Here is a 56,131-nt window from a genome sequence, read left to right as displayed (position 1 = left end):
ATTCGGATGCGGACCGTCACGCGCTGCACGTCAAGCGTGCCGACGAGGCGCACAGCATCGGCGAGGATCCGCTGGCCGGCTACCTGAACCCGCGCAAGCTGGTGAACCTGGCGGTGGAGACCGGTTGCGACGCCCTGCATCCGGGTTACGGCTTCCTGTCCGAGAATGCCGAACTGGCGGAGATCTGCGCCGAACGCGGGATCAAGTTCATAGGCCCGAGCGCCGAAGTCATCCGCCGCATGGGCGACAAGACCGAAGCGCGCCGCAGCATGATCGCCGCCGGCGTACCCTGCACCCCCGGCACCGAAGGCAATGTCGCCGACCTGGCCGAAGCCCTGCGTGAGGCCGAGCGCATCGGCTACCCGGTGATGCTCAAGGCCACCTCCGGCGGTGGTGGGCGCGGCATTCGTCGCTGCAACAGCCGCGAGGACCTGGAACAGGCCTACCCACGGGTGATCTCCGAGGCGACCAAGGCCTTCGGCAGCGCAGAGGTGTTCCTGGAAAAGTGCATCGTCAATCCGAAGCACATCGAAGCGCAGATCCTCGCCGACAGTTTTGGCAACACCGTGCACCTGTACGAGCGCGACTGCTCGATCCAGCGCCGCAACCAGAAGCTCATCGAGATCGCCCCCAGCCCGCAGCTCACCCCTGAGCAGCGCGCCTACATCGGCGACCTGGCCGTGCGCGCCGCCCAGGCCGTGGGCTACGAGAACGCCGGCACCGTGGAGTTCCTGCTCGCCGAGGGCGAGGTGTACTTCATGGAAATGAACACCCGGGTGCAGGTGGAGCACACCATCACCGAGGAAATCACCGGCATCGACATCGTCCGCGAGCAGATCCGCATCGCTTCGGGCCTGGCCCTGTCGATCAAGCAGGAAGACATCATCCACCGTGGTTATGCCCTGCAGTTCCGCATCAACGCCGAGGACCCGAAGAACAACTTCCTGCCCTCGTTCGGCAAGATCACCCGCTACTACGCCCCTGGCGGTCCCGGCGTGCGTACCGACACGGCGATCTACACCGGCTACACCATTCCGCCCTATTACGACTCGATGTGCCTGAAGCTGATCGTCTGGGCGCTGACCTGGGAAGAGGCGATGGACCGTGGCCTGCGCGCGCTGGACGACATGCGCGTGCAAGGCGTGCGCACCACCGCGCCTTATTACCAGGAAATCCTGCGTAACCCGGAATTTCGCAGCGGCCAGTTCAACACCAGCTTCGTCGAAAGCCATCCGGAACTGACCCAGTACTCGATCAAGCGCAATCCGTCGCACCTGGCCATCGCCATCGCCACCGCCATCGCTGCCCACGCGGGCCTGTAGGGGACATCATGAGCAAGAAGATCACCGTTACCGATACCGTCCTGCGCGATGCCCACCAGTCGCTGCTGGCCACGCGGATGCGCACCGAAGACATGCTGCCGATCTGCGACAAGCTCGACCGCGTGGGCTACTGGTCGCTGGAAGTCTGGGGCGGCGCCACGTTCGACTCGTGCGTGCGCTTCCTCAAGGAAGACCCGTGGGAGCGACTGCGTCAGCTCAAGGCCGCGCTGCCCAATACCCGCCTGCAGATGCTCCTGCGCGGGCAGAACCTGCTCGGCTACCGGCATTACAGCGATGACGTGGTCAAGGCCTTCGTCGCCAAGGCGGCGGTCAATGGCATCGACGTGTTCCGCATCTTCGACGCGATGAACGACGTGCGTAACCTGCGCGTCGCCATCGAGGCGGTCAAGGCCGCCGGCAAGCATGCCCAGGGCACCATTGCCTACACCACCAGCCCGGTGCACACCACGGACGCCTTCGTCGCCCAGGCCAAGGCCATGCAGGCGATGGGCATCGACTCCATCGCCATCAAGGACATGGCCGGCCTGCTCACGCCGTACGCCACCTTCGAGCTGGTCAAGGCGCTGAAGAGCGAAGTCGACCTGCCGGTGTTCATCCACAGCCACGACACGGCCGGCCTCGGCGCGATGTGCCAGCTCAAGGCCATCGAAGCCGGCGCCGACCATATCGACACCGCCATCTCCAGCCTGGCCTGGGGTACCAGCCATCCGGGTACCGAGTCGATGGTCGCCGCGCTCAAGGGCAGCGAGTTCGACACCGGCCTGGACCTGGAGCTGATCCAGGAGATCGGCATGTACTTCCATGCCGTGCGCAAGAAGTACCACCAGTTCGAGAGCGAGTTCACCGGCGTGGACACCCGCGTGCAGGTCAACCAGGTGCCGGGCGGGATGATTTCCAACCTGGCCAACCAGCTCAAGGAGCAGGGCGCGCTGAACCGCATGAACGAAGTGCTGGACGAGATTCCGCGCGTGCGTGCCGACCTCGGCTTCCCGCCGCTGGTCACGCCCACTTCGCAGATCGTCGGTACCCAGGCGTTCTTCAACGTGTTGGCTGGCGAGCGCTACAAGACCATCACCAACGAGGTGAAACTGTATCTGCAGGGCCGCTACGGCAAGGCCCCGGGCAAGGTCGACGAGCAGCTGCGCAAGCAGGCCATCGGCAGCGAGGAAGTGATCGACGTGCGTCCGGCCGACCTGCTCAAGCCCGAGCTGGCGCGCCTGCGTGAAGAGATCGGCAGCCTGGCCAAGTCCGAAGAGGACGTGCTGACCTTCGCCATGTTCCCCGACATCGGGCGCAAGTTCCTCGAAGAGCGCGAGGCCGGCACCCTCAAGCCCGAAGAACTGCTGCCCATGCCCAGTGGTCAGGGCGCGGCGCCGGTCGGCGGCGAAGGCGTGCCGACCGAGTTCGTGGTCGACGTGCACGGCGAGAGCTACCGCGTGGACATCACCGGGGTCGGCGTCAAGGGCGACGGCAAGCGTCACTTCTACCTGTCCATCGACGGCATGCCGGAAGAAGTGGTGTTCGAGCCGCTCAACGAATTCGTCGCCGGCAGTGGCGGCAAGCGCAAGCAGGCCGGCGCCCCGGGCGACGTGTCCACCACCATGCCGGGCAACATCGTCGATGTGCTGGTCAAGGAAGGGGACACGGTCAAGGCCGGTCAGGCGGTGCTGATCACCGAAGCGATGAAGATGGAAACCGAAGTGCAGGCGCCGATTGCCGGCAAGGTCAAGGCCGTTCACGTGGCCAAGGGCGACCGCGTCAATCCGGGCGAAGTGCTGGTGGAAATCGAAGGTTAACCTCAGGAGCCCGGCCTGTTGGATGGGCAAGTTTGACGGGGCGTAACCCGGGCTCCTTTTTTATTCACGGGCGCTTCGCATGAGGCGCCAAGGGTTCGAGACCCGGGAGCCGCAAGGCTCCTTTTTTTACCACGGTTCTCTGGCCGTGCCCCGGGTGCGCAAGCACAGCGCGGGCGATCAGCACCGCTTGCGCGGGGCGCGGCCTTTTCCCTTCGACCGGCCGGAGCAGTTCGCTCCGGCCGGTCTTTTTCATTCCTGCGGGAAGCGCGAGCGCGGGGTGGCCATCGGCACCTTGTCGCCGTCGAGCGGCAGGAAAGTGCCCAGCTCGGCGTCATAGGCCTTGATCTGGCTGGTCTCGATGTCATACACCCAGCCGTGGATGAACAGCTGGCCGCGCGCCAGCTTGGCCGCTACCGACGGGTGGGTGCACAGGTGGTTGAGCTGCGCCACCACGTTTTCCTCGGTGAGCACCGCCAGGGTTTCCTTGTCGTCGCTGCAGTTGCAGTTCTCCGCCACCACGCTGCGTGCCACCTCGGCATGGCGCAGCCAGGCCTTGACGGTGGGCATGGTTTCCAGCGACGCCGGGTTGAGTACCGCCTTCATCGCGCCGCAGTCGGAGTGGCCGCAGACGACGATGTGCTGCACGCCCAGGGCCATCACCGCGTACTCGATGGCGGTGGAGACGCCGCCCATCATCTGCCCGTAGGCCGGCACCACGTTACCGACGTTGCGGTTGACGAACAGGTCGCCGGGCGAGCTCTGGGTGATCAGTTCCGGCACCACGCGCGAGTCGGCGCAGGTGATGAACATGGCGCGCGGGTTCTGGGCGGTGGCGAGCTTCTTGAACAGTTCTTCCTGCTGCGGGAAGACTTCGTTGCGAAAGCGCTTGAAGCCATCGACGATGCTGTGCAGCGCCTGCTCGGCGGTTTCGTTGCCCTCATGGGTCTGAAGCGGAATCACCTGGTGTTTGTAAGGCATGCCCTGAACCTCTTTGTTATCTGAAAATGCGCTGCTAGAACGACAGCCGCTGCGCTGTGCGAGTCACACCGCAAGTTTCTCCTGCGCCAGGCGGCGCGACAACCGGTAGGTTTTTGCAATTCGTGGCGAACGCCTGCGGCCGGGCGAGCCGCAGGTCGTCAGCCGCGGTGGTGGCTGCGGAAGAAGTCGATCAGGCCCTGGGTGGACGCATCCTCGGCGCCGCTGAGGTCGCTGCCGACCATGCGCGAGTAGACGCCCTTGCCCAGTTCCTTGCCCAGCTCCACGCCCCACTGGTCGAAGGCGTTGATGCCCCAGATCACGCTCTGCACGAAGACCTTGTGCTCGTAGAGGGCGATCAGCGCGCCCAGGCGGCCGGGGCTGACCCGCTCCAGCACCAGGGTGTTGCTCGGGCGGTTGCCGGGGACCACCTTGTGCGGCGCCAGGCGCTGCACCTCGGCCTCGCTCAGGCCCTGGGCGCGCAGTTCGGCCTCGGCCTCGGCGTGGCTCTTGCCGAGCATCAGCGCCTGGCTCTGCGACAGGCAGTTGGCGAACAGCCATTGATGGTGATCGGCGACCGGGTTGTAGCTGCTCACCGGGACGATGAAGTCCGCCGGGATCAGCAGCGTGCCCTGGTGCAGCAGCTGGTGATAGGCGTGCTGGCCGTTGCAGCCGACGCCGCCCCAGATCACCGGGCCGCTGGCGATCTGCAGCGCGCTGCCGTCCTGGCGCACGCGCTTGCCGTTGGACTCCATGTCCAGTTGCTGCAGGTGCTTGGTGATGTTGCGCAGGTAATGGTCGTACGGCAGGATCGCGTGGCTCTGCGCGCCCCAGAAATTGCCGTACCAGACGCCGAGCATGGCCAGCAGCAGCGGCATGTTGCGTTCGAACGGCGCCTGCTGGAAGTGCCGGTCCATGCGGTAGGCGCCGGTGAGCAGCTCCTTGAAGTTGGAGATGCCGATGGACATGGCGATGGGCAGGCCGATGGCCGACCACAGCGAATAGCGCCCACCGACCCAGTCCCACATGGGCAGGATGTTTTCCTCGCGGATGCCGAAGGCGCAGGCCGCCTCGACGTTGCTCGACACCGCCATGAAGTGCCGGTGCAGCTCCTCTTCGCTGCCACCCTGGGCCAGGTACCAGCCACGCGCGGCCTGGGCGTTCTTCAGGGTTTCCAGGGTGCCGAAGGTCTTCGACGAAACGATGAACAGCGTGGTTTCCGCACACAGCTTGGCGGCCAGCTCCTGGAACGAGCTGCCGTCGATATTGGCCAGGTAGTGGCAGCGCACGCCGCGCTGGGCGAACGGCAGCAGCGCCTCGGACACCAGCTGCGGGCCGAGGAACGAGCCGCCGATGCCGATGTTCACCACGTCGGTGATCGGCTTGTCGCTGTAGCCGCGCCACAGGCCATGGTGCACCCGGCCGACCAGTTCGCTCATGCGTTGCAGGGCGCGGTGCACCTGCGGCATCACGTCCACGCCGTCGACCAGCACGCGCTCGCCCAGCGGCCGGCGCAGCGCCGTGTGCAACGCCGGGCGCCGCTCCGAGGCGTTGACCTGCGCGCCATCGAACAGCGCCGCGATGGCCTCGGCCAGGCCGGCCTCGCGGGCCAGTTCGACCAGCAGGCTGCGGGTGCGCACGTCGATCAGGTTCTTCGAATAGTCGAGGAACAGGCCGCAGTCATCCAGTGAGAAGCGCGCGAAGCGTTGCGGGTCGTCGGTGAAGGCCTGGCGCAGGCTGAAACCCTCCAGTGCCTGGCGCTGCTCGCGCAGTGCCTGCCAGCTGGGCAGTTGGGTGACGTCCTGCGAGGACGGGGTGTAGGGCATCGGGCAATCCTCTCTCAGCGCGCGGCCAGGTGATGGCGGTCCAGCTCGTGCAGGTAGGGCAGGTCGGGGCCGACCCGCGAGCAGGTCAGCGCGGCCGCCTCGATGGCCAGGCGCAGCATGTCGTCGATCGTTGCGCGGTCTAGCGTCTTCAGCGCCTCGGGGCTGTCCAGGCCATGCCGTGCCAGGTAGCTGAGCAGCGCCGCCTGGAAGGTATCGCCCGCACCGACGGTGTCGCGCGTGTGCACCGGCACCGCCGGTGCCGACCAGTGCCCGTGACGGCTGTGCACGCTGGCGCCGGCACTGCCATGGGTGAGGAACACCAGCTGGCAGCGTTCGCTGAGCCAGCCGGCTGCGACCTGTTGTGGCTCGCGCTCGGGGTACAGCAGCTGCAGGTCCTCTTCGCTGACCTTGATCAGGTGCGCATGGCTGGCGAAGGCTTCGACCCGTTCGCGCCATAGCGCGACATCCGGCGCAGGGCCGAGGCGCACGTTGGGGTCGAGGCTGATCAGGCGCCGCTGATGTTCGCGCTGCACCAGCGCCAGCAGCGTGCTGGCCACCGGTTCCACCACCAGGGAGAAGGAGCCGACATGCAGGCCGCGCACCTGGGCATCCAGGGTCGGCAGGTGTTCGGTCAGCAGCAGGCGGTCGGCGCAGCCCTCGCCACGGAAGGAATACTGCGGCGAGCCGGCGGCATCCACGCCGACCATCGCCAGGGTGGTCGGCGCATCGCTGGCGATGAGGTAGGCATCGCTCACGCCCTCGTCGTGCAGGACCTGGCGCAGGCGCTGGCCGAGGCTGTCGGAGGATATCCCGGTGAACAGCGCCGAGTCGGCCCCCATGCGGCGCATGCCCAGCGCCACGTTGAACGGCGAGCCACCGGCGATGGCCTTGAAGGCCAGCTCGTTGCTGCGTGCGCCGTCGCTCTGGATGAACACGTCGAACAGTGCTTCGCCACAGACCAGGTACATATGTCTCTCCGTATCGGTTCTCGGGCAGCTCCGTAAACGGCCCTGGCGCTGGCTCGCGGTGTCGCTCTGCGCCAGTGCCGGGTGTTCCGCAGCCGCCCTCGGGGCGTTCTCACGCCGGGTTGTGTTCGGCGAGCCGGCTGACCTGCTCGCGATAGTGTTGGTAGACCTCTTCGTACTGCGCCGTGCGCGCCAGGTCCGGCTGCGTCTGCGTGCTGGCGTCGAGCTGCACGCAACGCTCGCACAGTGCGGCCAGCTGCGCCTGGCGGTCGGCACCCGGTGTCAGACACCAGGCCGCCTGGATCGCCGCACCCAGGGCGGCGGCCTCGGTCTGTCGCGGGCAGACCAGCGGCGTGCCCATGATGTCGGCGATCACCTGGCGCCACACCGGGCTCTTCGCCGCACCACCGATCAGGCGGATGGTCTGGCTCTGCAGGCCGCTGGCGCGCAGCAGGTCGAGACCGTAGCGCAAGCCGAAGCTGGTGCCCTCGACCACCGCCCGACAGAGGTTGGCGCGAGTCAGGTTGTCGCTGTCCATGCCCAGCAGGCTGGCGCGCGCGTTGGGCAGTGCCGGTACCCGTTCGCCGTTGAAGAACGGCAGCATCAGCAGACCCTCGGCCCCGATGGGCGCCTGCTCGACCAGCGCGCCGAAGGCCTGGATGTCCAGTTCCAGCAACTGCTGGATCAGCCCGGTGGCGCTGGTCAGGTTCATGGTACAGATCAGTGGCAGCCAGCCGCCGGACGACGAGCAGAAAGTCGCCACCTGGGCATGCGGGCTGATCATCGGCTGCTCGCTGTAGGCGTACAGCGTGCCGGAAGTGCCCAGGCTCATGGTGATCGCGCCGGGACGGATATTGCCGGTGCCGATGGCACCCATCATGTTGTCGCCGCCGCCGCTGGCCACCACGGCCTGCGGGTTCAGGCCCAGGCGCTCGGCGATCTGCGGGCGGATCGGCCCCACCGGCTGGTCCGGCTCCAGCAGTTGCGGCAGGGCGCGCTGCAGGCGCCCGCTGGGGTCGATGAAATCCAGCAACGCGCCGTCCCATTGGCGTGTGCGCACGTCGAAATAGCCGCTGCCGGAGGCGTCGCCGTATTCGCTGCAGGCACGCCCGGTGAGCCAGTGGTTGAGGTAGTCGTGCGGCAGGAGGATATGCGCGATGCGGGCGAACAGTTCGGGGTGCTGCTCGCGCGTCCAGAGCAGCTTGGACACCGTGTAGCCGGGCGCGATGGCCACGCCCAGGCGCTGCAGCGAACCGGCTGCGCCGCCAAGGTGCTCGAGCAGGCGCTGGTTCTCCGGGGTCGATTCGGTGTCGCACCAGAGCTTGGCCGGACGCAGCACCGCGCCCTGCTCGTCGAGCAGGACCAGGCCATGCTGCTGGCCGGAGACGCCGATGCCGAGAATCTGCTCGCCGCGAATGCCGGCGGAGGCCAGCGCTTGCCGCGTGGCCTGCTCGAAGGCCTCCAGCCATTGCCCCGGCTGCTGCTCGCGGCGACCGTTGGCCGCGCTCTGCAGGCTGTGGCTGGCGCTGCCGGCGCCGAGCACCTGGCCGCTGTCGGCGTCGAGCACCAGGGCCTTGGTGCCCTGGGTGCCGCAGTCGATACCGAGGTACATGCTCAGAGCTCCCGCATGCGCTCGATCAACAGCGCTTCCAGGGCGAGCTGATCGGCATGGAACTGGCGAATGCCCTCGGCGAGCTTCTCCGTGGCCATGGGGTCTTCGTTCATCTGCCAGCGAAACTGCTGCTCGTCGAGGCAGGCCGGGGCGAGCACCCGCTGGCCGTCGTCCTGCAGCGCTGGCCGCAGTTCGCCGCTGGCCTGTTCCAGTTCGGCGAGCAGGGCAGGGCTGATGGTCAGGCGGTCGCAGCCGGCCAGGGCGAGCACTTCGCCGATGTTGCGAAAGCTCGCGGCCATCACCACCGTGGCGTAGTCGTGCTGCTTGAAGAAGCGATAGACCTGGCGCACCGACAGCACGCCGGGGTCGTTCTCGGCCTCGAAGCGGACGTCCGGGGTCTGCTGCCTGTGCCAGTCGAGAATACGCCCGACGAAAGGCGACACCAGGTAGATGCCGGCCTCGGCGCAGGCACGGGCCTGGGCCAGGTTGAAGATCAGCGTGAGGTTGCAGCGAATGCCCTCGCGCTCCAGCTGGCGCGCCGCCTGGATGCCTTCCCAGGTGGCGGCGATCTTCACCAGGACACGGTCGCCGGGGATGCCCAGTTGCAGGTAGCGCTGATGCAGCGCCCGCGCCCGCGCCACGGTGGCGGCGCTATCGAAGGACAGCGCCGCCGGGACTTCGGTGGACACCTTGCCCCGGATGGTCGCGAGAATCTCCACGCCCATGCTGACCACCAGGCGGTCGCACGCCTCGGCGATGATCGCGCGGGGCGCTGCGCCGCTGCGGATGGCCTGGCGCAGTGCGTCGTCGACCTGACGTTGGTACTGCCCCGCCTGCAGCGCCTTGAGGATGATCGACGGGTTGGTGGTGGCGTCCTCGGGCTGGAAGCGGTTGATGGCGACCAGGTTGCCGGTGTCGGCGACCACCACGCTGTGCTGCTTGAGTTGGCTGAGCAGGCTGGGCATGTGCGTCTCCGGGGCCTAGGCGTGCAGCAGGTTGTGCAGGGTCTGGCTGACGCCCCGCTCGCGCAGGCTGGTCAGGCAGCGCTCGAAGGCGGCGACGAATTCCAGCGAACGCCCTGGCGCGCTGCCGAAGATCGTCTCCTCGCCGAGCACCCGTGCGGTGAGCTGGGCATCGTCGGCGACCAGCGCCTGGCAATGCTCGGCCCTCGGGTCGGGAATCCGGTAGCGGGCACCGCTTTCGTCCTCGCCCTTGAGGTACAGCGCCCAGGCGGCGACCACCAGGGCCACCCGGTCCAGTGGCTTGCCGTCGGCGATCAGGCGCTGCAGGGTCGGCACGATGAACTTGGGAAACTTCGACGAGCCGTCGGAGCAGACGCGCTCCAGCTGGTCGGCGATGGCCTGGTTGGAGAAGCGTTCGATCAGCGTGTCCTTGTAGGTGGCCAGGTCGATGCCCGGCACCGGGGCCAGCTGCGGCGTAACGTCGAGGTCCATGAAGCTGCGCACGTACTGGCGCATCAGCGGGTCGTTCATGGTCTCGTGGACGAAGCGATAGCCCTTGAGAAAGCCCAGGTAGGCCAGGGCCAGGTGGCTGCCGTTGAGCAGCTTGATCTTCATCTCTTCGTAGGGCGTGACGTCGTCGGTGAACTGCACGCCGACCTCCTCCCAGGCGGGCCGGCCGCTGACGAACTTGTCTTCCAGCACCCATTGCACGAAAGGCTCGCAGACCACCGGCCAGGCGTCCTCGACGCCGTGCTGCGCGGCCAGCTGCTGGCGGTGCGCGGCGCTGGTCATGGGGGTGATGCGGTCGACCATGGCATTGGGAAACGACACGTGCTGGTCGATCCAGCTGGCCAGCTCCTGGTCGGCCAGGTGAGCGAAGGCGAGCAGCGCCTTGCGCGTGACGGCGCCGTTGTGCGGCAGGTTATCGCAGGACATCAGGGTAAAGGCCGGAATGCCGGCGGCCCGACGCCTGGCCAGGGCCGCGCAGAGGAAGCCGAACACGCTCCTGGGCGCGTCGGGGTGGCGCAGGTCGTGCTGGATGGCCGGCAGTTCGGCGAGGAACTCCCCGCTGCTGTCGTCGATGCAGTAGCCGCCTTCGGTGATGGTCAGCGAGACGATGCGGATCGCCGGGTCGGCGAGCTTGTCGATCAGCGCCTGCGGCGATTCCTCGGCCAGCAGCATGTCGTTGATGGCGCCGATCACCCGTACCGGCAGGTTCGGTTCGTCGCCCAGTTCGACCAGGGTGTAGAGATAGTCCTGGCCGGCCAGGGCGTCACGCATGGCGCGGTCCTCACTGCGCACGCCGACTCCGCAGATGCCCCAGTCGAGCGCCAGGCCCTGGTTCATCAGGGCGTCGGTGTAGACCGCCTGGTGAGCGCGGTGAAAGCCGCCAACGCCGATATGGGCGATGCCGGTGCGGATCATGTCCGGGGTGTAGGCTGGCAGCGCGACAGCGCCGCCAAGCCGGGAGAGCTGCTGGCGATTGAGTTTCATCTGGAAAGTCCCGTGATGGCGCGCTGTCAGGCGGCCTGCTGCAAGGGTTTGGCGACGGCCTGGCCGTCGGCGTTGAAGAGGTGGCAGTGCGCCGGGTCGAAATCCAGCGCCAGGGTGTCGCCATAGCGCGGCGCGAAGTCGCCCCGTACCCGCACCGTGAGCATTTCTCCCGAGCTGCAGCGCACGTGGCAGAAGGTGTCGCTGCCCAGGCGTTCGCTGACGTCGGCGGTGACCTGCAGGCGGCCCGTGCCGGCGGCGACGTTGAAGTGCTCGGGGCGCACGCCCAGGGTCACGCTGCTGCCGACGGCGAGCCCGGCGGCGGACAGCGGCAGGCCCAGCTGGCCACCGCATTCCAGTTGCACGGTGCAGCTGTCGGCCTCGACCTGCTGCAGCGTGCCGCGCAGGAAACCCATCTTCGGCGTGCCGAGAAAACCGGCGACGAACAGGTTGGCCGGGTGGTGGTAAAGCTCCAGCGGCGAGCCGACCTGCTCGATGCGGCCGCCATTGAGCACCACCACCTTGTCGGCCAGGGTCATGGCTTCGATCTGGTCGTGGGTCACGTAGATCATGGTCGCCTGCAGGTCCTTGTGCAGTCGCGCCAGCTCCAGGCGGGTCTGCACGCGCAGGGCGGCGTCGAGGTTGGACAGCGGCTCGTCGAACAGGAAGATCTTCGGGTTGCGCACGATGGCGCGACCGATGGCCACGCGCTGGCGCTGGCCACCGGACAGCTGCCTGGGCTTGCGCTCGAGCAGGGCCTCCAGTTGCAGGATGCGTGCGGCGTTGGCGACCTTCGCCTCGACTTCCTGCTTGCCCACCCGCGCCAGGTCGAGGGCGAACGACAGGTTCTTGCGCACGGTCATGTGCGGGTACAGCGCGTAGGTCTGGAACACCATGGCCAGGTCGCGGCGCGCCGGGGCGACATCGGTGATGTCCTTGCCGTCGAGCTCGATGTGGCCGCTGCTGACTTCCTCGAGCCCGGCGATCAGGCGCAGCAGGGTGGACTTGCCGCAGCCGGAGGGGCCGACGAACACCACGAACTCGCGGTCGCGGATGTCCAGGTCGATGCCCTTGATGATCGCGGTGCCATCGAAGCCTTTCTTCAGGTTGCGGATCTTCAGATCAGCCATGTCAGTTCTCCCGTTATTTCACCGCGCCGAAGGACAGGCCGCGTACCAGTTGTTTTTGGCTGATCCAGCCGAAGATCAGGATGGGCGCGCAGGCCAGGGTCGAGACGGCGGAGAGCTTGGCCCAGAACAGGCCCTCGGGGCTGGAGTAGGAGGCCACCAGGGCGGTCAGCGGGGCGGCGGCGGAGCTGGTCAGGTTGAGCGACCAGAATGCCTCGTTCCAGCACAGGATCAGCGACAGCAGCATGGTCGAGGCCAGGCCGCCGCGAGCGATCGGCAGCAGCACGCGGACGATCTCCTGCCAGGTGGTGGCGCCGTCCAGGCGCGCGGCTTCGAGGATGTCCACGGGGATGTCCTTGAAGTAGGTGTAAACCATCCACACCAGGATCGGCAGGTTGATCAGGGTGTAGATGATGATCAGCGCCAGGCGCGAATCGAGCAGGCCGAACTGCTTGGCCAGCAGGTAGATCGGCACCAGCACGCCGACCGGCGGCAGCATCTTGGTCGACAGCATCCACAGCAGCGTGCCGCGGGTGCGCCTGGTCTCGAAGAACGCCATGGAATAGGCCGCCGGCACGGCCAGGAGCATGCACAGCAGCGTGGCGGAGACGGAGATCAGCACCGAGTTCCAGGCGAAGGCGAAGTAGTCGCTGCGCTCGTTGATGTGCAGGTAGTTCTCCAGCGTCGGCATGAAGATGAACTGTGGTGGCGTGGCGAAGGCGTCGATCTCGGTCTTCAGGCTGGTCAGCACCATCCACAAGATCGGGAAGAAGATCACCGCGGCGATCGCCCAGGACAGGGTGCCGATCAGCACGCTCTGCAGGCGACGGGATTGCTTGAGGGTCAGCATGTCCGGGGCCTCACTGCTTGTCGGTCAGGTTCTTGCCGATCATGCGGATCAGCACGATGGCGGCGATATTGGCGATGACCACCGCGATCAGCCCGCCCGCCGAGGCCATGCCGACGTCGAACTGCAGCAGGGCCTGGTTGTAGATCAGGTAGGCGAGGTTGGTCGACTCGTAGCCGGGGCCTCCGCTGGTGGTGGTGTAGATCTCGGCGAACACCGAGAGCAGGAAGATGGTCTCGATCATCACCACCACGGCAATCGGCCGCGCCAGGTGTGGCAGGGTCAGGTGCCAGAAGATGGCGAGCGGGCCGGCGCCGTCGAGGCGCGCGGCCTCCTTCTGCTCCTGGTCCAGCGACTGCATGGCGGTCATCAGGATCAGGATGGCGAACGGCAGCCACTGCCAGGACACGATCAGGATGATCGAGAACAGCGGATAGTGCGCCAGCCAGTCCACCGGCTGGGCGCCGAAGAACTGCCAGACGGCGGCGAGAATCCCCGACACCGGGTGGAAGATCAGGTTCTTCCACAGCAGCGCGCTGACCGTGGGCATGATGAAGAACGGCGAGATCAGCAGCACCCGTGCGATGCCGCGACCGAAGAATTCGCTGGCCTCCAGCAGGGCGGAGATGAGCACGCCGAGCACCACGCTGATCAGCAGCACGCTGCCCACCAGTAGCAGGGTATTGCCGGCACCGGAGAGGAAGGCGGCGTCGGTGACGAAGTACTCGAAGTTCTCCAGGCCGACGAAATCGTTCTCGCCGGGGTACAGCAGGTTGTAGCGGATCAGCGAGAAATAGACGGTCATGCCCAGCGGCACGATCATCCAGATCAGCAGCAGGAGCACCGAAGGGCTGACCAGGAACCAGCCGGGTGCCAGGCGCCGAGGCTTGCGCCCACCCGGCGTGCTGAGCTGGGCAGCAGGTGTGTCGATGGCCGGAGAATTCATCATGCCTCCGAGGGCGGGATTGGGGGTGAGGTAGGGCGGATGGCGTTGCGTCGGGTGGGGTGAGCGCCCGGTCGAGCAGCGACGCGACGCCGACTCTCGCCTGCTCGGGTGGCGCGCCGCGCTTCACCTGCGACGGCGCTGACCCACACCGGGACGCTGCGCGTGGCTTACTTCGGGTATCCCGCGCGCTTCATTTCCCGCGCCGTGCTTTGCTGCGCGGCCTGCAGGGCCTGCTCCGGCTGCATCTGGCCGGTCAGCGCGGCGGCGAACAGCTTGCCGACACTGGTGCCGATGGCCTGGAACTCGGGAATGGTCACCAGCTGGATACCCACGTAGGGCACGGGCTTGGCGCTGGGGTTGGCCGGGTTGGCCTGCTTCAGCGAGTCCAGGGTGACCTTGGCGAACGGCGCCGCCTGCATGTAGGCATCGCTGTAGGTCGAGGCACGGGTGCCAGGCGGTACGTTGGCCACACCGTCGGTGTCGGCCACCAGCTTGGCGTAGGCCTGCGAGGTGGCCCAGGCGCTGAAGGTCTTGGCGGCAGCCTTGGACTTGGAGCTGGTGGGAATCGCCAGCGCCCAGGAGTACAGCCAGGAGGCACCCTTGTCGGTGACCTGGGTCGGCGCGAAGGTGAAGCCCACCGCGTCGCTGACCTTGCTCTGCGACGGGTCGGTGACGAACGAGCCGGCCACGCTGGCGTCGACCCACTGCGCGCACTTGCCACTGTTGAACAGCGCCAGGTTTTCGTTGAAACCGTTGCTCGAGGCGCCCGGCGGGCCGTACTTCTTCATGTTGTCGACGTAGAAGTTCAGCGCGTTCTTCCACTCGCTGCCGGTGAATTCCGGCTGCCATTGCTCATCGAACCAGCGCGCACCGTAGGCATTGGCCAGGGTGGTGATCAGCGCCATGTTCTCGCCCCAGCCGGCCTTTCCGCGCAGGCACAGGCCGTAGACGCCCTGCTCCGGCTGGTGCAGCTTGCCGGCGAACTCGGCGAGCTGTGCCCAGGTCGGCTGTTCCGGCATCTGCAGGCCGGCCTGCTCGAACAGGTCCTTGCGGTAATAGGTGATCGAAGCTTCGGCGTAGAACGGCAGGGCGTACAGCGTGCCCTTGGCCGACAGGCCTTCACGCACCGAGGGGAACACGTCGTCGAGGTGATAGTCGGCCGGCAGATCGGTCATCGGCTCCAGCCAGCCTTTTTCGCCCCATAGTGCGGCTTCGTACATGCCGATGGTGAGGACGTCGAACTGGCCGCCCTGGGTGGCGATGTCGGTGGTCAGGCGCTGGCGCAGCACGTTCTCTTCGAGCACCACCCACTTGAGCTTGATGTCCGGGTTCTGTTCTTCGAAGGTCTTCGACAGGCGCTGCATGCGGATCATGTCGCTGTTGTTGACCGTGGCGATGGTCAGGGTTTCGGCGCCCTGGGCGACGACGGTGAGGGACAGGCAAGAGGCTGCAACGAGGGCTTTGATCGAGTTGTTCATGCTTGTGAACTCCTCTCCCGCGCCGGTACGGCTACGGAAGAACGTTATTGTTTTTGTTTCGCTCGGCCCGGATTACACCCCCGCTGGGCCGCGCGGACAAATCCTTGAGCGCACAATGGCCGATACTTTTTTGCACTCGATAGGCAATGCTCAACCTGCCTGGCGAGCAGCGGAACTGCCTGGGATGAGGGGCTGTGGCGATATCGGGGAACAGGAGCGCTGCCGATTCAGTACAGGTTTTGCTCGGTCAGGCGCTGCACCGCCAGCTTGCGATAGCCGGAGGGCGTCATGCCCTTGAGTTGCTGGAAGCGGCGGTTGAAGTTGGAGATGTTGCTGAAGCCGGACTCGAAGCAGACCTCGGTCACCGGCTTGTCGCTCTTGCTCAGCAGCTCGCAGGATTTGCTCACCCGCAGGCGATTGACGAACTCGACGAAACAGCGCCCGGTGGCTTGCTTGAAGAAGCGCGAGAAGTAGGTGGGCGTCATGCCCAGGTGCTCGGCGACCTCCTCCTGGCTGATGCCCTGTGCATAGTGCTGAAAGATGTAGTCCACCGCCCGGTTGATGCGTTCGACATGCTGCTCGTCGCCCAGCTCCGAGGAGGTCACGGCCGAGAGCAGCTGATAGTCCTCGCTGCCGGCGAGCAGCTCCATGAGAATGAAGAAGTGGCCCAGACGGGTGATCCCACGGCTGCTGGCGATCCTGCCCAGCAGCACGGCGGCTTCGCGAATCAGTTGCGGGTCGCGGAACTCGATGCCGAACTGCGCGCGGGCGAGCAGGGGCTGCAGGGTCTTGAGTTCGGCGAACACGGCGGTGCCGCTTTCCAGCACCTCGTCGGTGAAGTTGACCAGCATGTCGCGGGTTTCCACCCGTTCGCCTTCCTCGACCTGGCTGATCCAGTTGTGCGGCAGGCCCGGGCCGGTGAGAAACAGGGTGTTGGCGGAGAAGTTGCCGATGTAGTCGCCGATGAACACCTTGCCCGAACTGGCGACGATCAGGTGCAGCTCGTATTCCTTGTGGAAATGCCAGCGCACCAGTGGCGAGGGGAAACCGTGCTGACGGTAGATCAGCGAATGGCCTTCATGGTCGTCCATCAGTTCGTAGGACGGGTCGGCTACTCGGGATGTGCGGGTCATGGTGTGCGCCGGTCAATGCCTCGGTTGACCACGTTTTAACATATCGGCGCCCGCTGCCAAGTCAGAGCAGACTCAATTGCGCACCCGGCGGGCAGAACTGCGTGCAGTCCAGCGCCACGCTGCCCCGGCGGTCCAGGCCGAACTTGCGGCGCGCCAGGCGGAAGCGCTGTTCCAGCAGGTCGGCGAACTGCCCCTCGCCACGCATGCGGCTGCCGAAGCGGCTGTCGTAGTTCCTGCCGCCACGGCTCTGGCGGATCAGGCTCATCACATGGGCGGCGCGCTCCGGAAAGTGCACCTGCAGCCATTCCTCGAACAGGTCGGCGATTTCCAGCGGCAGGCGCAGCAGCACATAGCCGGCCGAGCGGGCACCGGCATCCCGGGCGGCCTCCAGCAGCGCTTCCAGTTCCATGTCGTTGATCATGGGAATCATTGGTGCGCAGAGCACGCTGACCGGCACACCCGCCTCGTGCAGCGTGCGCATGGCCCTCAGGCGCGCCGCTGGTGCGGCGGTGCGCGGTTCCATGATGCGCTTGAGCTCGTCGTCCAGGGTGGTCAGGCTGAAGGCCACGCTGACCAGGTTGTGGCTGGCCAGTTCGCCGAGCAGGTCGAGGTCGCGCAGGATCAGTGAGCCCTTGGTGATGATGTGCAGCGGGTGCTTGTAGCGCAGCAGGATTTCCAGCGCCTGGCGGGTCAGGCGCTGTTCGCGCTCGATGGGCTGGTAGGCGTCGGTGTTGATGCCCAGGGCGATGGGCTGCGGCACGTAACCGGGTTTCTGCAGCTGCTCTTCGAGGCGCTCGGCCAGGTTGGTCTTGGCGATCAGGCGGGTCTCGAAGTCGATGCCCGGTGACATGTCCCAGTAGGCATGGGTCGGCCTGGCGAAGCAGTAGATGCAGCCATGCTCGCAGCCACGGTAGGGGTTCACCGAGCGATCGAAGCCGACATCCGGTGAGTTGTTGCGGGTGATGGCCGTCTTCGCCTTTTCCTTGCGCACCTCGGTGGCGCGGCTCGGCGGCGTTTCCTCCTGATACCAGCCGTCGTCCTGCTGCTCCGAACGGGTCGGTGCATAACGGTTGTGTGGGTTGCTGGCGGTACCACGGCCTCGTGGCGGCAGGCTGGCGGACATGAACGGGCTCCTGAAAATACTGTATAAAAATACAGTTATCTGGCGCCCGGGCAAGTCCCTTCTGTCGCGGCGCCGCTCAGGCGGTCGCCGGTTGCGTCCCGTCCTTGCGCTGGGCGTAGCGCTGCGCCAGTACCGCGCAGACCATCAGCTGGATCTGGTGGAAGAGCATCAGTGGCAGGATCAGCACGCCGATGGCGCCGCCGGCGAACAGCACCTGGGCCATGGGCACGCCGGTGGCCAGGCTCTTCTTCGACCCGCAGAAGAGGATGGTGATGCGGTCCTCCAGGTTGAAGCCCAGCCACTTGCCGAGCAGGTGGGTCAGCAGCAGCGCCAGGGCCAGCAGCACGCAGCAGGCGACGACCACCGCCAGCAGCGTGACCAGCGGCACCTGCTGCCAGAGGCCGCCGATCACCGCGGCGCTGAAGGCGGTGTAGACCACCAGCAGGATCGAACTCTGGTCGACGTACTTCAGCCAGTTCTTGTTCTGCGTCACCCAGCCGCCGATCCAGCGTTGGGCGATCTGGCCGAGGATGAACGGCAGCAGCAGTTGCAGGCTGATCTTGCCGATGGCGTCGAGCGTCGAGCCGTTGTCGCCGTGCACGCCCATCAGCACGGCCACCAGCAGCGGCGTGATGAAGATGCCCAGCAGGCTGGAGGCCGCCGCACTGCAGATCGCCGCCGCGACGTTGCCGCGTGCCAGGGAGGTGAAGGCGATGGCTGACTGCACCGTGGCCGGCAGCGCGCAGAGGTAGAGCATGCCCATGAACAGCTCGGTGCCCAGCAGGGGCTCCAGGGCAGGGCGCAGCGCCAGCCCGAGCAGCGGGAAGAGGATGAAGGTGCAGGAAAACACCAGCAGGTGCAGGCGCCAGTGACCGGCACCGGCGACGATCGCCTGGCGTGACAGCTTGGCGCCGTGCATGAAGAACAGCAGGGCGATGGCCAGGTTGGTGATCCATTCGAACGCGGTGGCGACCTGGCCGCTGGCGGGCAGCAGCGTGGCGGCGAGAACCACGGCGAGCAGGGTCAGGGTGAAGTTGTCAGGCAGCAGGCGGCGCAGGAACATGGCGAATCTCGGACTTGCGATACAGGAGGGCGTCAGACTATCGTCGCCGAAAATTTCCGGCTAACGCTAAAGAGCCAGCAAGTGTCGCTAAGCAGACATTCCGCTACCCTGCATCGCAGCCTGCCCGAGTTGCCCAGCCTGCCTCGGCCGCTCTATGGCCGGGTCGAGTCGCTGACCAACCGTGCGCTGACCTTCCGTCATACCCACCCCTGGGTGCAGCTGTCCTATGCCATCGCCGGGGTGCTCGAGGTGCAGACCGCTGGGGCCCGCTTCGTCGCCCCGCCGCAGCGCGCGGTGTGGGTGCCGGCAGGTGTCGAACATCAGGTTTTCAGCTCGCCTCGTACCGAGATGCGCAGCCTGTACATCGACGGTAGTGCCGTGCCCTGGGGTTCGCCCGACTGCCGTGTGCTGGCGGTCAGCCCGCTGCTGCGCGAGCTGATTCGTGGTTTCAGTGCACTGCCCGCGGAGTACGACGAGCAGGGCGCGCCGGGCCGGCTGGCCGCGGTGCTGCTGGACGAACTGCGCGCTGCCCCGGACGTCGCGCTGATGCTGCCGTTGCCGCAGGACGCACGGCTGCGCGAGGTGTGTCAGGGGTTGGAGGATGCGACGCTGCGCCAACTGGGCCTGGGCGAATGGGGCGAGCGGCTGGGGGTTTCGGAGAAAACCTTGAGTCGCCTTTTCCTGCGCGAAACGGGCCTGAGCTTTCGTATGTGGCGCCAGCGCCAACGCCTGCTCGATGCGCTTACCCCGCTGGAGCAGGGCGAGCGCGTCACCGACGTGGCGCTGGCTTGCGGGTATGACTCGCTATCGGCCTTTATCGCCGCCTTTCGCCGCCAGTTTGGCGCAACTCCTGGAGAGTTCTTTCGCGAGTAGCGTGTAACTTGCGGGATGAATCTTCACTTACCTTGCGCAGTCAGTGAGCCGATCAGCGCAGTTCCACGGGCAGCGCCTTGCCGCCTTGCTGCTGCCAGGTGCCGGTTAGTGAGCCGTCCGGCTGCAAGTGCAGGTCGAAGATGGCAGGGCTGTCGCCACCTTCGTACAGGCGAACCTGATCAGCACTGATGGTCCGCTGGCTCAGTTCGATCTGCCGGGCGTAACGCTCGTAGAAGTAGCTGCTGGAGGCATAGACGTTGCCCTCCAGCACCAGGCTGATCGCGTAGCGGCCATCGATCTTGCCGCGGTAGGCGCCACCGGCACGCAGATCGGCAGGACGCTGGCAGTCGCTGCTCTGCTCCAGCAGCAGGCAGCGACCGTAGGGGCTGAAGTCATCGGCCAATTGCGCATAGGGAATGCTGTTGCTGTACTCGCCCAGGTCGTCCAGTGCCAGCACGACATGCGGTGCGCAGCCTTCGGCGATCAGCTTCAGGCTATCGCGACCCAGCTCCATCCGGTTGTATGTCAGATCGCTGTTGCTGCGTCTGGGCAAGCACTCTTGATACATCGAACGCTGGGTTTCGAGGCGCTCGTCATCCTCGTCCAGCTCTGCCGTGGCGTCGGCCGGAGGCGGCAATTCGGCGAGAAATGCCTCGATGCGCTGGCCGCGTTCATGGCCCACACGTTCGCCCAGCCGTTGCAGGCCCGCTGGCGTGAACAACTGCTCGAGGCCGATGGGGCGGCCGCTGGTCAGCTCGAACGGGTAGGTAAAAGTACCCATGCTGGTATAGGCGCCGGTGTATTCGCCAGTCACGCTCAGGGACAGGTAACCCGGCCCCTGGCCATCGATCATGTAATCGATGTTGTTGGTCCCCCAGATTTCGCCCTCCTTGGGCCAGATGCGTTCGAATGGCGAGCGCTCGAAGCGCCCAGGCAGGCCGTTCAGCACGACCGCATGCAGGTAGGTATTGATGCGCCCGATGGCAGGGCTGTCACCGTTGAACAGGGGGAAACGGTAGGTTTCCCACTCGCTACGCTGGGCTTCCAGGTTTTCGACACGCAGCTCGGCCGCCACCGGCAATGCGGCGCCGAGTAGTAACAGGGGTAGAAAACGCATACGGCCCTCCATGGCCAGAAGTGGGACTACTCGCTGGGCTTCTTCAGCTTCGGGTTGGGGAAGAACTGCACCGCCTGTACATTCGGATCGGCCGCCTTGGGCTTCAGGCCGCTGACGTTGACCCGCGTGGGCAGTTCCCTGGGCACCGAGTTGCCACGGGCGTCGAGGGTGTCGGCGTAGCCGCACTTGACGCACTCGCGGTGCGGCACGCCATCGACGTTCCACATCTTGATGCTGTCGGTCTCGCTGCACGCCGGGCACACGGCGCCGGCGATGAAGCGCTTCGGCGTGCTGTTCACAGGCGCATCGCTCATGCGGCCTCCTGGCTCAGGCCGAGGTGACGCAGCAGGGCGTCGATGCTCGGTTCGCGGCCACGGAAGTCGACGAACAGCACCATCGGCGCCTGCGAGCCGCCACGGGCGAGGATGGCCTCGCGGAAGGCGCTGCCGGTGGCTCTGTTGAACACGCCTTCTTCCTCGAACTTGGAGAAGGCATCGGCACTGAGCACTTCGGCCCACTTGTAGCTGTAGTAACCGGCTGCGTAGCCGCCGGCGAAGATGTGCGCGAAACCATTGGCGAAGCGGTTGTAGGCCGGTGGTCGCATCACCGAGACCTCACTGCGCACGCCTTCGAGCACGTCCAGCACGCTGCGGCCGTCGCCGTGGGTGGCATGCAGCTCGAAGTCGAACAGGGAGAACTCCAGCTGGCGCACCATCATCAGCCCGGACTGGAAGTTCTTCGCCGCCAGCATCTTGTCCAGCATGGCCTGTGGCAGCGCTTCGCCGGTTTCATGGTGGCCGGAGATCAGCGCCAGGCCTTCCGGCTCCCAGCACCAGTTCTCCATGAACTGGCTGGGCAGCTCGACCGCATCCCAGGCCACGCCGTTGATGCCCGAGGCGCCAGCGTGCTCGACGCGGGTCAGCAGGTGGTGCAGGCCGTGGCCGAATTCGTGGAACAGGGTGGTGACTTCGTCGTGGGTCAGCAGCGCCGGCTTGCCGCCGACCGGCGGGGTGAAGTTGCACACCAGGTTGGCGACCGGGGCGATCAGCTTGCCGGAGGCATCACGCCGCTTGTCGCGGGCGCCATCCATCCACGCGCCGCCGCGCTTGTTGGCGCGGGCGTAGAGGTCGAAGAAGAAGCGCCCGACGTGCTCGCCGTGTTCGCTGATCTCGAACAGGCGCACGTCCGGGTGCCAGGTGTCGAAGTCGTGCAGCTCGCGGATCTGGATGCCGTAGAGCTTCTGCACGATGGCGAACAGGCCGTTGAGCACCTTGTCCACCGGGAACCAGGCGCGGACTTCCTCCTGGGAGATGCTGTAGCGCTGCTGGCGCAGCTTCTCGCTGTAGTAGCCGACGTCCCAGCTTTGCAGGTCGCAGAGGCCCTGCTCGGCGGCGAAGGCCTTGAGCTCGGCCAGGTCCTGCTCGGCGAAGGGCTTGCTGCGCACCGCCAGGTCACGCAGGAAGCTCAGCACCTGATCGGTCGACTCCGCCATCTTGCTGGCCAGGCTCAGCTCGCTGTAGTGGGCGAAGCCGAGCAGGCGGGCCAGCTCCTGGCGCAGGTCGAGAATCTCGCTCATCAGCGGACCGTTGTCGTTCTGCCCGGCGTTCGGACCCTGGTCGGAGGCGCGGGTGCAGTAGGCGGCGTACACCTCTTCGCGCAGGGCGCGGTCGTCGGCGTAGGTCATCACGGCGTAGTAGCTGGGGAACTCCAGGGTGATCAGCCAGCCGTCCAGGCCCTTGGCCTGGGCTGCCTGCTGCATCTGCGCCTTGGCCGAATCGGTCAGGCCGACCAGCAGCGCTTCATCGGTCACCTGCTTGGTCCAGGCCTGGGTGGCGTCGAGCAGCTGGTTGGAGAATCTGCTGGTCAGCTCGGACAGGCGCATCTGAATTTCACCGTAGCGCTTCTGCTGTTCGGCCGGCAGGTCGATACCCGACAGGCGGAAGTCACGCAGGGCGTGCTCGAGAATGGTCGTCTGCGCCACGTCGAAAGTGGCCGCCTGCGGGCTCAGCGACAGCGCTTCGTAGGCCTGGAACAGCGGCTTGTTCTGGCCCATCTCGGTCCAGTATTCCGACAGTTTGGGCAGGCAGGCCTCGTAGGCGGCGCGCAGTTCCGGGCTGTTGCACACGGCATTGAGGTGGCTCACCGGGCTCCAGGCGCGGCCCAGGCGCGCACCCAGCTCGTCCAGTGCCAGGACCAGGCCGTCCCAGCTCGGATTGGCCTGCTGGCGCTCGAGCAGCTTGGCGATGGCGACGCGGCTGTCGGCCAGGATCTGCTCGACGGCAGGTTCGACGTGCTCGGGTTTGATCTGCGAGTAAGGCGGCAGGTCGAAGTCTTGCAGCAGGGGATTGTTCGCGGTCACGACGAGGCACCTGTAACGAAGGGAGATTGGGTTGAGAGCGTGGCAGCGCAGCGAGGCGGCACGATAACAACCGACATGGGGGCCATATTAATTACAATCAAGCCTTCCCGCAGCCTTGGAGATTTCTATCATGGCGATTCGCAGTTACCAGCAATTCACTCCGCAGCTCGGTGAGCGGGTATTCGTCGATGCCAGCGCCGTGGTGCTGGGTGACGTCGAGATCGGTGACGACAGCTCGGTCTGGCCGATGACCGTGATCCGTGGCGACATGCACCAGATCCGCATCGGCGCGCGCACCAGCGTGCAGGACGGCAGCGTGCTGCACATCACCCATGCCGGGCCGTTCAATCCGGAGGGCTTCCCGCTGATCATCGGCGACGAGGTCACCGTCGGGCACAAGGTCACCCTGCACGGCTGCACCCTGGGCAGCCGCATCCTGGTCGGCATGGGCAGCATCGTCATGGACGGCGCCGTGGTCGAGGACGAGGTGATCATCGGCGCCGGCTCCCTGGTGCCGCCGGGCAAGCGTCTGGAAAGCGGCTACCTGTACGTCGGCAGCCCGGTCAAGCAGGCGCGGCCGCTGACCGACAAGGAGCGCAACTTCTTCAGCTACACGGCAGGCAACTACGTGAAGCTCAAGGACCTGCATCTGGTCGAGGGCTACTAGCCGTGAGCGATGCCGAACTGCGCATTCGTCCTCTAGAGGCCGCCGATTTCGACCAGGTCTGGCCGATCATCCGCGATGTGGTGCAGGCGCAGGAAACCTATGCCTTCGATCCGGACATGGATCGCGAAACGGCCTGGAAAACCTGGGTCGAGCTGCCGCGTGCCACCTTCGTCGTCGAGCAGGACGGGCAGATCCTCGGCACCTACTACATCAAGGCCAACGCCGCCGGCCCCGGCGATCATGTGTGCAACTGCGGTTACATGACCGCTGCGGCAGCGCGCGGCAAGGGCGTGGCCAGCGCCATGTGCCGGCACTCGCTGCAGGTCGGCCGCGAGCTGGGCTTCAGCGCCATGCAGTTCAACAGCGTGGTGGCGAGCAACACGGTAGCCGTGGCGTTGTGGCAGAAGTTCGGCTTCGCCATCGTCGGCACCCTGCCCAAGGCCTACCGGCATGCGCGGCTGGGGCTGGTGGACTGCCATGTGATGTTTCGCAGCCTGACCTGAGCCGCACGCACCGGGCGTGTCGACAGCACAGTTCTGCATGCGGGCGCTTTTGTCCGCCATGCAGGGTGGCTAAGCTCGCCAGACCGAACAGGATGCCTGCACCGACAAGGATTGCCATGACTCAAACCAACCCCTTCGCGGCCGCCCCGCTCGTTCCATCCGCTGCGCCCCGGCCGCTGCCGGCACTGCCAGTGCATCTGGTGGCCGTGGCCCTGTCGATGAGCGTTATCGCCATTCTGCTGTCGATGATCGGCTGGTGGAGGAGCGATCTCGAGAACGATTTCAGCGTCTGGCTGAGCTACGTCGCCCCGTACTGGGTCAATCACCTGCTCATGGCGGGACTGGGTGTCTACTGGCTGACGAGTGCATACCTGGAACGTCATCGCCTGGCCGGCTACCGGCAGCCGGCGCGACTGCTGGTGAGTTATGGCGTGGTTTACCTGCTGCTGTCCTGGGGGCTCGGTTTCGTCTCCGGCCAGCTGTACATGTGGCTGTACGAACTACTGGACGATCAGTACAGCGGACGCCTGCTGACCAGCCTGGGCTGGTCGGTCATCGGCCTGCTGAGCTTTTGCCTGGAGGTGCTGGTGCCGCTCTGGCTGCTGCTGCAGCTGTTCCGACGCAGCGCCGAGGTGACGGACGGTGACCTGCAGATGGCCGGTACGTCGCTGGCCTGGTGTTTCGCGCTGGCCATCATGGTGGGGTACCTGCAGGTGATGGGCCTGGCGCTCGAGCTGATGGACGGTGCGTTCTATGGGTTCGAGCTGGAAAGCTGGGCGGGGGTGATCAATCTGCTCCATGGCGGCGTTTACATGCTGGTGGCGTTCTTCGCCGCGCGCTCGGCCTTGCCGGAGCAGGTCCGTGGTTTCAGGGGCGGGCGGCTGGCGCTGGCGGCGCTGATCACGCTGTCGCTATGGATTGCCGGCGCGCTGCTGTGCGCGATCATCATGCTGGTGTTGCTGCTGGTGGTGGGTGTCTCCGACCTGCTGTTGCTGCTGCTCTTTGGCCTTGTGCAACTGGCGCTGCTCTGGCCGTTCAGCCGCCTCGGGCTGCGCTGGGGCTATCGGGCGCAACCTGTACAGGGGTGAACTGTCGGGGGGCAGGCGAGTATCCTTCCCGGCTTTCCGCTTTCCCAGAGGTGCTCGTCATGCATCATTCCACCGTTCTTTTCGACCTCGACGGCACGCTCACCGATCCGCGCGAGGGCATTACCCGTTCGGTGCAGTTCGCGCTGGCCAAGCTGGGCATCGACGAACCGGACCTGGCGGCCCTGGAGCATTTCATCGGCCCGCCATTGCTGCAGTGCTTCATGGCCAGTTACGGACTGGACGAAGCCACCGCCTGGCAGGCGGTGAACCATTATCGCGAGCGCTTCAAGGTCACCGGACTGTATGAGAACCGGATGTTCGCAGGCGTGCCGAGCCTGCTCGACGCGCTGCAGGCGCAGGGGCGCACGCTGTACATCGCCACCAGCAAACCCACGGTTTTCGCCGAGGAGATCGCCCGGCACTTCGGTTTCGACCGCTACTTCAAGCGCATCTATGGCAGCGAGCTGGATGGTACGCGCACCAACAAGGTGGAGCTGCTGGCGCATCTGCTGGAGTCGGAAGACCTGGCGCCGGGCTCGGCGCTGATGATCGGTGACCGCAAGCACGACCTGATCGGCGCACGCAGCAACGGCGTGCAGGCGGTGGCGGTGGGGTACGGTTTCGGCAGCCGTGAGGAGTTGCTGGGTGAGGCGCCGGCGTTCCATTTCGAGACGCTGGAGGCGCTGCATGGCGCCTTCATGGGCAACGCCCCCGCGGTGGCTCAGTCGTTGCGCTGATAGATGATCTTTCTGGTGCCGCCGTCGCAGCTGCCCACCACCATGCTCTGATCCTGGACGTCGTCGTTGGCAACGATTTCCAGGGTGTAGCTGGGCACGTTGTTGGCCTGAATCTTCACTTCGATTTCCTGCTTGAGTTCCTCGCAGGGTTTGGGCGCTGCCAGCGCGCCACCTGCAAGCATCAGCAGGGCCAGGGCAGGGATCATCCGTTGCATCGCGCGTATCTCCAGGGTTGTGGGTGACCTATGAGATTGGACTGGCAGATTGCCCGGCAGTTCTAGTCGTCACCCTGCAGGGTGGTCAACTGCGCATGGCGTTGTTCGGCGGGCAACTGGCCCAGAGCGGCGACGGCGGCGTAGAAGGCCGGCCAGTCGCGGCCTTCGCGGGCAAACAGCGCGGCGAAGGCGGGCACCCATTGGTCATAGAGGCCGAAGGGCAGCAGCTTGGCGTTGTTCAACGGGGCGTCGATCCAGGCGTCATAGCGGCCCTGGCCGCCCCACTCGCGTTGGCGCAGCGTGCGGTAGTCGTGGCGCAGGCGGGCGAATTCGGCCTGCTTGGCACTGCGCATGGCCGCTGCCGGCAAGTCGCGGGCGTAGAGCAGGCGCAGGCGTTCGCGGCTGGCCAGGACCAGCTCGACGAACTGCTGGCGCTGATGGTCGTCGCTGGCGGGGGGCGTCTCCCCACGGGATGCGTGCCACTGGCGCAGGCCCTCGCGCTCGACGAAGGTGGCGAAGGACTCGTTGAAGGCGGTATCGCCCGGCAGGTAGAACTGCTGGTGCGCCAGTTCGTGGAAGATCACCGCGACCAGGCGCTCGTCGTCCCAGCGCAGCATGCTGTTGAGCAGCGGGTCATCGAACCAGCCCAGGGTGGAGTAGGCCTCGACACCGCCTATGTAGGTGTCCAGCCCCTGTTGGCGGAGCAGCGCGGCGGCGCCACGGGCGCGACCCTGCTGGTAGTAGCCGCGATAGGCGACGCAGCCGGCGATGGGGAAGCAGTGCAGCTCCGGGTCGAGGGAGAACTCGGGCGTGGCGAACACGTTCCACACCACGAAGGGGCGCTTGAGGTCGGCGTAGAGCCGGTAGCTGCGGTTGTCCGGCAGGCGCAGGCTGGCACTGGCGAAGTCCCTCGCCTGCTGTGACAGCGCCAGGCGCCTGGCCAGATCGGGTGTGGTCTGCGGGTCCTGCAGCAGTCGCTCGACGGGCTCGCGCGCCTGCAGCAACTGCCACTGGCCCTGGCCGAGATGGGCGTAGTAGTCCAGGGTCGAGCAACCGCCGAGCAGCAGGGCAAGCAGCGGAACCGCGAGGCGGCGCAGAATGTCGATGGAGAAGGTGTCGGGCATGCGCTCACGCTAGCCGATCAGGATGGTCGGTGCCTAGGCTCCGGATGAAAAGCGCCGCGACAGATGGTTCTACTATTTCCCCGGGACCGGCCCGCGCACGCTAGGCTGGTGTCCGAACCCAAGATGGAGGTCGACATGCGCGCCCTGCTGGCTGTTCCCGTTCTGCTGACACTCGGAGCCTGTGCTTCGCCGTTGCCCAAGCCCGATCCCCAGCAGGCCTGGGTCGAGCTGTACGCCACCGCCGATACGCTGTTGATGGCCGACCGCCTGGACGGCGAGCGCTGGCCTGATGGCCGTTACTTCCAGGTCACGCCCGGCAAGCACGAGCTGGAAACGCGCTTTCAGTTCGAGGTGCGCGGCGGCACGCTTGGCATGCAGAGCGAGCCGTTGCGCATGACCTGCGAGATTCGCCTGCGCTATGACGGCTTCGCGCCGGGCCAGCGCTACCGTGTCGAAGCCAGGCCGCTGCTGATGAAGGCGCAGGCCTGGCTGTACGACGATCAGCGCAACGTGCTGGCGCGAGGCGAGGTGCTGCGCTGCGGCACGGGGATCTAGTCGCAAGCGGCTGGCTCAGTCGTCCAGCACCGCCTCCAGCGTGATCTTGGCTTTGAGCACCTTGGACACCGGGCAGCCGCTCTTGGCGGTCGCCACGGCCTGCTCGAAGGCGGCGCGGTCGGCGCCGGGGATTTTCGCCCGCAGCGACAGGTGCACGGCGCTGATCTCGAAACCTCCATCGACCTTGTCCAGCGTCACTTCTGCCTGGGTATCGATGCTCTGTGCGGTCATCCCGGCGTCCCCCAGCTCCTTGGACAGCGCCATGGAGAAGCAGCCGGCGTGGGCCGCGCCGATCAGTTCCTCGGGGTTGGTGCCGGGCTGGTCGGCGAAGCGGGTGTTGAAGCCGTAGGGCGAATCCCTGAGCGCGCCGCTCTGGGTGGAAAGGGTGCCCGTGCCGTCCTTGATGCCGCCCTGCCAGTGGGCCGATGCAGTCTTTTTCATGTGCGCTCTCCCATTGCCTGCAAGAGGCCGCGGTCTGGCGGCCTTCCTGCATTCAGAGGGCGTGCATGCGCACAAGTTCGAATTCAGTCGCGTTGCAACTGCGCGAGTATGTCGAAGGCATGCAGGCGATCGGCGAAGTCGTACATGTCGCAGGTGAAGATCAGCTCGTCCGCCTCGGTCTGTTCCAGTAGCTGCTCCAGGCGCTGGCGCACCGTGTCCGGACCGCCGATGGCGGCCAGGCCGAGGAATTCACCGACGGCCTGGCGTTCGTGCGGCAGCCAGAGGCCCTCCATGCTGGCGACCGGCTGGCGCTGCACCAGGCTCTGGCCACGGACCAGGGCGAGGATGCGCTGGTAGGCGGAGGTCGCCAGGTACTGCGCCTGTTCGTCGCTGTCGGCGGCCAGCAGCGGCACGCCGAGCATCACGTAGGGCTTGTCCAGCACCGCCGACGGGCGGAAGTGGTTGCGGTAGATCCGGATCGCTTCATGCAGGTAGCGTGGCGCGAAATGCGAGGCGAAGGCGTAGGGCAGGCCCTTCATCCCGGCCAGCTGCGCGCTGAACAGGCTGGAGCCCAGCAGCCAGATCGGCACCTCGGTGCCGCTCCCGGGCATGGCGATCACCCGCTGGCCCTCCTCGCGCGGGCCCAGGTAGGCCTGCAGCTCCTCGACGTCCCTGGGGAAGTCTTCCGCGCTGCCATCGCGGCTGCGGCGCAGCGCATGGGCGGTGTACTGGTCGGCGCCGGGCGCGCGGCCCAGGCCCAGATCGATACGGCCGGGGTAGAGCGTGGCCAGGGTGCCGAACTGTTCGGCGATCACCAGTGGCGCATGGTTGGGCAGCATCACGCCGCCTGCGCCCAGGCGAATGCGCGACGTGCCGGCGGCCAGGTAGCCGATCAGTACCGCCGTGGCGGAACTGGCGATGCCGTCCATGTTGTGGTGCTCGGCGACCCAGAAGCGTTCGAAGCCGAGACGCTCGACATGCCGGGCCAGGGCCAGCGAGTTGTGCAGGGCCTGGGCAGCGTCGCCGTCGTCACGAATCGGCGCCAGGTCCAGGGTGGAGAGCTTGATCGAGGCCAAGCGGCTCATGGGGAGTCTCCTCAATGCGTGGCCGGCTACTCTAACCCCTCGGCTTGCGGGGGCGCACGCCACGCGGGCGCATAGTCATCATCGACGTGGCTGATGCGCAGCGGGGCGTCACCTCACCCGGCGCCGTAGCGGGCGCGATACTCGCCCGGCGTCAGGCCGGTCCACTGACGAAAGGCGCGGAAGAACACGCTGGGTTCGGAGTAGCCGAGCAGCCAGGCGATTTCCGTCGCGGGCAGGCGCCCGTCACGCAGGTGCTGCTCGGCCAGTTGCCGGCGCGTGTCGGCGAGCAGTTGCTGGTAGCTGCAGCCTTCGTCGGCCAGGCGGCGTTGCAGGGTGCGCTCGCTGAGAGCCAGTGCCCGTGCCAGTTCGGCGCGGTCCGGCTCGCCGTGGGCCAGCTGTTCGCCCAGCAGTCCGATCACGCGGGCGCTCAGGCTGGCGCTGGGCAGGCGGGCGAGCAAGGCTTCGGCATGCTGGCGCAGCAACTGCTGCAGTGGCGGGTTGGCCTGGATCAGCGGCAGCTGGCACAGGTCGCGCGGCAGGACGATGGCGTAGCCGTCGCAGGCGAAGTGCAGCGGACAGTCGAACACATCGTCGTAGGGCGCGAGGTCGTCCGGCTGCGGATGACGAAAACGCACGTCGAGCAGGCGAAAGCCGTCCAGCAGCGGCAGGGTGGTCTGCACCCAGCAGGCCATCATCGCCAGCACGCGGATGCGGGTCGCCGGGTGCTGGGGGTACAGCGGGCGGTAGAGCAGCGAGAGCGTGTCGTCCTGCTCCTCGACCTGCAACTCGCCACCCTCGCCGCCGAGGCGCTGGTAGCGCAGCGCGGCGGTCAGCGCATCGCCCAGCGTCGCGCTGCTTTGCAGCAGGTAGCTGAGGACGCTGAAGGGCCCGGGCGTCAGGTTGCGTCCCAGCAGCAGCCCCGGCTCCGGGTGTTGCAGGCGCCTGTCCAGTTCGAGCCACAGCGCTTGCTGGGCGGCGAAGGGAATGCGCGCATCGGGGTCGACGAGCTGCTCGTCGTGCAGCGCGCAGGCGTCCAGCAGGGGCTGGCGCTCGAGGCCGAGGCGCGTGGCGGCGTGCAGGATCGCCTGGGTCAGGCTGGCGCTGACCGAGGCCTGCGTGGGGGCGTTGGGCGGGTTCGACATCCGTCGATTCTGCCCAATGCCGGCAGTGGGCGATAGCCCGGCTTCACACACGCCGTTACCAGCGATTGTTCGACAGCGCGTGCATATTCGCCGCGAGCGGTTAGACTTCCCACCCGGACGTCGCTCACAAGGCGCGCTCGCTCAAAACAACAGAGAAAAAAGGAGATATCCCATGAAAGGCAAATCCTTGGCATGGGTCCTGTCCGCCGCGCTCGCGGGTACTGCCCTGAGTGGCATGGCACAGGCCGAAGAGAAATTCGTCACCATCGGCACCGGCGGCCAGACCGGCGTCTATTACGTGGCCGGTCAGTCCATCTGCCGCTTCCTCAATCGTGGCTCGGCTGAGCACGGCATCAAGTGCAACGCGCCGGCCAGTGGCGGCGGCGTCGCCAACGTCAACGGCATTCGCAGCGGCGAATTCAACTTCGGCATCATGCAGTCCGACCACCAGTACAAGGCGCTCAACGGCCTTGCACCGTTCGAAGCCGAAGGGGCGATGAGCGATATCCGCGCCGTCTTCTCCCTGCAGAGCGAAGTGTTCACCATCCTCGCCCGTCGCGACGCCAACATCAAAGGCTTCGATGACCTCAAGGGCAAGCGCGTCAACGTCGGCAACCCGGGTTCCGGCCAGCGCGACACCCTGGAAGAGATCCTCGCCGTCAAAGGCTGGGACCGCTCCGCCTTCGCCCTGGCTGCCGAGCTGAAGCCGGCCGAGCAGGCCAGCGCCCTGGGTGACAACAACATCGACGCCATGACTTACTTCGTCGGTCATCCCAACGGCGCGATCCAGGAAGCCACCACCACCACCGACGCCGTTCTGGTTCCGGTGACCGGCCCCGAGATCGACAAGCTGCTGGCCGAGAAGACCTACTACACCAAGGCCGAGATTCCGGGTGGCCTGTACAAGGGCAACGATCAGGCGACTCAGTCCATCGGCGGCAAGGCCGTGCTGTCCACCAGCGCCAAGGCCGACCCGGAAGTGGTCTACCAGCTGGTCAAGTCGGTGTTCGACAACATCGATCGCTTCAAGCGCCTGCACCCGGCATTTGCCGACCTGAAGGAAACCGACATGATCAAGGTCGGCCTGACTGCCCCGCTGCACGAGGGCGCCGCACGCTACTACAAGGAGCGTGGCTGGCTGTAAGCCTGCCTGGCGGCTAACGAAAACCGCGGCCTCGGCCGCGGTTTTTCGTTTTCCGGCGCCTGGTTCAGCCCTGTGCGGCAAGCAGGTCGGTCGCCAGGCTCTGCAGGCGCGTCAGCAGTGCCTGCTGCGCGGCCGAGGGCGTTTCATCGACACGCCGCAGCAGGTATAGCGTCACCGGGATGTTGGGCTCCAGCGGGCGGGCCTGGACATCGCCCAGCTTGCCGGACAGTGCGGTGAAGGGATCGACCAGCGCCAGCCCCTGTCCCGCCGCCACCAGCATGCGGGCCAGCTGGTAGGTCTGCACCGAGATATCGATGCGCGCGGGCGGCTGCAGCACCTCGATGTGTCCGCGTAACAGACCGCCCAGCGCGTCTCGCGTGTCCAGGCCGATCAGGCTCAGGCCGGCCATGTCCTGCAGGCGTATCGATGTCGAGCAGGCCGCCTCGCTCCACCAGCCCGGCGGCGCGATGGCCATCATCCGGCCTTGCGTCAGGACCTCCGTATGCAGATCCGGGTGCTCGACGCGTTGCAGCGTCAGACCGAGGTCGGCTTCGCGCAGCAACAGGGCCTGGACGATTTCACTGGTGTGCTGGGTCGCGAGGTCGCAGCGGGTCTGTGGATACTCGGCGCGCCAGCCGCACACCACATCGGGCAGCAGGGTCTGCGCCAGGGTGGGCGTGCAGACGAGGCGCAGCGCCCGTTCTTCTCCACGGCGCAGGCTGGCCGATAGCCGCCGCAGGTCCTGCAGCTCGGCAGACAGCCGCTCGGTCTGCTGCTGCAGTATCCGCGCTTCCGCGGTGGGCAGCAGCTTGCCGCGCACGCGGCTGAAGAGTGCGAACCCCAGCTGCTGCTCCGCATGCTGGAGAATCTTGCTGGCGGCCGGCTGCGAGATGTGCAGCAGCTCGGCGGCAGCCGTGAGGCTGCCGGTCTGCAAGACCGCCTGAAACAGCTCGATATGACGTAGGCGCATGATCCGTTCGTGCTCCAGCGAGACCGGCTGGAGCATAACCTGGGGTTATGGGCTGCCACTATCTTTTCATTGGTCGCCCGCGCCAGGCATCCATACCCTGAATTCCATTCAGATGCGGGAGATGGATGATGCGGGTCGCGGTTATCGGTGGTGGCGTGATAGGCCTGACCACCGCCTATGCGCTGGTGCGCCAGGGCTATCGGGTCGATTTGATCGAGCAGCGTGATGAAGTGGCGCTGGAGACCAGCTTCGCCAATGGCGGTCAGCTCAGCTATCGCTACGTTGCGCCGCTGGCCGATGCCGGGGTGCCGCTGCAGGCGTTGTCGTGGATGCTTCAGGGCAATGCGCCCTTGCGCTTCCGGCCCAGCCTGAACCCCCGTCAGTGGCACTGGTGCCTGCGTTTCCTGCTGGCGTGCCGGCGTTCGGTGAACCAGCGCAATGCCGAGCACCTCCTGCGCCTGGCGCTGTACAGCCAGTCGGTGCTGCAGGAATGGCGTGAGCACGAGCTGCTGGACGATTTTTCCTGGCGCGCCAACGGCAAGCTGGTGATCTACCGCAACGCGTCGAGTCTGCACAAGGCGCAGGCCGGGGTCGACCCGGCCCATCAGCGTCTGCTCGGCGCGGAGCAGTGCATCGAGCTGGAACCTGCCCTGGCGGCGCTGGCCGGACGCTTCAAGGGTGGCATCTTCGCCGCCGGCGACGAGGTCGGTGACTGTCATCAGTTCTGCCGCCAGCTGCTGCGCAAGCTGCGCGGCCATCCGACGTTCCGCCTGCATACCGGGCAACGCGTCAGCGGGCTGCCGCTGGAGCGCGGCAAGGTCCGGGCCGTGGCGCTGGCGGGCGAGGAACTGGAGGTCGATCAGGTGGTGGTGGCTGCGGGCATCGGCAGTGTCGAGCTGCTTCGCCCGCTGGGACTGCGCCTGCCGATCTATCCACTGAAGGGCTACAGCCTCACCCTGCCGTTGGCCGACCGCGCTGCGGGACCGGAGACCAATGTCACCGACTACGACAACAAGGTGGTCTACGCCCGTCTCGGCCAGCGCCTGCGGGTCGCGGCGATGGTCGATATCGGCAGTTGGGACGCCAGCCCGGATCCGGGGCGGCTGGCCGCGTTGCAGCGCTTGGCCCAGGCCAGCTTCCCCGCTGCGGGAGACTATGCCGCCGCCGAGACCTGGGCGGGTATGCGTCCGGCGACGCCGGAGGGCACCCCGCTGCTGGGCGCCAGTGGTATCGACAACCTCTGGCTGAACGTCGGCCATGGCAGCCTGGGCTTCACCCTGGCCTGCGGCAGCGCCGAGGCCGTGACCCAGCTGATAGGCCGGCAGCGCCCGGCGATCTCTCTCGAGGGGATGAAGCTGGCCTCCTGAGAACCCTTGAACAACCCCATGACCCCGTAGGAGTTTGCCATGTCCGTGCAACGCATCCAGACCAATGCGCGCCTTTCCGGCGCGACGATTTTCGCCGACCTGGTGTTTCTTTCCGGTCAGGTGCCGACCGATCGCAGCCAGGATGTTGCGGGCCAGACGGCCCAGGTGCTGGACAAGATCGATGCCCTGCTGGCCGAGGCCGGCTCGGATCGCAGCCTGCTGCTCAGTGCGCAGATCTGGCTGAAAGACATCGAGAAGGACTTTGCCGCCATGAACGAGGTCTGGAGTCGCTGGCTGCCGGCCGGCTGCGCGCCGGCGCGTGCTACGGTCGAGGCGCGTCTGGCCTCCGCCGACGTACTGGTCGAGATCATGCTGACAGCGGTGCGCAAGCCCGCGTAACTGCCGCATTGGTTCCATCGATGGTGCCGGCGCTGCCGGCCCGTCTGCCGTTCGAAAAACAAAAACACGAGGACGTTGATATGCAGCAACATCGAATCATGGGTCTGTTGGCGTGCGTGCTGGGCAGCAGTCTGCTGGCCAGCCCCCTGGTCGCCGAAGAGCGCTACGTGACCATCGGCACAGGCGGGCAGACCGGGGTCTACTACACCGCGGGTCAGTCGATCTGCCGTTTCCTCAACCGCAGCGGTGCCGAGCACGGCATCAAGTGCAACGCCCCATCCTCCGCGGGCAGCGTCAGCAACATCGCCTCGATCAAGAGCGGTGACTATGACTTCGGCTTCATTCAGTCGGATCACCAGAACAAGGCGCTGACAGGCCAGGCGCCGTTCGACAAGGACGGCGCGGTCGCGGACCTGCGCGTGGTGTTCTCGCTGCAGAGCGAGATCCTCACCGTGGTCGCCCGTGCCGACAGCGGCATCCAGAGCTTCGCGGACCTCAAGGGCAAGCGGGTGAACATCGGCGTGCCCGGCTCGGGCAGTCGCGACACCTTCGATGAGGTGATGCAGGCCAATGGCTGGGGCAAGTCCGACTTCGCGCTCGCGGCCGAGCTGAAACCGGCAGAGATGGCGGCTGCCCTGGGGGACAACAACCTGGATGCCATCACCTATGTGGTCGGCCATCCGAGCGGCGCCATTCAGGAGGCGATGGCCACGGTCGATGCGCGGCTGATTCCGGTCACCGGTCCGGGAGTCGACAAGCTCCTGGCTGAAGCCAGCTACTTCACCCGGGCGGACATTCCTGCCGGCCTCTACCCCGGCGTCAACGAGGCCATTGCGTCCATCGGCGGCAAGGCCGTGCTGGCGACGTCGGCAAAGACCGATCCCGAGGTCGTCTATCAGCTGGTCAAGTCGGTGTTCGACAACCTCGAGCGCTTCAAGCGCCTGCACCCGGCCTTCGCCGATCTGCGTGCCGAGGACATGATCAGCGCGGGTCTGACGGCACCGATGCATGAGGGCGCACTGCGTTTCTACAAGGAGAAAGGCTGGCTTTAGGCCGGGTGGAGAGAACCTGGCAGAGCTCTAAACTCTTCGATAACGGGCGCAGTTGAGTTTGTATAGGTAAACTGCGTGCCTAGAGACCCGTTCACAGGGTCGAAAAACCGAGCCCCTCCGTCAACGAGGGGCTCGCCGTTTTATCAGAATGACAACGTAGGTGTACCTCCCTATGGCCGAAAAACAACTCTCCACCGAGGAACTGATCGCCCAGGACGTCGGCGCGCGTTTGCCCGTCGGCCCGATGGCCCAGGTGATCACGGGCCTGGCGCTGCTCTGGTCGCTGTTCCAGTTGTGGATCGCCTCACCCCTGCCGTTCATCTTCGGTTTCGGTGTGCTCAACGACACCCAGACCCGCGCCATTCACCTGGCCTTTGCGTTGCTGCTGGCGTTTCTCGCCTACCCGGCGTTCAGAACCTCGCCACGTGATCGCGTGCCGCTGCTGGATATCGCCCTCGGTCTGGTCGCCGCCGCCAGCGCCGCCTACCTGTTCATCTTCTATCAGCAGCTGGCCCTGCGCCCCGGCAGCCTGACCACGGGCGATCTGGTCACCGCCTGCATCGGCATCCCGCTGCTGCTGGAGGCGACCCGCCGCGCGCTGGGCCCACCCCTGGCGATCATCGCCCTGGTGTTCCTCGTCTACAGCGTGGCCGGTCCCTGGATGCCGGGGCTGCTGGCGCACCGTGGAGTGAGCTTCCATGCCCTGGCCAACCACCAGTGGATCACCACCGAAGGCGTGTTCGGTATCGCGCTGGGTGTGTCGACCAGCTTCGTCTTCCTCTTCGTGCTGTTCGGCGCGCTGCTGGAACGGGCGGGGGCCGGGCACTACTTCATCCAGCTGGCGTTCAGCCTGCTCGGTCACTTCCGCGGTGGTCCGGCCAAGGCTGCGGTGCTGGCGTCCGGCCTGACCGGGATGATCTCCGGCTCGTCGATCGCCAACGTGGTCACCACCGGCACTTTCACCATCCCGATGATGAAGCGCACCGGCTTTTCCTCGGAGAAGGCCGGCGCGGTCGAGGTGGCGTCGTCGGTCAACGGCCAGATCATGCCGCCGGTGATGGGCGCGGCGGCCTTCCTGATGGTCGAGTACATCGGCATGCCCTATGTCGAGATCATCAAGCATGCCTTCCTGCCGGCAGCGATTTCCTATATCGCGCTGCTCTATATCGTGCACCTGGAGTCGCTCAAGCTCGGCCTGCAGCCCATCGGTGGGCATCAGCCCAAGCCGTGGCTGCGCCGCCTGACCGGTTTCGCCTTCGGTGCGGCGCTGATCAGCGGCCTGTCGCTGGCCGTCTACTACGGGCTCGGCTGGCTCAAGCCGGCGCTGGGCGAGTACGCCCTGCCGGTGATCGGTGTGCTGCTGGCGGTGGTCTACCTGGCCCTGCTGAAAGTCGCCGCCAGTGTGCCGGTGCTGCCGGCCGAAGACCCCAACGCGCCGCTGGAAGAGCTGCCGCAGACCCGTGCGGTGCTGCTCTCCGGCCTGCACTTCCTGCTGCCGGTGGTGGTGCTGGTCTGGTGCCTGATGATCGAGCGCCTGTCGCCCGGCCTGTCGGCCTTCTGGGGCAGCGTGATGCTGATCATCATCCTGCTCACCCAGCGTCCGCTGCTGAGCTGGATGCGCCGCGATGGCAGCCATGACCACGGCACCTTCGTCGATGGCGTGGTCGATCTGCGCGAAGGCCTGATCGCCGGTGCGCGCAACATGATCGGTATCGGCATCGCGACCGCTGCCGCCGGCATCATCGTCGGCGCGGTCTCGCAGACCGGCGTGGGTCTGGTGCTGGCCGATCTGGTCGAACTGCTGTCGATGGGCAACCTGCTGCTGATGCTGCTGCTGGTGGCGGTGTTCAGCCTGATCCTCGGCATGGGCCTGCCGACCACGGCCAACTACATCGTGGTGTCCAGCCTGCTGGCGCCGGTGGTGGTGGCGCTGGGGCAGCAGAACGGTCTGATCGTGCCGCTGATCGCGGTGCATCTGTTCGTCTTCTACTTCGGCATCATGGCCGACGTGACCCCGCCGGTGGGGCTGGCCTCGTTCGCCGCGGCGGCGGTGTCCAAGGGCGATCCGATCAAGACCGGCCTGGTGGCGTTCTTCTACAGCCTGCGGACTGCCGCCTTGCCGTTCCTGTTCATCTTCAACACCGACCTGTTGCTGATCGACGTGGACTTCTGGCACGGCGTGCTGATCTTCATCGTCGCGACCATCGCCATGCTGATCTTCGCCGCCGGCACCCAGGGCTTCTTCCTGGTACGCAGCCGCTGGTACGAGAGCGTGCTGCTGCTGGTGGTCGCCTTCAGCCTGTTCCGCCCCGGCTTCTGGATGGACATGGTCCACGACCCCTATCAGGACATCCCGCCGGCGCAGTTGGCCCAGGCGCTCGATGGCGTCGAGGATGGCAGCTCGCTGCGCCTGCGTATCCGTGGTGAGGATGCCGTTGGCGATCCCCGCGAGTTCAGCCTGCTGCTGCCGGTACCGGACGGTGCCACGGGTGAGGAACGCCTGCAGAAGCTGGGTCTGAACCTCTACGAGGAGGACGGCAAGGTGCTGGTCGACAGCGTCGCCTTCGGCAGCATGGCGGCCGATGCCGGCCTGGAATTCGATCAGCAGATCCTCAAGGTGCGTGCGCCGACCGACCGCTGGGTCAAGGAGCTGATGTGGATTCCGGCCTTCGTGCTGTTCGGCCTGATCGTGCTCCTGCAGCGTCGTCGCCAGGTGCCGCAGGCGGCGTAACCGGCTCGACCCGACCACGACAAGGCAGCTTCGGCTGCCTTGTTCGTTTATGGCCGATGGCCAGGTTGATAGACTCGCCGGCCTGACCATTCGGACAACAAGGATTCAGCCCGTCATGTCGACGCCGCGCGTGCATTACCCCTGGTACAAGAAGGAGGACACCGATGCCTTCTTCGCGCTGTTCCAGAACAACATCGCCAACTTCGTGATCATCGCCATCAGCATGCTGGGCATGGGCTTTCCCGCCGAGATCGTGTTTGGCCAGGTGTTGCCGGGCGCGGCCGTGGCGGTGATGGCGGGCAATTTCTACTACGCCTGGAGCGCGGCGCGGCTGGCGCGCAAGGAAAACCGCGCGGATGTCACCGCGCTGTCCTACGGCATCAGCACGCCGGTGATGTTCGTCTTTCTGTTCGGCGTGCTGCTGCCGGCGAAGAACCTCACCGGCGATGCCGAGCTGGCCTGGAAGGTGGCCGTGGCCGCCTGCTTCATCAGCGGCGCCATCGAGGCGGCGATCAGCCTGATCGGCAACTGGGTCCAGCGTTCCTTGCCGCGCGCCGCCATGCTCGGCGCCGTGGCCGGTGTCGCGCTGACGTTCATCGCCGGTGAAATGCTGTTCAAGACCCTGGAAATCCCCATGATCGGCCTGCTGGTGCTGGCCATCATGATCGTCGGCCTGGTGGCGCGGGTGAGCATGCCGTTTCGTCTGCCTGCCTCGCTGTTCGCCATCATCGTCGGCACGGCGCTGGCCTACCTGGTCGGCGCGGCGGACAGCGGCAAGTTCAGCGATGCCTTCACCCACCTGAGCTTCTACCCGCTGTTGCCCAACCTGGCCTGGTACGAAGGCCTGGGGCTGCTGTTCACCAGCCTGCTGGCGCTGATCACGGTGATCCTGCCGATCACCTTGTACAACGCCATCGAAACCATGAACAACGTCGAGGCCATGAGCGCTGCGGGGGATACCTACAGCGTGCGCGAATGCCAGGCGGTGGATGGCGTCGGCACGCTGCTGGGCGCGCTGTTTGGCGGTGTGTTCCCGACCACCGTGTACATCGCCACCGTCGGCTCGAAATGGATGGGCGCTGGGCGTGGCTACAGTCTGCTCAATGGCGCGGTGTACGGTCTGGCGACCATGTTCGGCCTGATCGCCTTCATCGCTGCGCTGATTCCGGTCTCGGTGGTGGCGCCGATCCTGGTGTTCGTCGGCATGTCGATGATCGCCACGGCGTTCCACAGCAACCAGGCGCGCTACTACCCGGCGGTGGCGCTGGCGATGCTGCCGTACTTCGCCAACTACCTGATGACCCGCTTCAACCGCGGCGCGCCCGAGGTGGTCGAGGGCATTTCCAGTGCCATCGGCGCGCTGGGGCAGGGCGCCATGTTCAGCGCCATCCTGCTCGGCGCCATGTGCGTCACGGTGATCGACCGGCAGTTCCGCCAGGCCACCGGCTTCGCCCTGGTGGCCGCCGGAATGGCCTTCGTCGGCCTGATGCATGCGCCGAAGCTGGCTTGGTACGCCGCACCGGACTTCGTCCACGGCTACCTGCTGATGGCGCTGTTCTTCGCCTGGTACGCCTGGCGCGGGGTAGCGCCGTCAGCGCCGGCGCAGGCGCCCGGCGCGGACTGAGTCACTCGCCGCCATCGGCCTGCAGGGCGCCGGTGTCCCGGCTTTCCAGCACCACGTAGGCGCTGGCGCAGAACAGCGAGTTGAGTCGCTTCATGTCGGCGATCAGCTCCAGGTGCAGCGAGCTGGTCTCGATGCTCTGCACCACCTGGCGTTGCAGCCGGCCGATGTGTGCGTGCGCCAGGCGCCGTTCCTGTGCGCGGAAACGGCTCTTCTCGCGCAGCAGCTGGCTGGCGCTGGCCTGGTCGGCACTGAGAAAGACGTTCAGGCCGAGGCGCAGGTTGGCCCTCAGCTGGGTGTGCAGGTGGGTCAGCTCCTCCAGGCCCTTCTCGGAGAACGCCCGGCGTTGCGCGGTCTTCTCGCTCTGGATCTTGCCCAGCATGCGCTCGATCAGGTCGCCGGCCTGCTCCAGGTTCACCGCCAGTTCGAGGATCTCGGCCCAGCGCTGACTGTCGTGGTCGCTGAGTGCTTCGCGGGGCACCTGCGCGAGGTACAGCTTGATCGCCCGGCACAGGCTGGCCACGTCGTCATTGAGGCTGCGCAGTTCCTTGGTCAGCGCCGGCTGGTTGTGTTCCAGCACCGGCCCCAGGTGGCTGAGCATGCTCTCGACCAGGTCGCCGGCGCGCAGGGTTTCACGCACCGCATTGGCCAGTGCCAGGCTCGGCGTGGCCAGCGCCGTCGGGTCGAGATGGCGCGGGCGGGCGACGCCGCTGTCGTCATGGCGGTCCGGCAGCAGCCAGTTGCAGAAGCGCGCCATGAGCCCGACGCTGGGCAGCATCAGCAGGGCGCGCAGGCTGTTGTAGAACAGGTGGAGGAAGATCACCAGCTCGGCTGGCCGCCAGTTCAGGCTGTCCAGCCAGTTGGCCAATGGCTGCAGCACCGGCAGGACCAGCAGCAGGCCGATCAGCTTGTAGATCAGGCTGCCCAGCGCCACGCGACGTCCGGCCGGGTTCTGCAGGCTGCTGGTGAGAAACGCCAGCAGACCGCTGCCGATGTTGGCGCCGATGACCAGGCCGATGGCCACTGGCAGGCTGATCATGCCGGCGCCGGCCAGGGTCGCGGTGAGCAGCACGGCGGCCAGGCTGGAATAGGTCAGCAGGGCGAACAGGGCGCCGACCAGGGCATCGAGCAGCAGGTCGCCGGTCAGCGAGGCGAACAGCACGCGGATGCCACGCGCCTCGGTAATTGGCGTGGCGGCGGCGACGATCAGCTCCAGTGCCAGCAGCATCAGACCGAGGCCGATGGCTACCCGGCCGAGCTGGCCGGCCCGCGTCTGCCGGCGCGAGAGGAAGAAGATCACCCCGATGAAGATCAGCAGAGGGCTCAGCCAGCTCAGGTCGAGCGTCAGCACGCGCGCCATCAGCGCGGTACCGACATCGGCGCCAAGCATGATCGCCAGGCCGGGTGCCAGGGCCATCAGCCCCTGGGCGACGAAGGACGTGACCAGCAAGGCGGTGGCGTTGCTGCTCTGTACCAGCGCGGTGACGCCGATACCGGCGACGAAGGCCAGCGGTCGTCGGCTGACGTTGTGGCTGAGTACCTTGCGCAACTGCGAGCCGAACACGCGCAGGATGCCGGTACGTACGATGTGTGTGCCCCAGACCAGCAAGGCAATGGCTGACAGCAAATGCAGCAGGGTCAGCATGAATCGGCCCCCCTGAAAGACGGCCGATGAGGAATTATGGTTTCGGCCTGTATTGAGCATCGGCCGAAATCGTTCAGAAAGCCAGTCAGCCGTCGCGCAGCACCTTGAGTTCGGCGTCATCGGCGGAGAAGCCACGCTCGAGTTTGAACTTGAGACTGAGGTCGGTGCGTGAGTCGGCGAACTTCAGGGCATCGGCCAGGTTGATGCGCCCGGCTTCGAGCAGGGCGAACAGGTGCTGGTCGAAGGTCTGCAGGCCCTGTTCCGCCGCACGTGCGATGGCTTCGCGCAACTCGTCCAGCTCATCGCGTTGGATCAGGTCGCGGATGTAGGGCGTGCCGAGCATCAGCTCCACCGCTACCACGCGCTTCTGGGCGATGCCGGGGACCAGGCGCTGGCCCACCACGGCGAGGAGGTTGTGCGCCACGTCGGCCAGTACCTGCTTGCGCGCCTCGTCGGGGAAGAAGCGGGCGATCCGCTCGATCGCATGGCTGCTGCTGGTGGCATGCAGGGTGGCGACGCACAGGTGGCCGGTCTCGGCGTAATGCAATGCGTGCTGCATGGTCGCGGCGTCACGGATTTCGCCGAGCATGATCACGTCCGGCGCCTCGCGCAGCACGTTGCGCAGGGCGTCGTCGAAGCTGTGAGTATCGAGGCCGACTTCGCGCTGATCGATGATCGAGCGCTGGTGGCTGTGGAGGAACTCGATGGGGTCTTCGATGCAGACGATATGGCCGCTCTTGTGGCGATTGCGGAAGTCCAGCATCGCTGCCAGAGTGGTGGACTTGCCAGAGCCTGCCGCGCCGGTGACCAGGATCAGCCCGCGATCCTGCATGGCCAGCTTTTCCAGCAGCCTGGGCAGACCGAGCTGCTCGACGCCCGGAATCCGGCTCTTGATCAGACGCACCACCATGGCCACCTCGCCACGCTGGTAATAGACATTGACCCGGTAGCGCCCGGCACCCTGCAGGCTGACCGCGAGATTCATCTCCAGGTCGCGCTCGAACTCGGCGATCTGCTTCTGGGTCATCAGCTGATAGGCCAGCTGCTGCACCTCGCCGGCCTTGAGAACGTGCTGGCCGGCCGGCTGGCTGTGCCCCTCGACTTTCATGTGCGGCGGCGCACCGACGCTGAAGAACAGGTCCGAGCCCGCATGCTGGTGCATCAGTTGCAGATAGGGAAAGACGTCGGGTTGCTCGGCGCTGGTGTCGTTCATCGGCGGGTCGCAGTTCGTGGTGTTGCAGCAAGGATAGTCGGCGTCCGCACACGCCCATTGCTTTGTATCAAGAGAGCGGGATGATTGGTCGCCTTATAGCTGGATCGCCGTCCGGCCGCACTGCGGCACGGCCTGGTGCTTGAACGTCGGATACGGGAGGAAGGTGGTGGGATTCTGGAGGGCTGCCCTGCTGGGGCTGCTGCTGTGCACATCGCTACGTGCCGAGGTTCTCCACCTGGTCACGGGGGATGAGTACGCGCCATTCACGGGCAAGGCGTTGCCGGGGCAGGGCATGCTCACCCAGGTGGTGCAGGCCGCGCTGGCCGAGCAGGGGCTGGCCATGACGCTCGATTGGCAGCCCTGGAACCGCGGCTATCTCAATGCCTCGCGCGGCGAATACGACGCCACCTTTCCCTACGTGCACTCCACCCAGCGCGAGCAGGACTTCCTCTACTCGGCCCCTCTGTACAAGGCCGAACAGCACCTGTTCAGTCGCGTCGGCGACTCGCTCGAGCTCGACGACCTGTCGCGCCACAAGGGGCTTCGTCTCTGCTATCCGTTGGGCTGGCAGCCGCCCGTCGCGATCCAGCGCCTGATCGACCAGGGCGCGCTCAGGCGCCATTCACCGCTCGGCCTCAAGGAATGTGCACGGCTGTTGCTGCTGCAGCGCGACGACCTCTTCATCGCCGACCGCAATCTGGGGGAAAGCGCCCTCAGCTCGATCGGTGTCGGTGCGGAGCGGTTTCACCGCTCGCACGCCCTGGGCAGCAACACCCTGCATTTCATCGTGCCTCGACGCCATCCGCGGGCGGCGGAGCTGATCGAGCGCTTCGACCACGGCCTCGACGCGCTCAAGGCGAGTGGGGAGTACCAGCGCATCGTCGATCGTTACGTGGAATAGGTGGTCGCGGCGGATTTCACAGCAGCATCATGACCAGCAGCAGGCTACCCGCTGCCAGCAGGGTCTGCAGGGTGATGATCCCGGCCATCAGCTGGCTGTCGCCGCCCAGCTGGCGGGTCAGTACGTAGGCCGTGGGGGCGGTGGGCAAGGCGAAGAACAGCACCAGCACGGCGCTCTCCATGGCCGGCAGCGCCAGTGCCCAGGCCACGCACCAGGCTAGGACGGGCATGACCAGCAGGCGCAGCGCGCTGTTCCAGCCCAGCGCGGGCACCTCGGCGCCCAGTTGCTCGGGCTTCAGTGCCGCGCCGACGCAGAGCAGGCCCAGCGGCAGGCTGGCAGCGGCCAGCAGGCTGAGCAGGCGATCCGTGCCGCCAGGCAGTCCGATGCCCGTGAGGTTGAACAGGGCACCCCCGACACAGGCGAGAATCAGCGGATTCTTGGCGATGGGCAGCAGCAGACTGCGGGCGCTGACACCGCGTTCGGCGGTCAGCGACCAGACCGACAGCACGTTCACCGTCGGCACCATCAGGGCCAGCATCAGCGCGGCCAGGGTCAGGCCTTGCTGGCCGAACAGGCTGCCCACCGCTGCCAGTCCCAGGTAGGTATTGAAGCGCAGGATGCCCTGGCTGAAGGCGCCGAAGCGCCCGGCCGGCCAGCCACGCAGGCGGCGTACCAGCAGCAGGGCGATCCAGGCGATGCCCAGGGCCAGCAGCACGGCGAGGGCCAGGCGCGGCAGGGCGGGGTTGTTCAGAGGCGCCCGGGCCAGGCTGGAGAACAGCAGCGCGGGGAACAGGATGAAGTAGTTGAGGCGTTCGGCACCTGGCCAGAAGGCCTCGCTGGGGAACTCACGCAGGCGCAGCCAGTAGCCGGCGACTATCATGGCGAACAGCGGCCACAAGGCCAGCAGCAGGTCTATCACGGTAACCCCCGACGGTGGTGAGGGCCTATCTTGGTCAGCGGCGCATGGCAATGCAAGACGGAGCGAAGAGATGAGCGAGCAGCATGAGGGTGGCTGCCAGTGCGGTGCCCTGCGTTATCGGATCGAGGCGCCGCTGTCGGACAGTGCGCATTGTCACTGCGCCATCTGCCGGCGCAGCAGCGGTGGCATTCTCACCACCTGGGTCACGGTGCCCAGGACGAGCTTCCAGTGGTTGCAGGGGCAGCCACGCACCTTCGCTTCATCGGCCAGTTGCTCGCGCTACTTCTGCGCCGACTGTGGCGCGCACCTGGCGTTGTTCACCACGCTCAGCCCGCAGACGCTGGACGTGACAGTCGCCACCCTCGATGCGCCGGAGCGGGCGCCGGCCAATCGACACATCTGGGTGGGCAGCCGTCTGCCATGGCTCAGCGTCGATCCGCAGCTGCCGGAGGAAGATGAGGAGCTGCTGTAGCGGGGGCGTCAGGGCAGCTCCAGGCCTCCGCTGGCCTTGTGCAGCGCGCGCAGGTGCTCACCGAGGGCGAGGAGGTTGGTCTCGTTGGCCTCCAGTTCGAGCAGACGCCCGGGTTCCAGCAGCTTGCGCACCTCGCCGTCGAGTTCGTCGCTTAGCTGGCGCAGCTGCTGCTGCCGCTCACGGCTGCGGTTCTCCAGCCCCTGCCACTCGCTGTGCTGCGGCAGGCCATAACCTCCGTCGAGCAATTCTGCGGGGCGACTGAGGAAGCCGCTGTTGGCGAGAATCTGTTCCAGCGCGCTGCCGGCCTTGTTCAGGTTGGGGTCGCCAGCGGCACGCCCGCTCAGGTAGCGCTGCTTGAGTTCGTCCTGGGCGAGCAGCAACTGGCGGCGCAGGGCGGCTTGTTCGAGCAGCAGCAGGGCGGCGCTGGCACGCAGATCGGCCTGGCTGAACCACTGGCGACGATCCTCTGCGGGTTGTTCCAGCCAGGCTTCGACGCTGCCCTGCGGGATCGGCAGGCGCTGGCGCAACACGCCGAACATCGCCTGGTAGCGCTCGCGGAAGGAGTCGAAGCGATAGCCCAGGCGCAGCGCTTCGCGCGGGTCGTCCAGCACCGAGGTGTCGGCCAGGCCGCGGGCGTCCATCAGCTGCAGCAGGCCGTTGGGCAGGATGCTGTCGAGCGCCTGCAGCTGCGGGTTGCCGGTGCCGCTGCGCAGCAGCTTGAGGGTTTCCACCGCGCAGTTGTTGGAGATGAAGTAGTAGTCGCCGTCATAGGTCCAGTGCTGCTCCACGGCACGGGTCACCAGTTGCTCGAGCTGGTCGCGTGACAGGCGCAGTGGCACCGAGGCCAGGCTGCGCAGCTCGACCTTGGTGTATTCGTCGATCACCTGCTCCAGTGGCAGGACGAACAGGCGCGATGGGTAGACGCCGGTCAGGCCATCCCAGCTGGAGAGCTGCAGGTCGCCGACGAAGGCGCGATAGGACAGCACCAGGTGCTGGTCCAGATCCAGCCGGCAATCCGGGCCACGCGGCCTGCCCGGTGCGCAGACCACCAGGCGCAACATGCTGTGGCCCCAACGGCTCATCCAGGCATCGTTGGCTTCGGCGAGCAGGTAGTCGACCTCGTACACGCGCTCCGGGTCCAGGCGCCCCAGCGGCTGGCGGGCGAAGTCGCGCCCGGCGTTGAGGTAGGGGTAATCGCTGGCGCAGGTCGCGGTCGGAGGTGTCCAGTCGAAGTGCTCGCGCCAGTAGCGAGCCAGTGACGGGCGGCGACAGGCGTAGCTCGGATCGAGCAGGAAGTATTCGAGGTTGACCGCGACGAACTCCAGTGCGTTGCGCAGTTCGTAGTCGTCCGGGCTGCGCGCCACCTGGCCGTTGTCCGTGTCGCGTGCGCCGCGCCTGCCGACCCGCTGCGCCCAGCCGGCCAGGTCGAGCAGACGTGGGTCGTCGCTGAGGGTGAAGCGGCGCTCGGTCTGGCCACGGCACTCGTCCGCCAGCCCGACCAGGCCGGTCGACCTGGCGCGCTGCCGACACTGGTTGATGCGCTGGCGCTCGGCGGTGGGCCAGAGCCGGGCGCGATCGTAGAGGTGGGTCAGCTCGTGCAGCAGGGTGGCCAGCAGCTCCTGGCGCTGGGTGCCGTGGGCGCGACCGGTGCGATTGCGGGCCGCCGAACCGTTCACCAGCCTTGGCAGCAGCGCGGCATTGAGCTCGATACCGCTGAAACGCCCGACCTGACCGTAGACGTCGGCCGGCATGTCGGCACGCCAGCTGACGCCGACCACGCGATCCAGCCGCGCGATGAAACTTGGCGGTAACGCCGCCATGGCCTCGTCCAGCAGTGTCTGGCTGGCCTGGCGCTCGGCCGCAGCGAGTGCGTCGTCGTCCAGCACCAGGCGCAGCTGTGCCTGGGCGAGGCCCGTGGCGAGCGTCAGCAGAACGCCGCAGCACCAGGCGGCGAGGCGAGTCACAGGGCGAGGATGGCTTCGGCGAGTTGCAGGTCGCTGGCTTGTCGGGCCTCTGGCAACTGCTGGCGAATGGTCTGCAGGGCGGCTTCCAGTTGCGCGCCGCGGATTTCGCCGGCACTGGCAACGAAACTGGCCGCGTCGTCGCGGGCCTGCACCACGGCCTTCATGTCGCGCAGCGAGGTGGTGGTATCGGAGGTGAAGTTGATGCTGCGATCCAGCGCGCGCACGACGATGTTGCTGGTGGCGACCAGGGTCTGTGCCTGGGCGAGGCCGCTGCACAGGGCACAAGCGGTGAGGGCGATGAGGAGTGAACGACGCATGATGAGTAGCTCCGAGAACTGCAGAACGGACGATTTGACGTGGGCAAGCCTGCGCGGTTCCCCGTGCGCGGTCGCTCGGGGAAGTGTACGGGGCGCAGCGAAGCCGGTCAGCAGTGAGTCGACCGGCAGGGGCGTGGAGCCTTCTACAGGCTGAGAATGGCTTGTGCCAGGGTCAGGTCATCGGCCTGCGCCAGCTCGCTGGCATGGCTGCGAATCTGCAGCAGGGCAGCTTCCAGCCTGGCGCTGCGGATGGCGCCGTCGCTGGCGACGAAGCTGGCGGCGTCCTCGCGAGCGGCGCGTATCTGCTTCATGTCGCGCAGGGAGCTGGTCGCATCCGAGAGGCCTTCGGCCGTGCCGGCCAGGGCGCCCACCAGGGTATCCGTGGTGGCGACCAGGCTACTGGCGCTGGCACTGCCGACGAGCAGCATCGTCAGCAGGGCAGCGCTGAAGGATTTGTTGAGAGGCATCTGGGGTCACTCCGAGGTTACGGGACAAGGTGCTGCCCGCGTCCGCAGCTTAGCCCAGAAGGCCTGTGCACTCCATTGCTGGCCTAGCGCCAGAAGGGCTTGGCCAGTTCCTGCTCGCGCTGGGCCGGGCTGATGCCCGCGTCGGCCAGCTGTTGTGCATTCAACTGGGCCAGCTGGCGGCGCGTGCGCAGGTTGCGCTGCCAATGGCGCAGCAGCGCGTAGAGGCGCAGGGAGTCCAGGGCGTGGGGATGTGCGTGCTGCGAGAGCGGGGAGTGCGTGCGGTCCATGGCGTGCTCCTGTCCAGAGACAAGGTGTGGCAGTCCATGATCTCGCCAATGGTTGTCGAGGAGCAGATACAAACGGGGGGAATTGTGCAGGGGCAGTGTCTGTTACCTGGCAACTGTACTGCTCGTCAGGGCGACGACTGTTCCAGATAAAACGAAAGCCCCACCGCAGCAGAGACGGTGGAGCTCTCAGAAGATCCCAATTCTGGGATGGAGCAAAGCGGTCAATCAGCGCCAGAACGGCTTTTGCAGTTCGACGAAACGCTGATTTTCGGTGATGCCGGCGTCAGCGAGCAGGCGGGCATCCAGTCGAGCCAGTTGACGACGGCTGACGATGCGGCGCTGCCACAGGCTGAGGGTGGCGATCAGGCGCAGGGGCCAGGCAGACTTGTCACTGGCAACGCTGTGAGTTTGGAGCAGGGCGGAACTGAGGGTACGTTCCATGGTGGTCATCCTTCCGCTTGTGGCGGGTCTGGTGTTTGCTTTCGATGGGGAAATTATCCCGAGCGCGAGCGTGGCCCAGTAGTCACAGCTGGATGAAATTGTTGTGCTATTAGATAGGTTGCTTTGTAACTGTTTGGTCAGGAAATGAATGAACTGTACTGGCCATAAGTTAAAAAACTGGGTGCAACCCATTTATGCGAGATTTTTAGCTGGGTGCAACCCGTTCTTCATGGTCTTTCGAGCAGTACAGTTGCAAATTGATTGGCCGTGCCGTTTGACCTGAAATTCAGCTTTTTTACCGGTTCCAGAAACGGAAAACCCGGCGCGAGGCCGGGTTTCCTGTCTGACTGGTCAGGGCTTATTCCACGGCCTTGACCATGTCCTCGATGACCTTCTTGGCATCGCCGAAGACCATCATGGTCTTGTCCATGTAGAACAGTTCGTTGTCCAGGCCGGCGTAGCCGCTGGCCATCGAGCGCTTGTTGACGATCACGGTCTTGGCCTTGTAGGCCTCGAGGATCGGCATGCCGGCGATCGGCGACTTCGGATCGTTCTTCGCGGCCGGGTTGACCACGTCGTTGGCGCCGAGCACCAGTACCACGTCGGTCTGGCCGAACTCGGAGTTGATGTCCTCCATTTCGAACACCTGCTCGTACGGCACCTCGGCCTCGGCCAGCAGGACGTTCATGTGGCCCGGCATGCGGCCGGCAACCGGGTGGATCGCGTACTTCACGGTCACGCCACGGTGGGTCAGCTTCTCCGCCAGTTCCATCAGCGCGTGCTGGGCACGGGCAACCGCCAGGCCATAGCCGGGGACGATCACCACGGTGTCGGCGTTGGTCAGCAGGAAGGCGGCGTCGTCGCTCGAACCCGACTTCACGCTGCGCTGCTCCTGGCTGCCGCCTGCCGCACCGGCATCTGCGTCGGCACCGAAGCCGCCGAGGATGACGTTGAAGAACGAACGGTTCATCGCCTTGCACATGATGTACGAGAGGATGGCGCCCGAGGAGCCGACCAGCGAGCCGGCGACGATCAGCATCGAGTTGTTCAGCGAGAAGCCGATACCGGCGGCCGCCCAGCCCGAGTAGGAGTTGAGCATCGACACCACCACCGGCATGTCGGCGCCACCGATCGGGATGATGATCAGCACGCCGATGACGAAGGCCAGCGCCACCAGCACTGCGAATGCGGTGATGTTGCCGGTGAAGGTGAAGTACAGGCCCAGGGCGAGGATCGCCAGGCCGACCGCGAGGTTGACCAGGTGCTGGCCCTTGAACACCACCGGGGCGCCCTGGAACAGACGGAACTTGTACTTGCCCGACAGCTTGCCGAAGGCGATCACCGAACCGGAGAAGGTGATGGCACCGATGGCCGCGCCGAGGAACAGCTCCAGGCGGTTGCCGGACGGGATCGCATCGCCCAGGGCGGCGACGATACCCAGCGACTGCGGTTCGACCACGGCGGCGATGGCGATGAACACGGCAGCCAGGCCGATCATGCTGTGCATGAAGGCGACCAGCTCCGGCATCTTGGTCATTTCCACGCGCTTGGCCATGACGGTGCCGACGCTACCGCCGACCAGCAGGCCGACGACCACGAAGCCGATACCCTGCACGGCCAGATCGGCGCCGAGCTTGTAGATCAGGCCGACGGTGGTGACCACCGCGATGCCCATGCCGATCATGCCGAACAGGTTGCCGCGCCGCGACGTGGTCGGGTGCGACAGGCCCTTGAGCGCCTGGATGAAGCACACCGAGGCGACGAGGTAGAGAACAGTGATCAGGTTCATGCTCATGGTCAGTGTTTCTCCACAGGTGCTTTCGGCGCTTTCTTCTTGAACATTTCCAGCATGCGTCGGGTGACCAGGAAGCCGCCGAAGACGTTGACGGCGGCCAGGGCCACGGCCAGGGTGCCCATGGCCTTGCCCAGCGGCGTGACGGTCAGTGCGGCCGCCAGCATGGCGCCGACGATGACGATCGCCGAGATGGCATTGGTGACCGCCATCAGCGGGGTGTGCAGGGCCGGGGTGACGTTCCAGACCACGTGGTAGCCGACATAGATAGCCAGCACGAAGATGATCAGGTTGTAGATGCCGTCGGAAATCAGATCCATGTCCCTACTCCTTAGCCGTTCTTGCGCACGACTTCACCGTCCTTGCACATCAGGCAGGCGGCGACGATGTCGTCTTCGAGGTTGAGCTGGAACTGGCCTTCCTGGTCGATCACGAGCTTGAGGAAGTCCAGCAGGTTGCGTGCATACAGCGCCGAGGCATCCGCCGGCACCAGCGCGGCCAGGTTGGTGTGGCCGACGAAGGTGACGCCGTGCTTGACCACGACCTGATCGGCCTCGGTCAGCGGGCAGTTGCCGCCTTGAGCGGCAGCCAGGTCGATGACCACGGAGCCCGGCTTCATTTCGGCCACCGTGCTTTCGTGCAGAAGCGTCGGAGCCTTGCGGCCCGGAATCAGCGCAGTGGTGATGACGATGTCGGCCTGCTTGGCGCGCTCGTGCACCGCCTTGGCCTGACGCTCCATCCAGGATTGCGGCATCGGCCGGGCATAGCCGCCCACGCCTTGCGCGCACTCGCGCTCCTCGTCGGTCTCGAAGGGGACGTCGACGAACTTGGCGCCGAGCGACTCGATCTGCTCTTTCACTGCCGGGCGCACATCCGATGCCTCGATCACGGCACCCAGACGCTTGGCGGTGGCGATGGCCTGCAGGCCGGCGACACCTGCACCGAGGATCAGCACGCGGGCCGCCTTAACGGTACCGGCGGCGGTCATCAGCATGGGCATGAAGCGCGGGTAGTGGTTGGCCGCCAGCATCACCGCCTTGTAGCCGGCGATGTTGGCCTGGGACGACAGCACGTCCAGGCTCTGTGCGCGGGAGGTACGCGGCGCGGCCTCCAGGGCGAAGGCAGTGATGCCGCGGGCATTCATGCGCGCAATGGTTTCATTGCAGAACGGGTTGAGCATGCCAACCAGCACGGCGCCGGACTTCATGTGAGTCAGTTCGGCGTCGGTGGGTGCGACCACCTTGAGCACCAGGTCGGCGCCGAAGGCGGCCGAATCGTTGCCAATGGTTGCGCCAGCGGCCTCATACGCGCTGTCCGGAATGCTGGCGCTGACGCCGGCCCCGGCTTGCACGGTCACCTGATGACCTTGGCCGACCAGCTTCTTGATGGTCTCGGGGGTCGCGGCAACCCGCGTCTCCCCTGCATGGGTTTCGAGAGGAACACCAATGTGCACTTCTAATCTCCTGCGTGATCTTTTTTGTGAACCGGGGCACTGCGCTGGCGCGCCGGCGATTGGGGATCAGCACATAACCCGATAGTGAATGGCGGGCGCGGCGATTGTGCAGTCGAACGCAAACCCTTACAAGAAGTTATGGAGTAAAAAAAATGCATTACTACAAGTAATGGGTCTATGAGGGATTTTTATACTGCGCGCAGCCCGCGTGGCGCCCGGTCGGCAGCAGGTTTCATGCAGGTTTGGCGGCCATGCCGGTATTCATGAGCGGAATGACCGTTGGTCGAATCGGCTGGGGTGTGAAAAGTAATGAACGACGTGTTCAAAATCACGCAATACCCCAGAGACAGGGGCTTTTGTGAATGAATCGGGCAGAGCGCCGTGTAGTGTGACCGATGGCGCCCTACGTGTTCAATCCGGATTCTGTTTCGCTGCTCTCGGTCGAAAAGAGTAGGGGCATGACTACTCGGCTCGGTAGGCGCGTGCCTCGCCTTGCAGCCAGTCGCGGAAGGCCTTGAGCGCCGCGGACTCGGCCTTGCGCTCCGGCACCATCAGGTAGTACGCACGGTCGTTGTCCGGCACGGCCGCGTCCATGGCGATCACCAGGCTGCCTTCTTCGAGTTCCCGCTGGATCAGGAAGGGGGGAATCAGGGCGACGCCCATTTCATGGCGGGCAGCCTGGGCCAGCATGGAAAACAACTCCAGGCGAGGCCCGGTCATGTCGCGGGCGACGCTCATGCCTTGCGCCGCGAACCACTGGCGCCAGGCATAGGGGCGGGTGGTCTGCTGCAGCAGTGGCAGGGTGGCGATACGCTGCGCATCGATCTCGCCCTGTCCCAGCAGCGCCGGGCTGCACACCGGCAGCAGGTGCTCGGGCATCAGGAAGTGCGCCTCGGTGCCTGACCATTCGGCATCGCCGTAGTAGATGGCGGCATCGAAGTGGGTGTCGGCGAACAGGAAGGGGCGAGTGCGGTTGGTCAGGTGCACCGTGACCTCGGGGTGCAGCCGCTGGAAGGCGCGCAGGCGTGGCAACAGCCACTGGGTACCGAATGTCGGCACCACCGCCAGCTCGATGCTGGTGGTGCCCTGGTTGCCCATCAGGGCCAGGGTGTCACGTTCCACGGCATCGAGCTGGGCGGCCACCTTGCGGCTGTAGGCGATGCCGGCCTCGGTCAGCACCACGCCACGGCGCGAGCGGCGGAACAGCTCGACGTTGAGGAAGCTTTCCAGCCCGCCGATCTGCCGGCAGATGGCACTCTGCGTCAGGTTCAGCTCATCGGCCGCCTTGGTGAAGCTCTGGTGACGTGCTGCAGACTCGAAGGCGACCAGGGCGGCGGTGCTGGGGATCTTGCGGCGCATTTATGCGAAAGCCTCACACGGAAGTGGCGTTAATTGCTGGTTAAGCTATCTCGAAGTGAGGAAAAAGCACAGGTCTGTGCGAATTCTGCGTTTGTCCTGCCTGCCAGGTCGTCCTAGGATCATCCTTATACGGGGTCGGTTGCGCCGGCCGCTCACTTCATCGTTTCGAGGTTTCTCGCAATGGCCAAGGCAAGCTTCAACTGGATCGACCCGCTGCTGCTCGATCAGCAACTGACCGAAGAAGAGCGCATGGTGCGCGACAGCGCCCAACAGTTCGCCGATGACAAGCTGGCACCTCGTGTGCTGGAGGCCTTCCGTCATGAGCAGACCGACCCGAAGATCTTCCGCGAGATGGGTGAGACCGGGCTGCTCGGCGCGACCATTCCCGAGGCCTACGGTGGCAGTGGCCTGAACTATGTCTGCTACGGGCTGATCGCCCGGGAAGTGGAGCGCATCGACTCCGGCTATCGCTCGATGATGAGCGTGCAATCCTCCCTGGTGATGGTGCCGATCAACGAGTTCGGCAATGAAGCGACCAAGCAGAAGTACCTGCCCAAGCTGGCCAGCGGCGAATACATCGGTTGCTTCGGCCTGACCGAGCCGAACCACGGTTCCGATCCGGGTTCGATGGTCACGCGTGCGAAGAAGGTCGAGGGCGGTTACCGCCTGAGCGGCAGCAAGATGTGGATCACCAACAGCCCGATCGCCGACGTCTTCGTGGTCTGGGCCAAGGACGATGCCGGCGAGATTCGTGGCTTCGTGCTGGAGAAGGGCTGGGAGGGGCTTTCCGCTCCGGCGATTCACGGCAAGGTCGGGCTGCGCGCCTCGATCACCGGCGAGATCGTCATGGACAACGTGTTCTGTCCCGAAGAGAACGCCTTCCCGGATGTGCGTGGCCTGCGTGGCCCGTTCACCTGCCTGAACTCTGCGCGTTACGGCATCAGCTGGGGGGCGCTGGGCGCCGCCGAGTTCTGCTGGCACACCGCGCGGCAGTACGTGCTGGATCGCAACCAGTTCGGCCGTCCGCTGGCGGCCAACCAGCTGATCCAGAAGAAGCTGGCGGACATGCAGACCGAAATCACCCTGGCCCTGCAAGGCTGCCTGCGCTTGGGAAGGATGAAGGACGAAGGCACCGCAGCGGTGGAAATCACCTCGATCATGAAGCGCAACAGCTGCGGCAAGGCGCTCGACATCGCGCGCCTGGCCCGTGACATGCTGGGCGGCAATGGCATCAGCGACGAGTTCGGCATCGCCCGTCATCTGGTCAACCTCGAGGTGGTCAACACCTATGAAGGCACGCATGACGTGCACGCGCTGATTCTCGGTCGTGCGCAAACCGGCATCCAGGCGTTCTTCTAAAGGCTCGCGCCTCTCACTGATCCATGGCGCGCTTGGCGCGCCATGCGGAGGATCTCCATGTCCGGTGCTCTTTCCCATATTCGCGTGCTCGACCTGTCCCGGGTACTTGCCGGGCCCTGGTGCGGGCAGATCCTGGGCGACCTCGGGGCCGAGGTGATCAAGGTCGAAAAGCCGGGGGCGGGGGACGACACCCGGCATTGGGGGCCTCCCTATATAAAGGATGCCGAGGGTAACGACTCGCGCGAGGCCGCCTATTTCCAGAGCGCGAATCGCAACAAGCAGTCCCTGACCCTGGATTTCACCCAGCCGGAGGGCCAGCGCCTGGTTCGCGAGCTGGTGGCGCAGTGCGATGTCCTGCTGGAGAACTTCAAGGTGGGCGGCCTGGCGGCCTATGGCCTGGATTACGCGTCGCTCAAGGCGATCAATCCGAAGCTGATCTACTGCTCCATTACCGGTTTCGGTCAGACCGGGCCTTACGCCAAGCGTGCCGGCTACGACTTCATGATCCAGGGGCTTGGCGGGCTGATGAGCCTGACGGGGCGCCCTGAGGGTGAGGAAGGGGCAGGGCCGATGAAGGTCGGCGTGGCGCTCACCGATATCCTCACCGGGCTGTATGCGACGGTGGGCGTATTGGCGGCGCTCAATCAGCGCGAACAGTCCGGTATCGGTCAGCACATCGACGTGGCGCTGCTCGACGTGCAGGTGGCCTGTCTGGCGAACCAGGCCATGAACTATCTGACGACGAACGTATCCCCCAAGCGCCTGGGTAATGCCCATCCCAATATCGTCCCTTACCAGGACTTCCCCAGCGCCGATGGCAACTTCATCCTGGCCGTGGGCAACGACGGGCAGTTCCGCAAGTTCTGCGAGGTAGCGGGTATCGCCGGTCTTGCCGATGATCCGCGCTATGCCACCAACAAGGCGCGCGTGGCCAACCGGGCCGAGCTGATCCCGCAGCTGCGCCAGGCCACCGTGTTCAAGACCACGGCGCAATGGATTGCTCTGCTGGAAGCGGCGGGTGTGCCCTGTGGGCCGATCAACGATCTGCAGCAGGTGTTCGCCGATCCGCAGGTCCAGTCGCGTGGGTTGAGCTTCGATCTGCCCAATGCGCTTGGCGGTCGTACGCCTCAGGTCGCCAGTCCCCTGCGCCTGTCGGACACGCCAGTGGCCTACCATTCGGCACCGCCACTGCTCGGGCAGCACACCGATGCGCTGTTGCAGAGGGTGCTGGGCATGAGCGAAGGGCAGATCGCTGCACTGCGTGAGGCGGGGGTGATCTGAGTTTCGCGCTCTCTATATAGAAGAGGCGCAGGCCGTTGGAACAGTCTGCGCAACTTTTTGCATATCAGGGCTTTACAGCTCGTTCTGGTGCTGTAGAATGCGCGCCACTTCAGCGATGAAGCTCTTCGAAAACTTCTTGTTAATCAATAAGTTAAGTTTAAAAGAGGGGTTGCAAAGCTGGGTCGGGCGTGTAGAATGCGCGCCGGTCGACAGGGTGGTGGTTGAGCCCTGTTGGTGATTCGGTCAAGTGGATCGAAAGCGGTAGAAAAGAGGTGGTTGACAGCGGTTTTGAACGCTGTAGAATGCGCCTCCCGCTGGAGAGAAGAAGCTCTGATCGAAAGCGCAAGTGGTTGAGTAGAAAGAAAAAATTCTTCGAAAAACAGC

General features: G+C 65.9%; 52 protein-coding genes (1 of these 52 cut by a window edge). 18 read left to right on the top strand and 34 right to left on the bottom strand.

Annotated features, from left to right (window positions below; all coding sequences use genetic code 11):
• Both EWH21_RS00260 and oadA read left to right on the top strand, forming a co-directional pair.
• On the top strand, positions 1–1,322 hold the 3' portion of the coding sequence (locus tag EWH21_RS00260; RefSeq protein ID WP_037054528.1) for an acetyl-CoA carboxylase biotin carboxylase subunit. Its footprint begins 94 nt before the window's first position; only the last 1,322 of its 1,416 coding nucleotides appear in the window; the start codon falls outside the window, past its left edge; it ends in the stop codon at positions 1,320–1,322.
• Between the two features lie 8 nt (positions 1,323–1,330).
• On the top strand, positions 1,331–3,139 hold the full coding sequence (gene oadA / locus EWH21_RS00255) for a sodium-extruding oxaloacetate decarboxylase subunit alpha (RefSeq protein WP_037054531.1): 1,809 nt from the start codon (positions 1,331–1,333) through the stop codon (positions 3,137–3,139).
• Positions 3,140–3,388: 249 nt separating this feature from the next.
• On the opposite strand, the gene EWH21_RS00250 is transcribed toward oadA, so the two are convergent.
• From EWH21_RS00250 to EWH21_RS00190, 13 genes are all read right to left on the bottom strand, one after another.
• Complete coding sequence (locus tag EWH21_RS00250; RefSeq protein WP_051800626.1) at positions 3,389–4,117, bottom strand: carbonic anhydrase; 729 nt, start codon at positions 4,115–4,117, stop codon at positions 3,389–3,391.
• A gap of 158 nt (positions 4,118–4,275) precedes the next feature.
• Positions 4,276–5,940: a glucose-6-phosphate isomerase gene (gene pgi / locus EWH21_RS00245; RefSeq protein WP_134678327.1), complete on the bottom strand. Its 1,665-nt coding sequence runs from the start codon at positions 5,938–5,940 to the stop codon at positions 4,276–4,278.
• A 14-nt stretch (positions 5,941–5,954) separates the two neighbouring features.
• Positions 5,955–6,908 carry a carbohydrate kinase gene (locus EWH21_RS00240; RefSeq protein WP_152489988.1) on the bottom strand — a complete coding sequence of 318 codons (954 nt, stop codon included), beginning with the start codon at positions 6,906–6,908 and terminating at the stop codon, positions 5,955–5,957.
• A 109-nt stretch (positions 6,909–7,017) separates the two neighbouring features.
• Positions 7,018–8,517 (bottom strand): xylulokinase, encoded by a 1,500-nt coding sequence (gene xylB, locus EWH21_RS00235; protein WP_277699524.1) that lies wholly within the window; start codon positions 8,515–8,517, stop codon positions 7,018–7,020.
• Between the two features lie 2 nt (positions 8,518–8,519).
• The gene (tal, locus tag EWH21_RS00230; RefSeq protein WP_152489986.1) at positions 8,520–9,482 is read right to left on the bottom strand and encodes a transaldolase; all 963 of its coding nucleotides are present in this window, start codon (positions 9,480–9,482) and stop codon (positions 8,520–8,522) included.
• 15 nt (positions 9,483–9,497) lie between these two features.
• Entirely contained in the window at positions 9,498–10,973 is a 1,476-nt protein-coding gene (locus tag EWH21_RS00225) for a mannitol dehydrogenase family protein (RefSeq protein ID WP_277699523.1), read from the bottom strand.
• Between the two features lie 26 nt (positions 10,974–10,999).
• A complete protein-coding gene (gene ugpC, locus EWH21_RS00220; protein WP_277699522.1) occupies positions 11,000–12,100 on the bottom strand; it encodes a sn-glycerol-3-phosphate ABC transporter ATP-binding protein UgpC in 1,101 nt (366 codons plus the stop codon).
• Between the two features lie 13 nt (positions 12,101–12,113).
• On the bottom strand, positions 12,114–12,947 hold the full coding sequence (locus EWH21_RS00215) for a carbohydrate ABC transporter permease (RefSeq protein WP_037054547.1): 834 nt from the start codon (positions 12,945–12,947) through the stop codon (positions 12,114–12,116).
• A gap of 10 nt (positions 12,948–12,957) precedes the next feature.
• Positions 12,958–13,890 (bottom strand): sugar ABC transporter permease, encoded by a 933-nt coding sequence (locus EWH21_RS00210; protein ID WP_037054550.1) that lies wholly within the window; start codon positions 13,888–13,890, stop codon positions 12,958–12,960.
• 167 nt (positions 13,891–14,057) lie between these two features.
• Positions 14,058–15,368 (bottom strand): sugar ABC transporter substrate-binding protein, encoded by a 1,311-nt coding sequence (locus EWH21_RS00205; RefSeq protein WP_277699521.1) that lies wholly within the window; start codon positions 15,366–15,368, stop codon positions 14,058–14,060.
• Between the two features lie 227 nt (positions 15,369–15,595).
• Entirely contained in the window at positions 15,596–16,501 is a 906-nt protein-coding gene (locus tag EWH21_RS00200; protein WP_134678236.1) for an AraC family transcriptional regulator, read from the bottom strand.
• 61 nt (positions 16,502–16,562) lie between these two features.
• Positions 16,563–17,624 (bottom strand): PA0069 family radical SAM protein, encoded by a 1,062-nt coding sequence (locus tag EWH21_RS00195; protein WP_152489984.1) that lies wholly within the window; start codon positions 17,622–17,624, stop codon positions 16,563–16,565.
• Between the two features lie 76 nt (positions 17,625–17,700).
• Positions 17,701–18,687 (bottom strand): bile acid:sodium symporter family protein, encoded by a 987-nt coding sequence (locus tag EWH21_RS00190; protein ID WP_047585233.1) that lies wholly within the window; start codon positions 18,685–18,687, stop codon positions 17,701–17,703.
• 81 nt (positions 18,688–18,768) lie between these two features.
• Between EWH21_RS00190 and EWH21_RS00185 the strand changes: the two genes are divergently transcribed.
• A complete protein-coding gene (locus EWH21_RS00185; protein ID WP_277699520.1) occupies positions 18,769–19,560 on the top strand; it encodes a helix-turn-helix transcriptional regulator in 792 nt (263 codons plus the stop codon).
• A 52-nt stretch (positions 19,561–19,612) separates the two neighbouring features.
• Here the strand turns inward: EWH21_RS00185 and EWH21_RS00180 are convergent, their stop codons facing one another.
• From EWH21_RS00180 to prlC, 3 genes are read right to left on the bottom strand one after another with little or no spacing between them, the layout of a single operon-like run.
• Positions 19,613–20,677 carry a hypothetical protein gene (locus EWH21_RS00180; RefSeq protein WP_277699519.1) on the bottom strand — a complete coding sequence of 355 codons (1,065 nt, stop codon included), beginning with the start codon at positions 20,675–20,677 and terminating at the stop codon, positions 19,613–19,615.
• 26 nt (positions 20,678–20,703) lie between these two features.
• A complete protein-coding gene (locus EWH21_RS00175; protein WP_037054561.1) occupies positions 20,704–20,991 on the bottom strand; it encodes a YheV family putative zinc ribbon protein in 288 nt (95 codons plus the stop codon).
• Positions 20,988–23,036, bottom strand: coding sequence for an oligopeptidase A (prlC, locus tag EWH21_RS00170; RefSeq protein ID WP_277699518.1), 2,049 nt, complete (start codon positions 23,034–23,036; stop codon positions 20,988–20,990). The genes EWH21_RS00175 and prlC overlap by 4 nt, the downstream gene beginning before the upstream one ends.
• Positions 23,037–23,166: 130 nt before the next feature.
• On the opposite strand from prlC, the gene EWH21_RS00165 reads away from it, so the two are divergent.
• The 4 genes from EWH21_RS00165 (at position 23,167) to EWH21_RS00150 (ending at position 26,031) form a co-directional block, all read left to right on the top strand.
• A complete protein-coding gene (locus tag EWH21_RS00165; RefSeq protein WP_277699517.1) occupies positions 23,167–23,703 on the top strand; it encodes a gamma carbonic anhydrase family protein in 537 nt (178 codons plus the stop codon).
• A gap of 2 nt (positions 23,704–23,705) precedes the next feature.
• Positions 23,706–24,206, top strand: a complete 501-nt coding sequence (locus tag EWH21_RS00160; protein WP_277699516.1) for a GNAT family N-acetyltransferase — start codon at positions 23,706–23,708, stop codon at positions 24,204–24,206.
• A gap of 116 nt (positions 24,207–24,322) precedes the next feature.
• Entirely contained in the window at positions 24,323–25,294 is a 972-nt protein-coding gene (locus EWH21_RS00155) for a hypothetical protein (protein WP_277699515.1), read from the top strand.
• A 59-nt stretch (positions 25,295–25,353) separates the two neighbouring features.
• A complete protein-coding gene (locus EWH21_RS00150) occupies positions 25,354–26,031 on the top strand; it encodes an HAD family hydrolase (RefSeq protein ID WP_277699514.1) in 678 nt (225 codons plus the stop codon).
• Here the strand turns inward: EWH21_RS00150 and EWH21_RS00145 are convergent.
• Together EWH21_RS00145 and EWH21_RS00140 are read right to left on the bottom strand one after the other, a co-directional pair.
• Positions 26,016–26,246, bottom strand: coding sequence for a DUF1161 domain-containing protein (locus tag EWH21_RS00145; protein ID WP_179555232.1), 231 nt, complete (start codon positions 26,244–26,246; stop codon positions 26,016–26,018). The two genes, EWH21_RS00150 and EWH21_RS00145, sit on opposite strands and share 16 nt — an antisense overlap.
• Positions 26,247–26,308: 62 nt before the next feature.
• On the bottom strand, positions 26,309–27,370 hold the full coding sequence (locus EWH21_RS00140; protein WP_277699513.1) for an aminopeptidase: 1,062 nt from the start codon (positions 27,368–27,370) through the stop codon (positions 26,309–26,311).
• A 135-nt stretch (positions 27,371–27,505) separates the two neighbouring features.
• On the opposite strand from EWH21_RS00140, the gene EWH21_RS00135 reads away from it, so the two are divergent.
• Positions 27,506–27,925 (top strand): hypothetical protein, encoded by a 420-nt coding sequence (locus tag EWH21_RS00135; protein ID WP_134678245.1) that lies wholly within the window; start codon positions 27,506–27,508, stop codon positions 27,923–27,925.
• 15 nt (positions 27,926–27,940) lie between these two features.
• On the opposite strand, the gene EWH21_RS00130 is transcribed toward EWH21_RS00135, so the two are convergent.
• The 3 genes from EWH21_RS00130 to EWH21_RS00120 all read right to left on the bottom strand — a co-directional run bounded on the left by EWH21_RS00130 (position 27,941) and on the right by EWH21_RS00120 (position 30,593).
• Complete coding sequence (locus EWH21_RS00130; RefSeq protein ID WP_277699512.1) at positions 27,941–28,366, bottom strand: OsmC family protein; 426 nt, start codon at positions 28,364–28,366, stop codon at positions 27,941–27,943.
• Between the two features lie 83 nt (positions 28,367–28,449).
• Entirely contained in the window at positions 28,450–29,451 is a 1,002-nt protein-coding gene (locus tag EWH21_RS00125; protein ID WP_150607118.1) for an LLM class flavin-dependent oxidoreductase, read from the bottom strand.
• A 113-nt stretch (positions 29,452–29,564) separates the two neighbouring features.
• A complete protein-coding gene (locus EWH21_RS00120) occupies positions 29,565–30,593 on the bottom strand; it encodes an AraC family transcriptional regulator (RefSeq protein WP_277699511.1) in 1,029 nt (342 codons plus the stop codon).
• A 172-nt stretch (positions 30,594–30,765) separates the two neighbouring features.
• Between EWH21_RS00120 and EWH21_RS00115 the strand changes: the two genes are divergently transcribed.
• Positions 30,766–31,737 carry a TAXI family TRAP transporter solute-binding subunit gene (locus EWH21_RS00115; protein WP_037054586.1) on the top strand — a complete coding sequence of 324 codons (972 nt, stop codon included), beginning with the start codon at positions 30,766–30,768 and terminating at the stop codon, positions 31,735–31,737.
• 64 nt (positions 31,738–31,801) lie between these two features.
• Here EWH21_RS00115 and EWH21_RS00110 read toward each other — a convergent pair whose 3' ends face one another.
• On the bottom strand, positions 31,802–32,707 hold the full coding sequence (locus EWH21_RS00110) for a LysR substrate-binding domain-containing protein (RefSeq protein WP_277699510.1): 906 nt from the start codon (positions 32,705–32,707) through the stop codon (positions 31,802–31,804).
• A gap of 128 nt (positions 32,708–32,835) precedes the next feature.
• Here EWH21_RS00110 and EWH21_RS00105 point away from each other — a divergent pair, with 128 nt between their 5' ends.
• The 5 genes from EWH21_RS00105 to EWH21_RS00085 all read left to right on the top strand — a co-directional run bounded on the left by EWH21_RS00105 (position 32,836) and on the right by EWH21_RS00085 (position 39,880).
• Entirely contained in the window at positions 32,836–34,074 is a 1,239-nt protein-coding gene (locus tag EWH21_RS00105; RefSeq protein ID WP_277699509.1) for a D-amino acid dehydrogenase, read from the top strand.
• 39 nt (positions 34,075–34,113) lie between these two features.
• Positions 34,114–34,473, top strand: a complete 360-nt coding sequence (locus tag EWH21_RS00100; protein WP_047585210.1) for a RidA family protein — start codon at positions 34,114–34,116, stop codon at positions 34,471–34,473.
• Positions 34,474–34,553: 80 nt separating this feature from the next.
• Positions 34,554–35,525: a TAXI family TRAP transporter solute-binding subunit gene (locus tag EWH21_RS00095; RefSeq protein WP_047585207.1), complete on the top strand. Its 972-nt coding sequence runs from the start codon at positions 34,554–34,556 to the stop codon at positions 35,523–35,525.
• Between the two features lie 172 nt (positions 35,526–35,697).
• Positions 35,698–38,256 (top strand): TRAP transporter permease, encoded by a 2,559-nt coding sequence (locus EWH21_RS00090; RefSeq protein WP_150607113.1) that lies wholly within the window; start codon positions 35,698–35,700, stop codon positions 38,254–38,256.
• A 115-nt stretch (positions 38,257–38,371) separates the two neighbouring features.
• Positions 38,372–39,880: an NCS2 family permease gene (locus tag EWH21_RS00085; protein ID WP_277699508.1), complete on the top strand. Its 1,509-nt coding sequence runs from the start codon at positions 38,372–38,374 to the stop codon at positions 39,878–39,880.
• A 1-nt stretch (position 39,881) separates the two neighbouring features.
• Here EWH21_RS00085 and EWH21_RS00080 read toward each other — a convergent pair whose 3' ends face one another.
• Together EWH21_RS00080 and EWH21_RS00075 are read right to left on the bottom strand one after the other, a co-directional pair.
• Positions 39,882–41,522 (bottom strand): Na/Pi cotransporter family protein, encoded by a 1,641-nt coding sequence (locus EWH21_RS00080; RefSeq protein ID WP_277699507.1) that lies wholly within the window; start codon positions 41,520–41,522, stop codon positions 39,882–39,884.
• 85 nt (positions 41,523–41,607) lie between these two features.
• Positions 41,608–42,735 carry a PilT/PilU family type 4a pilus ATPase gene (locus EWH21_RS00075; RefSeq protein WP_150607107.1) on the bottom strand — a complete coding sequence of 376 codons (1,128 nt, stop codon included), beginning with the start codon at positions 42,733–42,735 and terminating at the stop codon, positions 41,608–41,610.
• A 166-nt stretch (positions 42,736–42,901) separates the two neighbouring features.
• Here EWH21_RS00075 and EWH21_RS00070 point away from each other — a divergent pair, with 166 nt between their 5' ends.
• Positions 42,902–43,636, top strand: a complete 735-nt coding sequence (locus EWH21_RS00070) for a transporter substrate-binding domain-containing protein (RefSeq protein WP_277699506.1) — start codon at positions 42,902–42,904, stop codon at positions 43,634–43,636.
• A gap of 16 nt (positions 43,637–43,652) precedes the next feature.
• Here EWH21_RS00070 and EWH21_RS00065 read toward each other — a convergent pair whose 3' ends face one another.
• Complete coding sequence (locus EWH21_RS00065; protein ID WP_277700644.1) at positions 43,653–44,516, bottom strand: AEC family transporter; 864 nt, start codon at positions 44,514–44,516, stop codon at positions 43,653–43,655.
• A gap of 109 nt (positions 44,517–44,625) precedes the next feature.
• Here EWH21_RS00065 and EWH21_RS00060 point away from each other — a divergent pair, with 109 nt between their 5' ends.
• Entirely contained in the window at positions 44,626–45,027 is a 402-nt protein-coding gene (locus tag EWH21_RS00060) for a GFA family protein (RefSeq protein ID WP_277699505.1), read from the top strand.
• An 8-nt stretch (positions 45,028–45,035) separates the two neighbouring features.
• Here the strand turns inward: EWH21_RS00060 and EWH21_RS00055 are convergent, their stop codons facing one another.
• From EWH21_RS00055 to EWH21_RS00015, 9 genes are all read right to left on the bottom strand, one after another.
• The gene (locus EWH21_RS00055; RefSeq protein ID WP_277699504.1) at positions 45,036–46,991 is read right to left on the bottom strand and encodes a DUF4105 domain-containing protein; all 1,956 of its coding nucleotides are present in this window, start codon (positions 46,989–46,991) and stop codon (positions 45,036–45,038) included.
• Entirely contained in the window at positions 46,988–47,308 is a 321-nt protein-coding gene (locus tag EWH21_RS00050; protein ID WP_277699503.1) for a DUF2388 domain-containing protein, read from the bottom strand. The genes EWH21_RS00055 and EWH21_RS00050 overlap by 4 nt, the downstream gene beginning before the upstream one ends.
• Before the next feature lie 143 nt (positions 47,309–47,451).
• A complete protein-coding gene (locus tag EWH21_RS00045; protein ID WP_037054618.1) occupies positions 47,452–47,775 on the bottom strand; it encodes a DUF2388 domain-containing protein in 324 nt (107 codons plus the stop codon).
• 83 nt (positions 47,776–47,858) lie between these two features.
• Entirely contained in the window at positions 47,859–48,062 is a 204-nt protein-coding gene (locus EWH21_RS00040) for a DUF1127 domain-containing protein (protein WP_037054620.1), read from the bottom strand.
• A gap of 225 nt (positions 48,063–48,287) precedes the next feature.
• On the bottom strand, positions 48,288–48,503 hold the full coding sequence (locus EWH21_RS00035; protein WP_037054622.1) for a DUF1127 domain-containing protein: 216 nt from the start codon (positions 48,501–48,503) through the stop codon (positions 48,288–48,290).
• Positions 48,504–48,861: 358 nt separating this feature from the next.
• The gene (locus EWH21_RS00030; protein WP_277699502.1) at positions 48,862–50,298 is read right to left on the bottom strand and encodes an NAD(P)(+) transhydrogenase (Re/Si-specific) subunit beta; all 1,437 of its coding nucleotides are present in this window, start codon (positions 50,296–50,298) and stop codon (positions 48,862–48,864) included.
• 2 nt (positions 50,299–50,300) lie between these two features.
• Positions 50,301–50,615, bottom strand: coding sequence for an NAD(P) transhydrogenase subunit alpha (locus tag EWH21_RS00025; protein WP_037054628.1), 315 nt, complete (start codon positions 50,613–50,615; stop codon positions 50,301–50,303).
• An 11-nt stretch (positions 50,616–50,626) separates the two neighbouring features.
• Positions 50,627–51,748, bottom strand: coding sequence for a Re/Si-specific NAD(P)(+) transhydrogenase subunit alpha (locus EWH21_RS00020; protein ID WP_037054631.1), 1,122 nt, complete (start codon positions 51,746–51,748; stop codon positions 50,627–50,629).
• A gap of 462 nt (positions 51,749–52,210) precedes the next feature.
• Complete coding sequence (locus EWH21_RS00015) at positions 52,211–53,107, bottom strand: LysR family transcriptional regulator (RefSeq protein ID WP_277699501.1); 897 nt, start codon at positions 53,105–53,107, stop codon at positions 52,211–52,213.
• Positions 53,108–53,287: 180 nt separating this feature from the next.
• Here EWH21_RS00015 and EWH21_RS00010 point away from each other — a divergent pair, with 180 nt between their 5' ends.
• Complete coding sequence (locus EWH21_RS00010; protein ID WP_037054635.1) at positions 53,288–54,466, top strand: acyl-CoA dehydrogenase; 1,179 nt, start codon at positions 53,288–53,290, stop codon at positions 54,464–54,466.
• Positions 54,467–54,523: 57 nt separating this feature from the next.
• Positions 54,524–55,747, top strand: coding sequence for a CaiB/BaiF CoA-transferase family protein (locus EWH21_RS00005; RefSeq protein ID WP_277699500.1), 1,224 nt, complete (start codon positions 54,524–54,526; stop codon positions 55,745–55,747).
• The last annotated feature ends 384 nt before the right edge of the window (positions 55,748–56,131 follow it).

The organism is Pseudomonas sp. REST10 (assembly GCF_029542605.1).
In the GTDB taxonomy this organism is placed as follows: Bacteria; Pseudomonadota; Gammaproteobacteria; order Pseudomonadales; family Pseudomonadaceae; genus Aquipseudomonas; species Aquipseudomonas khazarica.
This window is presented reverse-complemented; position numbering and strand designations above follow the sequence as displayed.

Excerpts from the sequence above, each read along its gene's own strand:
- oadA (WP_037054531.1), top strand. The coding sequence starts at position 1,331 with ATGAGCAAGAAGATCACCGTTACCGATACCGTCCTGCGCGATGCCCAC.
- EWH21_RS00250 (WP_051800626.1), bottom strand. The coding sequence starts at position 4,117 with ATGCCTTACAAACACCAGGTGATTCCGCTTCAGACCCATGAGGGCAAC.
- pgi (WP_134678327.1), bottom strand. The coding sequence starts at position 5,940 with ATGCCCTACACCCCGTCCTCGCAGGACGTCACCCAACTGCCCAGCTGG.
- EWH21_RS00240 (WP_152489988.1), bottom strand. The coding sequence starts at position 6,908 with ATGTACCTGGTCTGTGGCGAAGCACTGTTCGACGTGTTCATCCAGAGC.
- xylB (WP_277699524.1), bottom strand. The coding sequence starts at position 8,517 with ATGTACCTCGGTATCGACTGCGGCACCCAGGGCACCAAGGCCCTGGTG.
- tal (WP_152489986.1), bottom strand. The coding sequence starts at position 9,482 with ATGCCCAGCCTGCTCAGCCAACTCAAGCAGCACAGCGTGGTGGTCGCC.
- EWH21_RS00225 (WP_277699523.1), bottom strand. The coding sequence starts at position 10,973 with ATGAAACTCAATCGCCAGCAGCTCTCCCGGCTTGGCGGCGCTGTCGCG.
- ugpC (WP_277699522.1), bottom strand. The coding sequence starts at position 12,100 with ATGGCTGATCTGAAGATCCGCAACCTGAAGAAAGGCTTCGATGGCACC.
- EWH21_RS00215 (WP_037054547.1), bottom strand. The coding sequence starts at position 12,947 with ATGCTGACCCTCAAGCAATCCCGTCGCCTGCAGAGCGTGCTGATCGGC.
- EWH21_RS00210 (WP_037054550.1), bottom strand. The coding sequence starts at position 13,890 with ATGAATTCTCCGGCCATCGACACACCTGCTGCCCAGCTCAGCACGCCG.
- EWH21_RS00205 (WP_277699521.1), bottom strand. The coding sequence starts at position 15,368 with ATGAACAACTCGATCAAAGCCCTCGTTGCAGCCTCTTGCCTGTCCCTC.
- EWH21_RS00200 (WP_134678236.1), bottom strand. The coding sequence starts at position 16,501 with ATGACCCGCACATCCCGAGTAGCCGACCCGTCCTACGAACTGATGGAC.
- EWH21_RS00195 (WP_152489984.1), bottom strand. The coding sequence starts at position 17,624 with ATGTCCGCCAGCCTGCCGCCACGAGGCCGTGGTACCGCCAGCAACCCA.
- EWH21_RS00190 (WP_047585233.1), bottom strand. The coding sequence starts at position 18,687 with ATGTTCCTGCGCCGCCTGCTGCCTGACAACTTCACCCTGACCCTGCTC.
- EWH21_RS00180 (WP_277699519.1), bottom strand. The coding sequence starts at position 20,677 with ATGCGTTTTCTACCCCTGTTACTACTCGGCGCCGCATTGCCGGTGGCG.
- EWH21_RS00175 (WP_037054561.1), bottom strand. The coding sequence starts at position 20,991 with ATGAGCGATGCGCCTGTGAACAGCACGCCGAAGCGCTTCATCGCCGGC.
- EWH21_RS00165 (WP_277699517.1), top strand. The coding sequence starts at position 23,167 with ATGGCGATTCGCAGTTACCAGCAATTCACTCCGCAGCTCGGTGAGCGG.
- EWH21_RS00155 (WP_277699515.1), top strand. The coding sequence starts at position 24,323 with ATGACTCAAACCAACCCCTTCGCGGCCGCCCCGCTCGTTCCATCCGCT.
- EWH21_RS00150 (WP_277699514.1), top strand. The coding sequence starts at position 25,354 with ATGCATCATTCCACCGTTCTTTTCGACCTCGACGGCACGCTCACCGAT.
- EWH21_RS00145 (WP_179555232.1), bottom strand. The coding sequence starts at position 26,246 with ATGCAACGGATGATCCCTGCCCTGGCCCTGCTGATGCTTGCAGGTGGC.
- EWH21_RS00140 (WP_277699513.1), bottom strand. The coding sequence starts at position 27,370 with ATGCCCGACACCTTCTCCATCGACATTCTGCGCCGCCTCGCGGTTCCG.
- EWH21_RS00135 (WP_134678245.1), top strand. The coding sequence starts at position 27,506 with ATGCGCGCCCTGCTGGCTGTTCCCGTTCTGCTGACACTCGGAGCCTGT.
- EWH21_RS00130 (WP_277699512.1), bottom strand. The coding sequence starts at position 28,366 with ATGAAAAAGACTGCATCGGCCCACTGGCAGGGCGGCATCAAGGACGGC.
- EWH21_RS00125 (WP_150607118.1), bottom strand. The coding sequence starts at position 29,451 with ATGAGCCGCTTGGCCTCGATCAAGCTCTCCACCCTGGACCTGGCGCCG.
- EWH21_RS00120 (WP_277699511.1), bottom strand. The coding sequence starts at position 30,593 with ATGTCGAACCCGCCCAACGCCCCCACGCAGGCCTCGGTCAGCGCCAGC.
- EWH21_RS00115 (WP_037054586.1), top strand. The coding sequence starts at position 30,766 with ATGAAAGGCAAATCCTTGGCATGGGTCCTGTCCGCCGCGCTCGCGGGT.
- EWH21_RS00110 (WP_277699510.1), bottom strand. The coding sequence starts at position 32,707 with ATGCGCCTACGTCATATCGAGCTGTTTCAGGCGGTCTTGCAGACCGGC.
- EWH21_RS00105 (WP_277699509.1), top strand. The coding sequence starts at position 32,836 with ATGCGGGTCGCGGTTATCGGTGGTGGCGTGATAGGCCTGACCACCGCC.
- EWH21_RS00100 (WP_047585210.1), top strand. The coding sequence starts at position 34,114 with ATGTCCGTGCAACGCATCCAGACCAATGCGCGCCTTTCCGGCGCGACG.
- EWH21_RS00095 (WP_047585207.1), top strand. The coding sequence starts at position 34,554 with ATGCAGCAACATCGAATCATGGGTCTGTTGGCGTGCGTGCTGGGCAGC.
- EWH21_RS00090 (WP_150607113.1), top strand. The coding sequence starts at position 35,698 with ATGGCCGAAAAACAACTCTCCACCGAGGAACTGATCGCCCAGGACGTC.
- EWH21_RS00085 (WP_277699508.1), top strand. The coding sequence starts at position 38,372 with ATGTCGACGCCGCGCGTGCATTACCCCTGGTACAAGAAGGAGGACACC.
- EWH21_RS00080 (WP_277699507.1), bottom strand. The coding sequence starts at position 41,522 with ATGCTGACCCTGCTGCATTTGCTGTCAGCCATTGCCTTGCTGGTCTGG.
- EWH21_RS00075 (WP_150607107.1), bottom strand. The coding sequence starts at position 42,735 with ATGAACGACACCAGCGCCGAGCAACCCGACGTCTTTCCCTATCTGCAA.
- EWH21_RS00065 (WP_277700644.1), bottom strand. The coding sequence starts at position 44,516 with ATGATAGTCGCCGGCTACTGGCTGCGCCTGCGTGAGTTCCCCAGCGAG.
- EWH21_RS00060 (WP_277699505.1), top strand. The coding sequence starts at position 44,626 with ATGAGCGAGCAGCATGAGGGTGGCTGCCAGTGCGGTGCCCTGCGTTAT.
- EWH21_RS00050 (WP_277699503.1), bottom strand. The coding sequence starts at position 47,308 with ATGCGTCGTTCACTCCTCATCGCCCTCACCGCTTGTGCCCTGTGCAGC.
- EWH21_RS00045 (WP_037054618.1), bottom strand. The coding sequence starts at position 47,775 with ATGCCTCTCAACAAATCCTTCAGCGCTGCCCTGCTGACGATGCTGCTC.
- EWH21_RS00040 (WP_037054620.1), bottom strand. The coding sequence starts at position 48,062 with ATGGACCGCACGCACTCCCCGCTCTCGCAGCACGCACATCCCCACGCC.
- EWH21_RS00035 (WP_037054622.1), bottom strand. The coding sequence starts at position 48,503 with ATGGAACGTACCCTCAGTTCCGCCCTGCTCCAAACTCACAGCGTTGCC.
- EWH21_RS00030 (WP_277699502.1), bottom strand. The coding sequence starts at position 50,298 with ATGAGCATGAACCTGATCACTGTTCTCTACCTCGTCGCCTCGGTGTGC.
- EWH21_RS00025 (WP_037054628.1), bottom strand. The coding sequence starts at position 50,615 with ATGGATCTGATTTCCGACGGCATCTACAACCTGATCATCTTCGTGCTG.
- EWH21_RS00015 (WP_277699501.1), bottom strand. The coding sequence starts at position 53,107 with ATGCGCCGCAAGATCCCCAGCACCGCCGCCCTGGTCGCCTTCGAGTCT.
- EWH21_RS00010 (WP_037054635.1), top strand. The coding sequence starts at position 53,288 with ATGGCCAAGGCAAGCTTCAACTGGATCGACCCGCTGCTGCTCGATCAG.
- EWH21_RS00005 (WP_277699500.1), top strand. The coding sequence starts at position 54,524 with ATGTCCGGTGCTCTTTCCCATATTCGCGTGCTCGACCTGTCCCGGGTA.